Annotated in this window: 53 protein-coding genes and 1 tRNA gene (2 of these 54 cut by a window edge); 37 read left to right on the top strand and 17 right to left on the bottom strand. The window is 70.0% G+C overall.

The genetic code is table 11. From position 1 onward, the window contains the following. From lysS to ACXR2U_RS01260, 4 genes are all read left to right on the top strand, one after another. Positions 1–238, top strand: partial view of a lysine--tRNA ligase gene (gene lysS, locus ACXR2U_RS01275; RefSeq protein WP_458823087.1) — the end only. 1,274 nt of this gene lie to the left of the window's left edge; 238 of the gene's 1,512 nt are visible here — the last part of the coding sequence; its start codon lies beyond the left edge, outside the window; the stop codon is at positions 236–238. Between the two features lie 106 nt (positions 239–344). Further along, on the top strand, positions 345–692 hold the full coding sequence (locus tag ACXR2U_RS01270; protein ID WP_458823086.1) for a histone-like nucleoid-structuring protein Lsr2: 348 nt from the start codon (positions 345–347) through the stop codon (positions 690–692). A 20-nt stretch (positions 693–712) separates the two neighbouring features. Then, a complete protein-coding gene (locus tag ACXR2U_RS01265) occupies positions 713–1,525 on the top strand; it encodes an Fpg/Nei family DNA glycosylase (protein ID WP_458823085.1) in 813 nt (270 codons plus the stop codon). 36 nt (positions 1,526–1,561) lie between these two features. Continuing rightward, positions 1,562–4,246, top strand: coding sequence for an ATP-binding protein (locus ACXR2U_RS01260; protein WP_458823084.1), 2,685 nt, complete (start codon positions 1,562–1,564; stop codon positions 4,244–4,246). On the opposite strand, the gene ACXR2U_RS01255 is transcribed toward ACXR2U_RS01260, so the two are convergent. Together ACXR2U_RS01255 and ACXR2U_RS01250 are read right to left on the bottom strand one after the other, a co-directional pair. Further along, complete coding sequence (locus ACXR2U_RS01255; protein ID WP_458823083.1) at positions 4,177–4,824, bottom strand: DUF429 domain-containing protein; 648 nt, start codon at positions 4,822–4,824, stop codon at positions 4,177–4,179. The genes ACXR2U_RS01260 and ACXR2U_RS01255 overlap by 70 nt on opposite strands. A gap of 6 nt (positions 4,825–4,830) precedes the next feature. Beyond that, the gene (locus ACXR2U_RS01250) at positions 4,831–5,562 is read right to left on the bottom strand and encodes a dienelactone hydrolase family protein (RefSeq protein ID WP_458823082.1); all 732 of its coding nucleotides are present in this window, start codon (positions 5,560–5,562) and stop codon (positions 4,831–4,833) included. Positions 5,563–5,752: 190 nt separating this feature from the next. On the opposite strand from ACXR2U_RS01250, the gene ACXR2U_RS01245 reads away from it, so the two are divergent. Then, positions 5,753–8,287, top strand: a complete 2,535-nt coding sequence (locus ACXR2U_RS01245; protein WP_458823081.1) for an ATP-dependent Clp protease ATP-binding subunit — start codon at positions 5,753–5,755, stop codon at positions 8,285–8,287. Between the two features lie 150 nt (positions 8,288–8,437). Here the strand turns inward: ACXR2U_RS01245 and ACXR2U_RS01240 are convergent, their stop codons facing one another. Next, the gene (locus tag ACXR2U_RS01240; protein WP_458823080.1) at positions 8,438–9,337 is read right to left on the bottom strand and encodes an HhH-GPD family protein; all 900 of its coding nucleotides are present in this window, start codon (positions 9,335–9,337) and stop codon (positions 8,438–8,440) included. Positions 9,338–9,412: 75 nt separating this feature from the next. Between ACXR2U_RS01240 and ACXR2U_RS01235 the strand changes: the two genes are divergently transcribed. Continuing rightward, positions 9,413–10,102 (top strand): hypothetical protein, encoded by a 690-nt coding sequence (locus ACXR2U_RS01235; protein WP_458823079.1) that lies wholly within the window; start codon positions 9,413–9,415, stop codon positions 10,100–10,102. Positions 10,103–10,144: 42 nt separating this feature from the next. On the opposite strand, the gene disA is transcribed toward ACXR2U_RS01235, so the two are convergent. The 3 genes from disA to ACXR2U_RS01220 all read right to left on the bottom strand — a co-directional run bounded on the left by disA (position 10,145) and on the right by ACXR2U_RS01220 (position 13,708). Next, positions 10,145–11,215 (bottom strand): DNA integrity scanning diadenylate cyclase DisA, encoded by a 1,071-nt coding sequence (gene disA / locus ACXR2U_RS01230; protein WP_458823078.1) that lies wholly within the window; start codon positions 11,213–11,215, stop codon positions 10,145–10,147. Positions 11,216–11,361: 146 nt separating this feature from the next. Beyond that, on the bottom strand, positions 11,362–12,816 hold the full coding sequence (radA, locus tag ACXR2U_RS01225) for a DNA repair protein RadA (protein WP_458823077.1): 1,455 nt from the start codon (positions 12,814–12,816) through the stop codon (positions 11,362–11,364). 70 nt (positions 12,817–12,886) lie between these two features. Then, on the bottom strand, positions 12,887–13,708 hold the full coding sequence (locus tag ACXR2U_RS01220; protein WP_458823076.1) for a hypothetical protein: 822 nt from the start codon (positions 13,706–13,708) through the stop codon (positions 12,887–12,889). A gap of 140 nt (positions 13,709–13,848) precedes the next feature. Between ACXR2U_RS01220 and ACXR2U_RS01215 the strand changes: the two genes are divergently transcribed. The 3 genes from ACXR2U_RS01215 to ispF are packed head-to-tail and all read left to right on the top strand — an operon-like array spanning position 13,849 to position 15,496. Continuing rightward, a complete protein-coding gene (locus ACXR2U_RS01215; RefSeq protein ID WP_458823075.1) occupies positions 13,849–14,343 on the top strand; it encodes a CarD family transcriptional regulator in 495 nt (164 codons plus the stop codon). Positions 14,344–14,369: 26 nt separating this feature from the next. Further along, a complete protein-coding gene (gene ispD, locus ACXR2U_RS01210) occupies positions 14,370–15,011 on the top strand; it encodes a 2-C-methyl-D-erythritol 4-phosphate cytidylyltransferase (RefSeq protein WP_458823074.1) in 642 nt (213 codons plus the stop codon). Continuing rightward, entirely contained in the window at positions 15,008–15,496 is a 489-nt protein-coding gene (ispF, locus tag ACXR2U_RS01205; RefSeq protein ID WP_458823073.1) for a 2-C-methyl-D-erythritol 2,4-cyclodiphosphate synthase, read from the top strand. The genes ispD and ispF overlap by 4 nt, the downstream gene beginning before the upstream one ends. Positions 15,497–15,527: 31 nt before the next feature. Here the strand turns inward: ispF and ACXR2U_RS01200 are convergent, their stop codons facing one another. From ACXR2U_RS01200 to ACXR2U_RS01190, 3 genes are all read right to left on the bottom strand, one after another. Continuing rightward, positions 15,528–16,154 (bottom strand): hypothetical protein, encoded by a 627-nt coding sequence (locus ACXR2U_RS01200; protein WP_458823072.1) that lies wholly within the window; start codon positions 16,152–16,154, stop codon positions 15,528–15,530. 224 nt (positions 16,155–16,378) lie between these two features. Continuing rightward, positions 16,379–17,002 carry a DUF6318 family protein gene (locus ACXR2U_RS01195; protein ID WP_458823071.1) on the bottom strand — a complete coding sequence of 208 codons (624 nt, stop codon included), beginning with the start codon at positions 17,000–17,002 and terminating at the stop codon, positions 16,379–16,381. Between the two features lie 269 nt (positions 17,003–17,271). After that, positions 17,272–18,360 carry a trans-sulfuration enzyme family protein gene (locus tag ACXR2U_RS01190; protein WP_458823070.1) on the bottom strand — a complete coding sequence of 363 codons (1,089 nt, stop codon included), beginning with the start codon at positions 18,358–18,360 and terminating at the stop codon, positions 17,272–17,274. Between the two features lie 32 nt (positions 18,361–18,392). Here ACXR2U_RS01190 and cysS point away from each other — a divergent pair, with 32 nt between their 5' ends. Next, positions 18,393–19,787, top strand: coding sequence for a cysteine--tRNA ligase (gene cysS, locus ACXR2U_RS01185; RefSeq protein ID WP_458823069.1), 1,395 nt, complete (start codon positions 18,393–18,395; stop codon positions 19,785–19,787). 2 nt (positions 19,788–19,789) lie between these two features. Next, positions 19,790–20,785, top strand: a complete 996-nt coding sequence (gene rlmB / locus ACXR2U_RS01180; RefSeq protein ID WP_458823068.1) for a 23S rRNA (guanosine(2251)-2'-O)-methyltransferase RlmB — start codon at positions 19,790–19,792, stop codon at positions 20,783–20,785. Here the strand turns inward: rlmB and ACXR2U_RS01175 are convergent. Then, the gene (locus tag ACXR2U_RS01175; RefSeq protein ID WP_458823067.1) at positions 20,767–22,089 is read right to left on the bottom strand and encodes an ATP-dependent 6-phosphofructokinase; all 1,323 of its coding nucleotides are present in this window, start codon (positions 22,087–22,089) and stop codon (positions 20,767–20,769) included. The two genes, rlmB and ACXR2U_RS01175, sit on opposite strands and share 19 nt — an antisense overlap. Positions 22,090–22,202: 113 nt before the next feature. Here ACXR2U_RS01175 and ACXR2U_RS01170 point away from each other — a divergent pair, with 113 nt between their 5' ends. Beyond that, positions 22,203–25,211 carry a glycine--tRNA ligase gene (locus tag ACXR2U_RS01170; protein ID WP_458823066.1) on the top strand — a complete coding sequence of 1,003 codons (3,009 nt, stop codon included), beginning with the start codon at positions 22,203–22,205 and terminating at the stop codon, positions 25,209–25,211. Between the two features lie 72 nt (positions 25,212–25,283). On the opposite strand, the gene ACXR2U_RS01165 is transcribed toward ACXR2U_RS01170, so the two are convergent. The 4 genes from ACXR2U_RS01165 to ACXR2U_RS01150 form a co-directional block, all read right to left on the bottom strand. Beyond that, complete coding sequence (locus ACXR2U_RS01165) at positions 25,284–25,928, bottom strand: NADPH-dependent F420 reductase (RefSeq protein WP_458823065.1); 645 nt, start codon at positions 25,926–25,928, stop codon at positions 25,284–25,286. 129 nt (positions 25,929–26,057) lie between these two features. Next, positions 26,058–27,179 carry an ABC transporter ATP-binding protein gene (locus ACXR2U_RS01160; RefSeq protein ID WP_458823064.1) on the bottom strand — a complete coding sequence of 374 codons (1,122 nt, stop codon included), beginning with the start codon at positions 27,177–27,179 and terminating at the stop codon, positions 26,058–26,060. A 238-nt stretch (positions 27,180–27,417) separates the two neighbouring features. After that, complete coding sequence (locus tag ACXR2U_RS01155) at positions 27,418–27,957, bottom strand: GNAT family N-acetyltransferase (RefSeq protein ID WP_458823063.1); 540 nt, start codon at positions 27,955–27,957, stop codon at positions 27,418–27,420. Further along, complete coding sequence (locus tag ACXR2U_RS01150; RefSeq protein ID WP_458823062.1) at positions 27,954–28,727, bottom strand: lysophospholipid acyltransferase family protein; 774 nt, start codon at positions 28,725–28,727, stop codon at positions 27,954–27,956. The genes ACXR2U_RS01155 and ACXR2U_RS01150 overlap by 4 nt, the downstream gene beginning before the upstream one ends. Positions 28,728–28,828: 101 nt before the next feature. Between ACXR2U_RS01150 and ACXR2U_RS01145 the strand changes: the two genes are divergently transcribed. The 4 genes from ACXR2U_RS01145 to ACXR2U_RS01130 all read left to right on the top strand — a co-directional run bounded on the left by ACXR2U_RS01145 (position 28,829) and on the right by ACXR2U_RS01130 (position 34,641). Then, positions 28,829–29,701, top strand: a complete 873-nt coding sequence (locus ACXR2U_RS01145; protein WP_458823061.1) for a formate/nitrite transporter family protein — start codon at positions 28,829–28,831, stop codon at positions 29,699–29,701. 134 nt (positions 29,702–29,835) lie between these two features. Then, entirely contained in the window at positions 29,836–30,261 is a 426-nt protein-coding gene (locus ACXR2U_RS01140) for a hypothetical protein (protein ID WP_458823060.1), read from the top strand. Between the two features lie 35 nt (positions 30,262–30,296). Further along, positions 30,297–30,372: transfer RNA gene (locus ACXR2U_RS01135), tRNA-Thr, on the top strand. 585 nt (positions 30,373–30,957) lie between these two features. Next, positions 30,958–34,641 (top strand): NACHT domain-containing protein, encoded by a 3,684-nt coding sequence (locus ACXR2U_RS01130; protein WP_458823059.1) that lies wholly within the window; start codon positions 30,958–30,960, stop codon positions 34,639–34,641. Between the two features lie 1,408 nt (positions 34,642–36,049). Here ACXR2U_RS01130 and ACXR2U_RS01125 read toward each other — a convergent pair. From ACXR2U_RS01125 to ACXR2U_RS01115, 3 genes are all read right to left on the bottom strand, one after another. Beyond that, on the bottom strand, positions 36,050–37,318 hold the full coding sequence (locus tag ACXR2U_RS01125) for a tyrosine-type recombinase/integrase (protein ID WP_458823058.1): 1,269 nt from the start codon (positions 37,316–37,318) through the stop codon (positions 36,050–36,052). A 40-nt stretch (positions 37,319–37,358) separates the two neighbouring features. Further along, positions 37,359–37,628: a helix-turn-helix domain-containing protein gene (locus ACXR2U_RS01120; RefSeq protein ID WP_458823057.1), complete on the bottom strand. Its 270-nt coding sequence runs from the start codon at positions 37,626–37,628 to the stop codon at positions 37,359–37,361. Between the two features lie 364 nt (positions 37,629–37,992). Further along, positions 37,993–38,622, bottom strand: a complete 630-nt coding sequence (locus tag ACXR2U_RS01115; protein ID WP_458823056.1) for a hypothetical protein — start codon at positions 38,620–38,622, stop codon at positions 37,993–37,995. A gap of 36 nt (positions 38,623–38,658) precedes the next feature. On the opposite strand from ACXR2U_RS01115, the gene ACXR2U_RS01110 reads away from it, so the two are divergent. The 21 genes from ACXR2U_RS01110 to ACXR2U_RS01010 all read left to right on the top strand — a co-directional run. Further along, positions 38,659–39,552 carry a hypothetical protein gene (locus ACXR2U_RS01110; RefSeq protein WP_458823055.1) on the top strand — a complete coding sequence of 298 codons (894 nt, stop codon included), beginning with the start codon at positions 38,659–38,661 and terminating at the stop codon, positions 39,550–39,552. A gap of 15 nt (positions 39,553–39,567) precedes the next feature. After that, entirely contained in the window at positions 39,568–40,257 is a 690-nt protein-coding gene (locus ACXR2U_RS01105; RefSeq protein ID WP_458823054.1) for an SAF domain-containing protein, read from the top strand. Then, positions 40,254–41,159 (top strand): hypothetical protein, encoded by a 906-nt coding sequence (locus ACXR2U_RS01100; protein WP_458823053.1) that lies wholly within the window; start codon positions 40,254–40,256, stop codon positions 41,157–41,159. Before ACXR2U_RS01105 ends, ACXR2U_RS01100 begins: the two co-directional genes overlap by 4 nt. After that, the gene (locus ACXR2U_RS01095; RefSeq protein WP_458823052.1) at positions 41,156–42,547 is read left to right on the top strand and encodes a CpaF family protein; all 1,392 of its coding nucleotides are present in this window, start codon (positions 41,156–41,158) and stop codon (positions 42,545–42,547) included. Before ACXR2U_RS01100 ends, ACXR2U_RS01095 begins: the two co-directional genes overlap by 4 nt. 24 nt (positions 42,548–42,571) lie before the next feature. Beyond that, positions 42,572–43,528 (top strand): type II secretion system F family protein, encoded by a 957-nt coding sequence (locus tag ACXR2U_RS01090; protein ID WP_458823051.1) that lies wholly within the window; start codon positions 42,572–42,574, stop codon positions 43,526–43,528. Beyond that, complete coding sequence (locus ACXR2U_RS01085; RefSeq protein WP_458823050.1) at positions 43,525–44,424, top strand: type II secretion system protein; 900 nt, start codon at positions 43,525–43,527, stop codon at positions 44,422–44,424. Before ACXR2U_RS01090 ends, ACXR2U_RS01085 begins: the two co-directional genes overlap by 4 nt. Positions 44,425–44,454: 30 nt before the next feature. Beyond that, positions 44,455–44,649: a hypothetical protein gene (locus ACXR2U_RS01080; RefSeq protein WP_458823049.1), complete on the top strand. Its 195-nt coding sequence runs from the start codon at positions 44,455–44,457 to the stop codon at positions 44,647–44,649. Positions 44,650–44,655: 6 nt separating this feature from the next. After that, on the top strand, positions 44,656–45,084 hold the full coding sequence (locus ACXR2U_RS01075) for a TadE/TadG family type IV pilus assembly protein (protein ID WP_458823048.1): 429 nt from the start codon (positions 44,656–44,658) through the stop codon (positions 45,082–45,084). 1 nt (position 45,085) lies between these two features. Further along, entirely contained in the window at positions 45,086–45,538 is a 453-nt protein-coding gene (locus tag ACXR2U_RS01070; RefSeq protein ID WP_458823047.1) for a TadE family protein, read from the top strand. Between the two features lie 65 nt (positions 45,539–45,603). Then, positions 45,604–45,993: a pilus assembly protein TadG-related protein gene (locus ACXR2U_RS01065; RefSeq protein WP_458823046.1), complete on the top strand. Its 390-nt coding sequence runs from the start codon at positions 45,604–45,606 to the stop codon at positions 45,991–45,993. Continuing rightward, on the top strand, positions 45,993–49,271 hold the full coding sequence (locus ACXR2U_RS01060; RefSeq protein WP_458823045.1) for a LysM peptidoglycan-binding domain-containing protein: 3,279 nt from the start codon (positions 45,993–45,995) through the stop codon (positions 49,269–49,271). The genes ACXR2U_RS01065 and ACXR2U_RS01060 overlap by 1 nt, the downstream gene beginning before the upstream one ends. Beyond that, complete coding sequence (locus ACXR2U_RS01055) at positions 49,249–49,938, top strand: prepilin peptidase (protein ID WP_458823044.1); 690 nt, start codon at positions 49,249–49,251, stop codon at positions 49,936–49,938. Before ACXR2U_RS01060 ends, ACXR2U_RS01055 begins: the two co-directional genes overlap by 23 nt. Positions 49,939–50,371: 433 nt before the next feature. After that, positions 50,372–51,286 (top strand): hypothetical protein, encoded by a 915-nt coding sequence (locus ACXR2U_RS01050; RefSeq protein WP_458823043.1) that lies wholly within the window; start codon positions 50,372–50,374, stop codon positions 51,284–51,286. Between the two features lie 341 nt (positions 51,287–51,627). Beyond that, positions 51,628–51,786 (top strand): hypothetical protein, encoded by a 159-nt coding sequence (locus ACXR2U_RS01045; protein WP_458823042.1) that lies wholly within the window; start codon positions 51,628–51,630, stop codon positions 51,784–51,786. 334 nt (positions 51,787–52,120) lie between these two features. Next, positions 52,121–52,900, top strand: coding sequence for a hypothetical protein (locus ACXR2U_RS01040; protein ID WP_458823041.1), 780 nt, complete (start codon positions 52,121–52,123; stop codon positions 52,898–52,900). Between the two features lie 68 nt (positions 52,901–52,968). Next, positions 52,969–53,343, top strand: coding sequence for a hypothetical protein (locus ACXR2U_RS01035; protein ID WP_458823040.1), 375 nt, complete (start codon positions 52,969–52,971; stop codon positions 53,341–53,343). After that, positions 53,340–54,221 carry a hypothetical protein gene (locus tag ACXR2U_RS01030; protein ID WP_458823039.1) on the top strand — a complete coding sequence of 294 codons (882 nt, stop codon included), beginning with the start codon at positions 53,340–53,342 and terminating at the stop codon, positions 54,219–54,221. Before ACXR2U_RS01035 ends, ACXR2U_RS01030 begins: the two co-directional genes overlap by 4 nt. Further along, positions 54,218–54,520 (top strand): hypothetical protein, encoded by a 303-nt coding sequence (locus ACXR2U_RS01025; RefSeq protein WP_458823038.1) that lies wholly within the window; start codon positions 54,218–54,220, stop codon positions 54,518–54,520. The genes ACXR2U_RS01030 and ACXR2U_RS01025 overlap by 4 nt, the downstream gene beginning before the upstream one ends. Beyond that, the gene (locus ACXR2U_RS01020) at positions 54,520–55,368 is read left to right on the top strand and encodes a hypothetical protein (RefSeq protein ID WP_458823037.1); all 849 of its coding nucleotides are present in this window, start codon (positions 54,520–54,522) and stop codon (positions 55,366–55,368) included. Before ACXR2U_RS01025 ends, ACXR2U_RS01020 begins: the two co-directional genes overlap by 1 nt. Further along, positions 55,361–56,851, top strand: a complete 1,491-nt coding sequence (locus tag ACXR2U_RS01015; protein WP_458823036.1) for a type IV secretion system protein — start codon at positions 55,361–55,363, stop codon at positions 56,849–56,851. Before ACXR2U_RS01020 ends, ACXR2U_RS01015 begins: the two co-directional genes overlap by 8 nt. After that, positions 56,848–57,256, top strand: partial view of an SCO6880 family protein gene (locus ACXR2U_RS01010; protein WP_458823035.1) — the beginning only. 1,121 nt of this gene lie beyond the right edge of the window; the window shows 409 of its 1,530 coding nt (coding positions 1–409); the start codon lies at positions 56,848–56,850; its stop codon lies off the right edge, out of view. Before ACXR2U_RS01015 ends, ACXR2U_RS01010 begins: the two co-directional genes overlap by 4 nt.

The following is a 57,256-nucleotide window of genomic DNA, read 5'->3' as shown; positions in this document are numbered from 1 at the left end:
GCTCAACGACCCGGTCGACCAGCGTCGCCGCCTGGTGCAACAGTCGCTGGCCGCGGCCGCGGGCGACCACGAAGCCATGGAGCTCGACGAGGACTTCCTGCGCGCCCTCGAGTACGGCATGCCGCCGACCGGGGGCATGGGAATGGGCGTCGACCGGTTGATCATGGTGCTCACCGGGAAGGGCATCCGCGAGACGATCCTTTTCCCGATGGTGCGCCCGGAGCACTCGCGCCATTGATGGTCGACCGGTTCACCATTCGCATTCGATGGCGCCGGCTCTCGAGCCCTGCGCTATGGTGAAGCGGTCAGGCAACCATTTGTGCAATTCCCGGGGGGAAATCACTGTGTCGAAGCAGACCATCACACAACTCATCGACGACATCGACGGCAGCGAAGCCGAGGAAACGATCCAGTTCGGCATCGACGGTGCCAATTACGAGATCGACCTGAACGCCAAGAACGCCGGCAAGCTCCGCGACGCCCTCGCCACCTACATCGGGCACGCCACCCCGCTGCGCCGCACCCGGCCCACCGCGTCGAGCAGCAGCCGCGCGGCCAGCACGTCGTCGCCCCGCGCCGACCGCGAGCAGACCCAGGCGATCCGCGAGTGGGCCCGGGCCAGCGGCTACGACGTCAAGGACCGCGGCCGCATCCCGGCCGAGATCATCGACGCCTACCACGCGGCGAAGTAGGGCCCGGCTAACGTCGCGGGGTGCCTGAAGGTCACACCCTCCACCGGCTGGCGAAGCAGCAGGACGCCGTCTTCCGCGACCGCGTCGTCGCCGTCTCCAGCCCCCAGGGGCGGTTCGCCGACGGCGCGGCGCAGGTCGACGGCCGGCGTCTGGAGCGGGTGACCGCGTACGGCAAGCACCTGTTCCAGCACTACGAGGGGCGCCTGGTCACCCACGTCCACCTCGGCCTCTACGGCAAGTTCGTCGCCGGCACCGGGGAGCCGCCGCCCCCGCGCGGCGCCCTGCGGATGCGGATCGAGACCGCCGAGCCCGACGAGCCCGTCTTCTGGACCGACCTGCGCGGCGCCATCACCTGCGAGGTCCTCGACGACCCCTCCGGGGTGAGGGAGGTCGTCGGGCGCCTCGGCCCGGACCCGCTGCGCCGCAACCCGGACGGCGGCGCCCGCGCCTTCGACCGCATCCACCGCTCGACCGTCGCCGTCGGTGCCCAGCTCATGGACCAGACCCGGCTCGCCGGTGTCGGCAACGTCTACCGCGCCGAGATCCTGTTCCGGCACCGGATCAGCCCGTTCCGACCCGGCACCGGGCTGAGCGCCGACGACTGGTCCGCCCTCTGGCCCGACCTCGTCACCCTCATGCGGGCGGGCGTCAAGAGCGGGCGGATCGTCACCACCGACCCGGCCGACCGCCCGGGCGGACGGGTGACGCGCGACAAGGCGCACTACGTGTACCGGCGCGAGGGGCTGCCGTGCCGCGTGTGCGGGAACCCCGTTCGACGCACGGAGATGGTCGCCCGCAACCTGTTCTGGTGCGAGGTCTGTCAGGCTGAGTGACGTTCCCGCACGGGTCGGGATCGTTACGCTCCCCGCGTGACCGGGGTCCGCGAGCTGCCCACCGGCACCGTCACGCTGGTGTTCACCGACATCCAGGGATCCACCGACCTGCTGCACGCCCACCCCGCGACGTACGGCGACATCCTGGCCGAGCACCACCGGCTGCTGCGGTCGGTCTGGGCCGACCACGACGGTGTGGTCGTCGACATCGAGGGCGATGCGTTCTTCGTGGCGTTCGCCCGGGTCACGGACGCGGTCGCCGCGGTGACCGAGGCGCAGCAGGCGCTCGGCGTGCACGTGTTCCCCGGCGGAGTGGGGGTCCGGGTGCGGATGGCCGTCCACACCGGCGAACCGCACGTCCGCGACGGCGCGTACTGGGGCGTCGACGTCCACTACGCGGCACGGCTCGGAGCGGCCGCCCACGGCGGCCAGGTCCTGCTGTCGGCGGCGACCCGCGCGCTGCTGCCGGACGTCGTCGTCGACGACCTGGGCGAGCACGCCGTGAAGGACTTCCCCGTCGCCCGCCCCTTGTTCCACCTGGTGGTGGGCGGGGTACGAGCCGCGGCGTTCCCGGCACCGCGGACGTTGCGGGTGTCCCGGAACAACCTGCCGTCCGCCACGGCTCCCCTGATCGGTCGCGCCGCCGACCGCGCCGACGTGGTCCTTCGGCTGCGCGCCGGCGAACGCCTGGTGACGCTGACCGGCCTCGGCGGAACCGGGAAGACCCGCCTGGCCCTCGCCGCCGCGGGGGACCTGGTCGACGACGTACCGGGCGGGGTGTGGGTCGTGCCGGCCGCGGCGCTCCCGGACGGCGACGCGCTGCTGTACGCGATCGCGGACGCGGTGGGCGCGGCCGTCGGGCAAGGCGACGCCGTCGTCGACGCGGTCACCCGGAAGCTCGGGACCGACCCCGTGCTGCTCGTGCTGGACAACCTCGAACACTTGCTGGCCGACGTCACGGTGGTCGGTGTCCTGCTCGAGCGGTGTCCGGGTCTGCAGGTGCTCGCCACGAGCCAGGCGCCGCTGCGGGTGCAGGCCGAGCAGGTGGTCCCGCTCGACACCCTGACGCTGCCGGCCCTCGACGAGACCGACCCGGCTGAGGCACTGCGCTCCGGCGCGGTGGCCATGTTCGTCGACCGGGCTCGCGCCGCGGACCCGTCGTTCGCGGTCACGGCAGCGAACGTCGCCGACGTGGTCGCACTGTGTCGTCGTCTCGACGGCTTCCCGCTGGCGCTGGAACTCGCCGCGGCGAGAGTGCGGATGGGTGGCGCGCGGGGGTTGCTCGGCGCGGTCGAGCGTGGCATCGACGCCCTGGGCCGTGGGCGCCGCGACCTCCCCGAGCGGCAGCGCGGTCTGCGGGCGGCCCTCGACACCACCGTGGCACTGCTCGACGCCAACGCGCGCGCGGTGTTCGAGGCCGTTGCGGCGTTCGCCGACACCTGGTCGGTCGACGACCTCGACGACCTCGTCGCGCTCTGGGGCGGCGACCTCGACACGTGGGAGGGCAGTGCCGTGCTGCTCGACCTGTCGCTGGTCCGGGCCGGCGGCGACGGACGGTTCACCATGGCCGAGCGGGTCCGCACCCACGTGCGCGAGCTGGTCGACGCCGGCTCCGACCGTGACGTCCTGTACCGCGCCCACCTCGAGCTCATGGTCACCCGCGCCGCGCGGCTCTACCCGGTGCGGTGGACCGAGTACGTCGCCGTGCAGGTGGCCGCCCGCGAGGCGTGGCCGGACGTCGAGGTCGCGCTCGCCCGCTTCGGCGACGACCTCGAGCTGGCGGGGCGGCTCGCCGTGCGCTGGTTGCCGCTCTTCCCCGGCGGCCACGGCGCGGCGTTGGTCCCGGTCGTGGAGCGGTTCGACGCGGGATCGACCCCCGAGGACGACGGATGGGTCGGGTACCTCGAGTGCGCGCTGGAGATGGTGGCGATCCTGCGCAACGACATGGCCGGGGCCGGGCAGCGGGCGCTCGCCGTGGTCGAGGCCCACCGCCGGGCGGGCGACGCGCGCGACCTCGCCTCCGACCTGGTCAGCGCGGCGCACCACCAGACCTATCTCGGCGATGCGAGCCTCAGCCGCGAGCTCGTCCGCGAGGGGCTGGCCCTGCGGCCCGATCCGCTCACCCGCGAGACGCTCGAGGGGGTGTTGGCCTTCGCCGCCGTGGCGGACGAGGACTGGGACGACGCGGAGCAGCGCCTCACCGAGATCGTTGCCCAGTCCCACCGCACGGACTGGATCGCGGTGACCGCGCCGTCCTGGCTCGGTGACGTCCACCTGGTCCGGGGTGGCCACGCCGAGGCCTACCGCTGTGCGATGGCCATGGTCCTGGGCTTCGTGGACCCCGACGCCGGCTCGTCGCACGACGGCGACCACTTCCTGCTCGGCGCCGCCGCGTTGGCCGAGGCCGGCCGCCCCGGCGACGCCGCCCGGCTCGTCGGCGTGGTCGAGGAGCTCTGGCGGACGACGGCGGCTCCGGTGGAGGACGGTTGGTGGGTGGGTCGGGTGCCGTACGGCGCCGAGATCGACGCCGCCCACGCCGCCTCCGACCCCGCGTCGTGGCGGGCGGCCGTCGCCGCGGGCGCCGCCATGACGCTGCGCCAGGCGATCGCGTGGATGACGGCCCTGGCCGACACCTTCGGCGACGAGCCGGGTCAGACGACGATGACCGGCTCGCCCGGCGCCGGGTCCGGCGGGAGCGTGAACGAGGTGCCGCGGCGGTAGCGGAGCGCGCTCCAGGCAGCCGCGGTGGCGTCGAGGGCGTCCTCCAGCAACCCGCGACGAGGTAGGCCGGCTGCATCGGGAAGGTCGAAGAACTCGGTCAAGGCCTCGATGCGTTCACGGCGTCCGGCCGCCCGCTTCTTCGTGGAGAAGGCCACACCGGGAGCGAGGGCCCGGAACGAGCACTCGGGGTGCACCTCGAGCACCGCACGCGGCCGCGCGCTCAGGGCGTCCTGCACCTCGGCGATCTTCGGCAGCAGGTTCCACGTCTGGATCGACACCCCGATGCCGACCGGGTGGACGGGGTCGCGGCGCCACCGCTCCAGCACGTCCGCCGGCGGCGTCCAGAAGATCGAGGAGCGGGCCGGGCCGAGGAACCCCCGGGCGGCGAGGTCGGACCGCCGCCGGGCCCCCGCCGCCGGGAACGGCGGCAGCGGCATGTCGACACCGAGCGGGTCACCGGCCGCGAGGTCCAGGACGTCGTCGAACGTCGTGAGCACGTGCCACTCTACCGTCCGGCCGGAGGCGACCGCCGCGAGCCAGCCACCCCGGCAGCCGTCGACGCCGACGACCCGGGTCACCCGCGCTCAGTCCAGGTGGGCGTGCAGGAACGTGTCGATCTGCTCCCAGGCGACGGTCGCGGCCTCGGGGACGGGACCGACGTTCATCACCCGCTCGAACGACTGCATCCAGGCCGGACCGACCGGGGCGTCGTTGAGGAAGCTGTGACCGGCACCGGGGTAGACGTCGACCCGGTGCTCGACGTGGGCCTCGGTGAGCGCCTGCTCGAGCTGCCGCGGCGGCTTCTCCTTGCCGAGGAACCGGTCGGCGCCGCCGTAGGAGCCGATGACCGGGCAGGCGCCGGCGAGGGCGTGCACCGGGTCCTTCGGCACGACCCCGTAGTTGGCGGCGGCGACGTCGAACCCGCGGGTCGCCGTCATCAGGGCGAACCCCCCACCCATGCAGAACCCGACCACCCCGACCTTGCCGGTCGACTCGGGCAGGTCGACCGCCAGCCCACGGGCGGCCTCGATGTCGGCGTACACCCGCCCGTGGCCCGAACGCAGCGCCCGCATGGTCGAGACCAGGCAACGACGCGGCCCGCCGGCGGTGAACAGGTCCGGCAGCAGGGCCACGAACCCCGCCCGGGCGAGCCGGACAGCCTGACGCTTCATGACCTCGTCGACCCCGAACGCCTCGTGGACCACCACGACGGCGGGGAACGGGCTTTCGCCCTCCGGCAGCACCAGCCAGCCCCGCAGGCCGGGCGTCCCGAAGGAGGGGATCTCGACCTCGGTGGGTGTCAGCGGCGTCGTCATGACGTGATCCTGCCCCGCCGGACCGCGTCCGGCCCCCGCCCGTGGCGGTCGTGACACCGGGGCGGGCCCCGGGTTCCCGCGTTCGCCGGTAGCGGAGGTCCCGCCCCGACGGGCATCGAAGGCGCCCGGTGGCCGTTGGACTGACTACAGTCGGATCACCAGCCTCCCGACTGGGGAAGAGGAGTGTTCCATGTTCGAACGGTTCACCGACCGGGCTCGCCGGGTCGTCGTCCTGGCCCAAGAAGAGGCCCGGATGCTCAACCACAACTACATCGGCACCGAGCACATCCTCCTGGGCTTGATCCACGAAGGAGAGGGCGTCGCCGCCAAGGCTCTCGAGAGCCTGGGCATCTCGCTGGACGCCGTGCGCCAGCAGGTCGAGGAGATCATCGGTCAGGGCCAGCAGGCTCCGTCCGGTCACATCCCCTTCACCCCGCGCGCCAAGAAGGTCCTGGAGCTGTCGCTGCGCGAGGCGCTGCAGCTCGGCCACAACTACATCGGGACCGAGCACATCCTGCTCGGCCTCATCCGCGAGGGCGAGGGCGTCGCCGCCCAGGTCCTCGTCAAGCTCGGCGCCGACCTCAACAAGGTGCGCCAGCAGGTCATCCAGCTGCTCAACGGCTACCAGTCCAAGGAGCCCGCCGGCACCGCCACGGAGGCCACCCCGTCGACCTCACTGGTCCTCGACCAGTTCGGCCGCAACCTCACCCAGGCGGCGCGCGAGTCCAAGCTCGACCCGGTCATCGGGCGCGAGAAGGAGATCGAGCGCCTCATGCAGGTGCTGTCGCGTCGCACCAAGAACAACCCGGTGCTGATCGGCGAGCCGGGCGTCGGCAAGACGGCCGTCGTCGAGGGTCTCGCCCAGGCGATCGTCAAGGGCGAGGTGCCCGAGACGCTCAAGGACAAGCACCTCTACACGCTCGACCTCGGGTCGCTCGTGGCCGGTTCGCGGTACCGCGGTGACTTCGAGGAGCGCCTGAAGAAGGTGCTCAAGGAGATCCGCACCCGCGGCGACATCATCATGTTCATCGACGAGATCCACACCCTCGTCGGTGCCGGTGCGGCCGAGGGCGCGATCGACGCCGCGTCGATCCTCAAGCCGATGCTCGCCCGCGGGGAGCTGCAGACCATCGGTGCCACCACGCTCGACGAGTACCGCAAGCACCTGGAGAAGGACGCCGCGCTCGAGCGTCGTTTCCAGCCGGTGCAGGTGGGCGAGCCGACCGTGGCGCACACCATCGAGATCCTCAAGGGCCTGCGCGACCGGTACGAGGCGCACCACCGCGTCTCGATCACCGACAGCGCGCTGGTCGCCGCGGCCGGCCTCGCCGACCGTTACATCAGCGACCGGTTCCTGCCCGACAAGGCGATCGACCTCATCGACGAGGCCGGCTCGCGCATGCGCATCAAGCGCATGACCGCGCCGCCGGACCTGCGCGACTTCGACGAGCGCATCGCGGCCGTCCGCAAGGACAAGGAGTCCGCGATCGACGCGCAGGACTTCGAGAAGGCCGCGTCGCTGCGCGACAAGGAGAAGACGCTGCTGGGCGAGAAGGCCCAGCGGGAGCAGGAGTGGAAGGCGGGCGACCTCGACGTCGTCGCCGAGGTCGGCGACGAGGAGATCGCAGAGGTCCTCGCGACCTGGACCGGCATCCCCGTGTTCAAGCTGACCGAGCAGGAGACCTCGCGTCTGCTGCGCATGGAGGACGAGCTGCACAAGCGCGTCATCGGTCAGGAGCAGGCCATCAAGGCGGTCTCGCAGGCGATCCGTCGCACGCGCGCCGGCCTGAAGGACCCGAAGCGTCCCGGTGGCTCGTTCATCTTCGCGGGGCCCTCGGGCGTCGGGAAGACCGAGCTGTCCAAGGCGCTCGCCGAATTCCTCTTCGGCGACGACGACGCCTTGATCCAGCTGGACATGTCGGAGTTCCACGACCGCTACACCGTGTCGCGGCTCGTCGGTGCCCCTCCCGGCTACGTCGGCTACGACGAGGGCGGCCAGCTGACCGAGAAGGTCCGCCGCAAGCCGTTCTCCGTGGTGCTGTTCGACGAGGTCGAGAAGGCCCACCCGGACGTCTTCAACACGCTGCTGCAGGTGCTCGAGGACGGTCGCCTGACCGACGGCCAGGGCCGGATCGTGGACTTCAAGAACACGGTCCTGATCCTGACCAGCAACCTCGGCACGCGTGACGTGTCCAAGGCGGTCGGCCTGGGCTTCGCGGCGTCGAACGACACCGCGTCGTCCTACGAGCGGATGAAGCTCAAGGTCAACGACGAGCTCAAGCAGCACTTCAAGCCTGAGTTCCTCAACCGCATCGACGACATCATCGTGTTCCACCAGCTGACGCCGGAGGAGATCACCTCCATCGTCGACCTGATGATCGCGCGGCTCGACGAGCAGCTCCGCGCCAAGGACATGGGCATCGAGCTCACGACCGAGGCCAAGGCGTTGCTGAGCAAGAAGGGCTACGACCCCGTGCTCGGCGCCCGCCCGCTGCGTCGCACGATCCAGCGCGAGATCGAGGACAGCCTGTCGGAGAAGATCCTCTTCGGTGAGCTGACCGCGGGTCAGATCGTGCTGGTCGACACCGGTGTCGGTGAGGACGGCCAGGAGACCTTCACCTTCCGTGGCGAGGCCAAGCCGGGCGAGATCCCGGTCGCGGTCGAGGCCGGCGCGGCCGGTCAGGTCCCTGCCGCCGACGGCGGTCAGATCCCCGCCGCCGAGTAGGACCCCGTACGACGAAGAGGCCCGTCACCCCGTCAGGGGTGGCGGGCCTTCGTCGTGTCCGGCCCTGTCTGGTTTTGATCACGACGTTTCTGTCGTTGCAAGGGGCCGTTCCACGACACAAACGTCGTGATCAACTTGCCACGGGGTGCATCAGGGCAGCGTGAACGTCCCGCCCCCGTCGTGCGTCACGAGCAGACCGTCGGCCAGCAGGCCTGCGAGGCAGCGTTCGCGTTGGTCGTCGTCGTCGCCGACCGCGTTCAGCTGAACGCGGTCGACCGGCGTGTCGGCCTCGCGGACGACGGCCATGAGCCGTCCCCGGAGCTGGCGGTCGGTGCCGTGCCAGGCCTGGGTGCGGGGCTTGCGGTCGACGGCGGCGGGGCGGCCGGCCGCGAGCCAGCGGCAGTCGGCCGCGAGCGGACACACGTCGCAGGCGGGGGAGCGGGCGGTGCAGACCACTGCCCCGAGTTCCATCACCGCCACGGCGAACACCGCCGCGACGGCCGCCTCGTCGGGCACGACGGCCTCGGCCAGCGCCAGGTCGCGCGCCGGCGACTGGGGGCCCGGGTCGTCCTCACCCAACAGCACCCGGTGCAGCACCCGCCGCACGTTGGTGTCGACCACCGCGTGCCGCTGAGCGAACGCGAACGACGCCACGGCGCGGGCCGTGTAGCTGCCGACGCCGGGCAGGGCCAGCAGGTCGTCGAGGTCGGTGGGCACCTCGCCGCCGTGCCGCTCGGTCATCGCGACGGCCGCCGCGTGCAGGCGCAGGGCCCGGCGGGGGTAGCCGAGGCGCCCCCACATCCGCACGGCCTCCCCGGCCGGCTCGGCTGCGAGCGTCGCGGGGGTCGGCCACCGCGCCAGCCACGCGTGCCAGGCGGGCTCGACGCGGACCACCGGGGTCTGCTGCAGCATCACCTCGCTGACCAGCACGCCCCACGGCGTCCGGTCGGGCCGGCGCCACGGCAGGTCGCGGGCGGCGGCGGCGTACCAGTCGAGGACGGTCGTCACCGGGAAGGCCGTCGTCACAACGGGTTTCGCGGCGCGGGACATGACGTCTCATCGTGTCACGCCGCAGCCGTGTCACTTCGTCTCGCAGGCGCCCGGCCCGGTTACCGTGGGGCGGTCATGAGTCTGCGGCCCGTCGGGAACCTCCCTCCGTCCGTCTACTGGCGACGCCGGACGCTGGTGGTGCTGCCGCTGCTGTTCCTCGTGATCCTGACCTTCTACGTCGCCTGCTCGCCCGGCGGCAGCAAGGGCGACGTCGGGGCGTCGTCACCGGTCGCGTCGACCTCGTCGGTCGGGTCGTCGCCGTCGAACTCCGCGCCGACCTCGCCGTCCCCGACCACGGCGACCACCTCCGGCTCCGCCGGCGCCCCGACGACCACGCCCACGACCACCCCGCCGGCGAGTCCGTCGGCCGCGGCCGTCACCGCCTGCGTCGCGACCTCACTGCAGGTCGCCGCGGTGACCTCGGCCAAGAGCTACAAGGTGGGGTCGGAGCCGGTGGTCTCGCTGCAGGTCACCAACACCGGCATGAGGCCCTGCACGCAGGACCTCGCCGACCGACAGATCGTGCTGACCGTCTACAACGGTGACGCCCGGGTCTGGGGCAGCCACGACTGCAAGGTCGAGCCCGGCACGAACGTCGCGACCCTCTCGCCGAACCGGCCGGTCAAGCTCTCGATCACCTGGACCGGGCTGTCCTCGCAGCCGGGCTGCGCCGCCCAACGGGTGAGGGTCGCGGCCGGGACCTACACGCTCAAGGCGACGCTCGGGAAGATCACCGGCGTGCCCGCCACCTTCGCCCTGACCTGAGCCACGGCCGCGCAGTGTCGACGGCGCCCCGCAGGAGTCGGCTCAGGTGTAGCGGTCGAGGATCGAGACGTCGGCGAGGCGACCGAGCGCCTCCCGGATGGTCCGGGCCCGGTTCTCCCCGATGCCGTCGACGGCCTGCAGGTCCTCGACCGTCGCCCCGAGCAGCTTCTGCAGCGACCCGAGCTGCTCGACCAGCCGGTCGACCACGAGCGGAGGCAGCCGCGGGACCCGGGCCAGCAGGCGGAACCCGCGCGGCGAGATGGGCGCGTCGAGGTTCTCCGGCGCGGTCGACAGGCCCAACGTGCCGGCGAGCAGCGTGTGGTCGAGCAGGTCGACGGTGTCGAGTTCGGCCAGCACCTGCTCGACGGTGCGGGCGGCCAGACCGGCCGGGACGTAGTCGCGGACGATGGCGTAGCGGTCGACCATGACGCCCGCCATGAGCTCATCGAGCTGGAGCTGCAACAGCCGGCCGTCGGTGCCGAGCTCGACAACGTAGCCGACGATCTCCTGCTCGATCCGGCGCACCATCTCCAGGCGCTGGAGCACGACGGTGACGTCGCGGACGGTGACGAGATCCTCGATCTCCAGGGCGGACAGGGTGTTGCTGACCTCGTCGAGGCGGCTCTTGTACCGCTCGAGGGTGGCCATGGCCTGGTCGGCGCGGGGCAGCAGCTGGTTCGCGCTCTCGACGACGTACCGGCGCCCGCCGATGTAGACGCCGATGATGCGCATCGACTGCGACACCGAGATGACGGGGTAGCCGGTCTGGATGGCGACCCGCTGCGCCGTGCGGTGCCGGGTGCCCTGCTCCTCGGTGGGGACGTCGCTGCCCGGCATGAGGTGGGCCGCGGCCCGCAGGATCCGGGTGCCGTCGCTGGACATCACCACGGCGCCGTCCATCTTGCACAGCTCGCGCAGGCGGGTGGCGGAGAACGCGACGTCGAGCTGGAAGCCGCCGGTCGACAGTTCCTCGACCACGTCGTCGTAGCCGACGACGATGAGCGCCCCGGTGTTGCCGCGCAGGATCCGTTCCAGGCCGTCACGCAGTTCGGTGCCGGGCGCGATCATCCCGAGGACACCCAGCAGGGAGTCGTCGCGGTGCGGGCTGACCAACGCGGGGGCTCCGATCGGTGGCGGTGGGCGGGCTGGGAGGCGGCCGCGCGCGGCTCGCCCGGCGCCCGGATTCTAGGGCGTCACGATCAGCCGCCGCGCCGCGTTTGCGCCCTGGTGGCCCGATCGCGCCGAAAAGGTGATCTTCGTCAGCCCGATCGCGCCAGGTGGGGTGCGTGGGTCGGCCGCGAGCGCGGGTCGAGCCGCCGGACGTTCGAGGGCTGCAGGACGACGGCGGCCTCCCCGACGGTCGGCACGGCGAGCAGTTCGAGCCCGGGCGGGGCCGAGGACGGAGCCGCCCCGGCCGGGATGACCGCGGTGCGGAACCCCAGCCGGGCCGCCGCCGCGAGGCGGCGCTCCAGGCCGGTGACCCGCCGGACGTCGCCCGACAACGCGACCTCACCGATGGCGCACATCGTGGGCGGCAACGGGGTGCCGGCGTGGGCCGACGCGACGGCGAGAGCGACCGCGAGGTCGGCCGCGGGCTCGGTGATCCGCAGGCCGCCGACGCTCGCGACGAACACGTCGGCCTCGTGCAGCTTGGCGTTGGGCAGGGCGCGGCTGAGGACCGCGAGGGCCATGGTCACGCGGTTGTGGTCGAGGTCGGTGACGGCCCGGCGTGGGCTGCCGCCGTTCGTCGGCGAGGTGAGGGCCTGGACCTCGGTGACCAACGGCCGCCGGCCCTCGAGGGTCACGGTGGCGCAGGTGCCGGGCACCGCGACCGTGCGGTCGGCGAGGAACAGGCTGGACGGGTCGTCGAGGCTGACCAGCCCCGACTCGAGCATCTCGAAGCAGCCGATCTCGTCGGCCGGGCCGAACCGGTTCTTGGTGGCCCGGATCAGCCGCAGGGTCGAGTGCCGTTCGCCGTCGAAGTGCAGGACGACGTCGACCAGGTGCTCCAGCGTGCGGGGGCCGGCGACCGAGCCGTCCTTGGTGACGTGACCGACCACGACGGTCGCGATCCCACGTTCCTTGGCCACGGCGATGAGCGCGCCCGTGACGGCACGGATCTGCGGCACCCCGCCGGCGCTGCCCTCGACCGCGGACGTGGCGACGGTCTGCACGGAGTCCACGACCAGCAGCGAGGGCTTGACGGTGTCGACGTGGGCGAGCAGCGCCGCGAGGTCGTTCTCGGCGGCGAGGTAGAGGTCGCGGTGGGTGGCGCCGACGCGTTCGGCCCGCATCCGCACCTGGGCCGTCGACTCCTCGCCGGTGACGATGAGCGCCCGCCCGAGGCCCTGTCTCGCGAAGGACTCGCCGACCTCGAGCAGCAACGTGGACTTGCCGATACCGGGTTCGCCGGCCAGCAGGACCACGGCGCCGGGGACGAGCCCGCCGCCGAGGGCCCGGTCCAGTTCGCCGATGCCGGTGGGCCGGGCCGCGGCGACCGTGGCGTCGACCTGGGCGATCGGGAGAGCGGGTTCGCGGACGGCCGTCCGGGCCGCGGCCGCCGCGGCGACGACCGTCGCGCTGGTGGCGCCGACCTCGGTGATCGTGCCCCACGCCTGGCACTCGCCGCAGCGACCGACCCAGCGGGCGGAACTCGCTCCGCACTCGCTGCAGCGGTAGGCCGGGCCGGCCGATTTCGAACGTGTGGTCGCCATGCCCGAGACGTTAGACGGGGGCTACGACACTTTCGTGGCGACAGGCGGGAGGGACGTCAGGAGGACGTCGTCACTCCCCGCCGCCCTCCTGCTCCTCGGCGTTGATGGTCGGAGCCTCGAGCGTGGAGTCGACCGGCAGCTTGACCGTGACGAGCGCCGTGACGGTCGCGCCGCTCGCGAAGGTGAAGGTCAGTGCGAGCGGCTCGGACGGGAACAGCGCCTGCTTGAGCCCGACGAGCACGATCGCCGGCTGGTCGTTGGAGTAGCCGAACTGCACGGCCTGGTCGCTCGGCAGCGGGATGTCCGTGGCAGGGGTCGGGGCGGCGCCTGACGAGGAGCTGCTCCCGGTCGCGCTGGCGCCGGCGCTCGGGGTCACGCTGCTGCTCGAGCTCGCGCCGTCGCTCGGGGTCGAGCCCTCGGTGGCGGTGGTGCCGCCGGACGGGGTGATGCCCTCCGACGGGCTGGCGCCGTCGGTGGGCGCGCTCGTGTCCGACGACGTGTCCGAGGGCGACGAGGAGTCGCTCGGCGACGCGGAGCCGGTCGGTGCGGTGCCGAGCACGGCGCTCAGACCGTCGCTGTAGAACACCACGCTGTCGGCCGCGGGCGTGGTGATCGACACCAGCCGGTCCTCGTCGCGTGCGGTGTTGACCATCAGGCCCTGGAGGGCGGCGTTGGCGCCGGCGGCGTACGACGGGCCCACCGGGGCGCGGACGCCGACGTCGCGGAGGTTGACGGCGCCGGCCTCGAACGCGGTGCCGTCGACGACGGAGGTCTGCTCGACCGTCTGGGCGTCCTGACCCGCGGCACAACCGGACACGGTGAGCGCGGTCGCGGCGACGGCGGCGGCCAGGCCGAGGAGACGGCGACGCCGGACGTCAGCGGAGACGAGCATGCGTTGACGATAGCGACCAGCTGTGACCGTTCCGCTCTCCCCCCGCGCTCCCACGCGTGGCACAGGGGTGGTGCGAAACGGCTGAGGGACCGGTAAGTGTGCCGTGTTAGACTGGAGGGAGTCGAAAGGGGCTTTTCCTGATGACCTTCACCGTTGGCGAAACGGTCGTTTACCCGCACCACGGCGCCGCGAAGATCGAGGCGATCGAGCAGCGCACCATCAAGGGCGAGCAGAAGACGTACCTCGTACTGAAGGTCGCCCAAGGCGATCTGACCGTCCTGGTCCCGGCCGACAACGCCGAGATCGTGGGCGTGCGTGACGTCGTCGGCCAGGAGGGCCTGGACCGCGTCTTCGACGTGCTGCGGGCCCCGCACACCGAGGAGCCGACCAACTGGTCCCGTCGGTACAAGGCCAACGGCGAGAAGCTCGCGTCGGGCGACGTCAACAAGGTCGCCGAGGTCGTGCGTGACCTCTGGCGTCGCGACAAGGACCGTGGCCTGTCCGCAGGCGAGAAGCGCATGCTGGCCAAGGCCCGTCAGATCCTCGTGAGCGAGCTGGCGTTGGCCGAGGGCACCAACGAGGACAAGGCCGAGCTCGTGCTCGACGAGGTCCTCGGCGAAGCCGTCGCTTCCTGAGCCAGGCATCTGTCGCCGCCGTCCTCGTGGCGGCAGGCGACGGCATCCGGTTGGGCGCCGGCAAGCCGAAGGCGTTCTGCGAGATCGCGGGCTCGACGTTGCTCGAGCACGCGGTCTCGCGCCTGGCTTCAGTGGCCCGGGTGTCCGAGGTCGTCGTGGTCGCCCACCCCACCGGTGTCGACTTGGCCGTGTCGTTGCTTCCTGCAACGGTCGCGGTTGTCGCCGGGGGTGCCACACGGCAGCAGTCGGTCTCGGCCGGGCTGTTCGCCCTGGTCGACCCACCTGACTTCGTGTTGGTCCACGACGTCGCACGCGCGTTCACGCCGTCCGACGTCGTCGACCGCGTGATCGGTGCACTGGACAACGGTGCTGACGCCGTCATCCCGGTCCTGCCAGTCGTCGACACGTTGACGTCCGTCGACGACACCGGCGCGGTCCTCGGCACGGTCGACCGCTCCTCACTGCGCGCGGTGCAGACGCCTCAGGGTTTCCGCTACACCGCGCTGGTCGAGGCGCATGCCGCCGCCGAGGGCGTCGAGCACACCGATGACGCCTCCGTGGTCGAGCGCCACGGTGGCACGGTGGTCGCCGTGGACGGTTCGGAACTGGCCTTCAAGGTGACGCGCCCGCTCGATCTGGCTCTCGCCGAGGTGGTGGCGCGGTCGTGACCGTTCCGCTGCCGCGGGTGGGCGTCGGGGTCGACGTGCACCCGATCGAACCCGGCCGCCCCTGTTGGGTCGCTGGCCTGCGCTGGCCGGGCGACGACGGCTGTGAAGGTCACTCCGACGGCGACGTCGTGGCCCACGCCTGCTGCGACGCCCTGCTCGCGGCCGCCGGCATGGGCGATCTCGGCGCGGTCTTCGGCACCTCCGACGAGCGCTGGGCCGGAGCTTCCGGCGTCGACCTGCTGGGGGAGGTGCTGCGGCGTCTCACCGACGCCGGCTGGACCGTCGGCAACGTCTCGGTGCAGCTGGTCGCGCAGACCCCCCGCTTCGCAGCCCGCCGGGCCGACGCCGAACAGGTGCTGTCGGGCGTGGTCGGCGCCCCCGTCTCGGTCTCGGCCACCACCACGGACGGCCTCGGCCTCACCGGTCGCGGCGAGGGCCGCGCCGCGATCGCGACCGCCCTGGTGGTGCGGACCGCCGGCGACTGAACCTCCCGCCCTCGGCGCAGCCGCCGGGGCCTCAGCGGACGATGACCGACCGTCCCTGCAGCACCTGCAGGTCGTGGGTGGCCGTGGGGCCGTCGATGGCGCCGGGGATGGGTTGCTCGGGACCGTTGCCGACGGTGAAGGTCGCGGTCCACGTCACGGTGCTCCGGGCGGTGACGCGTTCGGCCGGCGCGACGTAGGTGTGGCCGTCGAGGGTCGGGCACTGCGTGGTGTCGCAAGCACCTTCGGTCCAGGGTGTGCCGGGGGAGTCGATGGTCGCGGTGGTCCCGTCGCCGTACTCGTAGGTCGCGTGGTCGAAGCGGATCGTGATGCCGACCCGCTGGCCGAGGATCGTCACCGGGCCGAGCGCGCGGGTCGCCGGGGTCGGCGACCAGAAGATGGTCTCGAGGTTGACCAGCGTCGGCCCGTTCGCCGGCGCCACCCCCACCGCCACCGGTGGGAGTAGACGCACGACGTGCTGGCGCACCATCGCCGCGGTCACCACGGCCAAGGCGTCCGGCGCCCCGTTCCCGTCGCAGTCCACCGACACCTGCTGCCAGGTGCCGTTCGGTTGCTGCTGCTGGACGACGATCGCGTTGGTGGGCGGCGGAAGCGGCGGCCGCACGCAGGCGTTGGCCGCCCCCCGGCAGGCCGCGCTCACCGCGCCGGTCAGGTTGCAGGTAACGGTCCGTGTCGTGGGGCCAGTAGAAACTCCGGTAGTACCGCCCCCGTTGCCGTCTCCAGGGGTCGATGACTGGCCGTCCACCTGGACATCGGACCCGCCGTAGCTCCCGCCGAAAGACGGGTCATCGCCGTCAGCCCAAGCGGGCGTTGAAGGGGCAAAGATCGCGAGGATCGCCAGAAGGATGGCCAGGCCCAATTTACTCACGAGCCACCGCCCAAGTTGGCGGTCGCTGTTACCTCAAAATGGTCAGTGGACCACGCGACAAAGGCGCGAACGGTATAGCTCGAAGCTGGGTACGAGGCGACCTTCGCACCTTGCGCGGTCAGTTCAGTCAGGGCCTCAACTGAGAGAACCGTGTCAACGGCGTAGTTTGCGGACGGGTCGGCCGAAGCCGAGCCCAGACGCTGAGACTTGATTGTCACGTGCCCGCCTCGGAAGGTGTTTCCTTTGGCCTGCACGGCCTTGATAGCCGCTTCGGAGGACGCGCACGACTTGCAGGTCGGGCGGTACAACCCACTCAACACGTTGCCATCAACAATTGAGTAGGCCCAGTCGACCTGCTTCCAGTAGAAGGACACGAACGCAAATGCGCCGTCTGTTGAGTTCCGAAGTGCTTCGTTCGGCTGTGTAGGTGAGCTGGCGCCGCTCGGAACATTGGGATTGGACGATGTTGCCGTCGAGGGCGTAGACGGCTCAATCGGGCTCGAAGGGGTGGTCGAGACCGAGGAGTAGTTCGGGCCGGGGTCGGAGCCGCTGCTGCAGGCGGCGCCGGTCAGGAGCAGGGCAGCGGCGAGGGCGGTGAGCGCGACTCCTGACCTCTGCACGCTGTGATTGTTTCAGAAGTCAGGGCCGTGTCACGGGGCAATTCGACCCCTGTGGACAACGCTCGAACACCCGTGCGGGCATCTCGGCCGGTCACCGACCGACCCTCTGGCGCTGCTCGCATGCGTGCGAGCAGTGCCAGAGCTCGTCGTGCACTGCTCCCAGCCCAGCAGTCAGAGCACGACGTCGCGTCGTGCACTGACCCCATCCGTGCACTCAGAGCACGAGAAACGCGAGCAGGGGCGGCGCGAGCGCCTCGCCAACCTCGAGCTCAGGTCGAGGGCTTGGCGTCGAGGGCTTGGGTGAGGTCGGACCAGATGTCCTCGACGTCCTCGATCCCGACCGAGAGGCGCAGCAGCGAGTCCGGCGTCCCGCGGCCCGCGTCGATCGCGTACCGCCCGCGCCGCTCGATGAGCGTCTCGACCCCACCCAGCGACGTGGCGGGCAGGCACAGGCGGACGGCGTCGCACACCGCCTGCGCGGCGTCGCCGCCACCGACGACCTCGAACGACAGCACGTACGACGCCGGGGCGAAGCGCACCCGGCTGACGGCGGGGTGTTCGGCCAGCCGCGCCGCGAGCGTCGCGGTCGACTCCCGCATCCGGTCCAGTCGCAACGGCAGCGTCCGCAGGCCGCGCAGGGCGAGGAAGGCCTCCAGCGTTCCCGGCTGCGAACCGACGAGGTGCCGTTGGTCGGCCAACCGCGCCGCGAGCTCGGGGGCGGCCGAGACCGCGCCCATCAGCGCGTCGGAGTGCCCCGCGATCACCTTGGTCACCGAGTGCATCGCGAAGTCGGCGCCGAGGGCCAGCGGCTGTACCCCCGCCGGCGACACGAACGTCGCGTCGACCGCGAGCAGCGCCTCGACGGATCGGCAGGCCGCGGCCACGGCTGGGATGTCGAGCGTCTCGATCATTGGGTTCGACACCGCCTCCGCCCACACCAGCGCCGGACGGACGGCTGTCACCGCGTCGGCGAGGGCATCAGGCCCGTCCACCGCCACCACCGACAGCCGCCCCGACTCCGACCACCGGTCGAACAGCAGCGCGTTGCCCGAGTAGAGCGACCGCGTCGCCACCACCACGGCACCGAGCGGCAGCAGCTCGAACACCGCCGTCGAGGCCGCCATCCCGGACGCGAACGCGACAGACACCCCACCCTCGAGCCCCCCGAGCGCCGCCTCGAAGGCCTCCAGGGTCGGCGTGCCGTCGCGGACGTAGCGGGCGTCGGTGGAGTCGGCGAAGAACGTCGTCGTCATCGAGATCGGTTCGTTGACCGGCGCGTGCAGCGTGCGCGCGGGCCGGCCGGCGTGGACGGCGACGGTCGAGGGCTGCCACGACGGGTCGGACGAGGCGAGGGACATGACCCGAGTCTCCCAGTCACTACGCTGGGTGGGTGACCCTGCGCCTCCACGACACCGCCACGCGGGCGGTCCGTGACTTCGTACCCCTCCACGAAGGCAAGGCGTCCATCTACCTCTGTGGCCTCACGGTCCAGGGTCCGCCGCACATCGGCCACCTGCGCAGCTCGGTCGCCTTCGACATCCTGCGCCGCTGGCTCGTCCACCGCGGCTACGACGTCACGTTCATCCGCAACCTCACCGACATCGACGACAAGATCATCCGCAAGGCCCGCGACGCCGGCGTCGAGTGGTGGGAGTGGGCCGCGCACAACGAGCGCGCGGTGTCGGCGGCGTACGACGTCCTCGGCTGCCTGCCCGCGAGCTACGAACCCCGGGCGACGGCGCACGTCCCCGAGATGATCACGCTCATGCAGAAGCTCATCGACACCGGGCACGCCTACGCCAACGGTGCCGACGTCTTCTTCGACGTCCGGTCGCTGCCCGACTACGGCGCGCTGTCCGGCCTCAAGCTCGACGAGGTGCAGCAGGGCGAGGACGTCGTCGCCGAGGACCGCAAGCGCGACCCCCGCGACTTCGCGATGTGGAAGGCCGCGAAGGAGGGCGAGCCGTCCTGGCCGACCCCGTGGGGCAACGGCCGGCCCGGGTGGCACCTCGAGTGCTCCGCCATGGCCGGCAAGTACCTCGGCAGCGCCTTCGACATCCACGGCGGCGGCCGCGACCTCGTGTTCCCCCACCACGAGAACGAGCGCGCCCAGAGCAACGCCGCGGGCGACGCGTTCGCCCAGTACTGGCTGCACAACGGGTGGGTCACCATGGCCGGCGAGAAGATGAGCAAGTCGCTGGGCAACAGCCTGCTCGTCAGCGAGGTCGTCAAGGACTACCGCCCGGTCGAGCTGCGCTACTACCTCGGCGCGGCGCACTACCGCAGCGACATGGAGTTCTCGTCGACGTCGCTCGACGAAGCCGCTGCGAGCTTCCGGGGGATCGAACGCTTCCTCGCCCGGGTCCAGCGCCACGGCGACTTCGGCTGGTACGGCGTCCCGCCCGAGGGGTTCGCCGCGGCGATGGACGACGACCTCAACGTGTCCGGTGCGCTCGCCGCCATCCACGACGCCGTGCGCGCGGGCAACGTTGCACTCGACAACGACGACCTCGCTCGGGCTCGCGACCGGTACGCCGAGGTCATGGCGGGTCTGTCGATCCTCGGGCTCGACCCGAAGACCTTCGAGGAACACACGGGTGGGGAGTCGCTGACCGGAACCGTCGATGCCTTGGTCCGCCTCGTGCTCGACCAGCGGACGCAGGCGCGCTCGCGCAAGGACTACGCGGCGGCCGACGGCATCCGTGACGCTCTCAAGGCGGCCGGTGTCCAGATCGAGGACACGCCGCAGGGTCCCCAGTGGACCATCGACACCGGAAAGGCCTGATCGTGGCGGGTAACTCGCAGCGGCGCGGAGCCGTACGCGGCAGCAAGAAGGGCTCGACCACGGGCACCGGCGGCAAGAACCGCGCCAGTCTGTCCGGACGTGGTCCCACGCCCAAGGCCGAGGACCGCCCGTACCACCCGGCCGCCCGGCGCGCCCGCGCCGCCGACAAGGCCGCGGGGAAGACGACCGGCCGCGGCGGCAACCAGGGCCGCGGGTCTGGGCGCAACTCCGCGGCCAACGCCGAACTGCTGGTCGGGCGCAACCCCGTCCTCGAGGCGCTGCGCGCGAACGTGCCGGCCACCGCGCTCTACGTCATCAAGGGCGGCGAGCCCGACGAGCGCATCACCGAGTCGCTGAAGATCGCGGGCGACCGGCTGCTGCCGCTGCTCGAGGTCGGCAAGGGCCAGCTCGACCGGCTCACCGACGGACTGTTGCACCAGGGCATCGCCCTGCAGGTGCCGCCGTACCGCTACACCGAACTGCCCGACCTGTTGGCCCGCGCCCAGGACACCCCGGGCGCGCCACTGCTGGTCGCGCTCGACGGCGTCACCGACCCCCGCAACCTCGGTGCGGTCATCCGCTCGGCCGCGGCCTTCGGTGGCGACGGCGTGATCATCACCGAACGGCGGGCCGCCGGGGTCACCGCGGCCGCGTGGCGCACCAGCGCCGGTGCCGCGGCCCGGTTGCCGGTCAGCCAGGTCACCAACCTGTCCCGCAGCATCGACACCATCAAGAAGGCCGGCATCTTCGTCGTCGGCCTCGCGGCCGGCGGCGACACCGACCTCGACGCGCTCGAGCTCGCCACCGACCCGCTGTGCGTCGTGGTCGGCAGCGAGGGTGACGGCCTGTCGCGCCTGGTCGCGGAGAAGTGCGACCTGCTGCTGTCGATCCCGATGGCCGGGCCGACCGAGTCGCTCAACGCGAGCGTCGCCGCTGCCGTCACGCTCGCCGAGGTCGCCCGGCTACGTCGCCTGCAGGCTCAGGACGCCAACGGCTGACCGGTCGTCTCCAGCACCGACATCCACAGGTCACCGTGCGGGTCGACGGTGTTGCGGCTGCCGGTGGCGAGCGCGATCGGCAGGTGCACGAAGCGTCCGTGCCAGCGGCCGACGACCATCGACGTGAACCCGGCCATCGCGGCGTGCACGGCGGCCTGGGCCAGTCGGAGGCAGTAGACGGCGTCGTAGGCGTTCGCCGGCACCGACCGGATCGCGTACCCCGGGTCGACGTAGCGCAACGTCAGCGGTGACCCGGCCCGCGCGAACTCCGCGGTGATCCGTTCCCGCAGCAACGATCCGATGTCGTGCAGCTTGGAGTTGCCGGAGGCGTCGGTCTGGCCGTCGGCCTCGAACAGTTCCTGCCCCACGCCCTCGGCCACGACGACCACGGCGTGCCCCCGCGCCTCGACCCGCTCCCGCAGCGTCACGACGAACGCGTCGGGGTCCAGCCGCACCTCCGGCACGAGGACGAAGTCGACGTCGGTGTTCGTCAGCGTCGCGTAGCAGGCGATGAACCCCGAGTGACGGCCCATGAGCTTCACCAGCCCGACCCCGCCCGAGGTCGACGACGCCTCGACGTGCGCCGCGCGGATCGACTCGGCGGCGCGGGCGAAGGCCGTCTGGAAGCCGAAGCTGTGGTCGATCCACGGGATGTCGTTGTCGATGGTCTTCGGGATGCCGACCACCGCGATGTCGAGCCCCCGCCGCAGCGCCTCCTGCGCGATGGTCGCCCCACCCCGCAGCGACCCGTCGCCGCCGATGACGAACAGCATGTCCACGCCCTGCGCGACGAGCGTGTCGACCATCGCGGCCGGGTCCTGCATGCCGCGCGACGTCCCGAGCACCGTCCCGCCGCGGTGGTGGATGTCGCGGACGTCGGCCGGGGTGAGCTCGACGGGCTTGGAGCCATCCGTCAGGCCCTGGTACCCGCCCCGGAAGCCGATGATCCGCCGCGCCCCGTAGCCCTCGGTCAGCTGCAGGACCAGGCCGCGGATCACGTTGTTGAGCCCGGGGCACAGTCCCCCGCAGGTCACGATCGCGGCCGTCACCTCGTGCGGCTCGAAGTACAGCTTGTGCCGCGGACCGCCCGGGTTGAAGGCGGGCAGGTCGTCGGTGGCGACGTCGCGCCGCTTGGCCATGCCCAGGGTGTCGTCCAACAGCACCCGGTCGGTCTCGGTGACGTAGTGGATCGACTCGCGCCGGCTGCCGATCAACTCGCGCAGGGGCGTGTCGACCGTGCGCTCGCCCAGCCGCGTGATGGCGAGGTCGTCGGGCGTCAGCGCCAGGACGTCGGACGTGTTCACCCGGCCAGCCTGTCCCCGTCCGTGTTACGGCCGTGTGGCGGCACGGCGCAGAACGGGCACGACGCGGCCGATACCCTGGGACCTACCCACCACCCGGCGACCAGATGACGAGAATGCTCACTCTCCAAGACGTCCTGCAGAAGCTCAACGAGTTCTGGACCGCGCGCGGCGCCCTCATGGTGCAGCCGTTCAACACCGAGGTCGGTGCCGGTACCGCGAACCCCGCGACGACGCTGCGGGTGCTCGGTCCGGAGCCGTGGCGGGTGGCCTACGTCGAGCCCAGCGTCCGCCCGGACGACAGCCGCTACGGCGAGAACCCGAACCGGCTGCAGACCCACACCCAGTTCCAGGTCATCCTCAAGCCCGACCCGGGCAACCCGCAGGAGCTCTACCTCGAGTCGCTGCAGGCCATCGGCATCGACCTGCACGCGCACGACATCCGGTTCGTCGAGGACAACTGGGCGTCGCCCGCGCTCGGCGCCTGGGGGCTGGGGTGGGAGGTATGGCTCGACGGCATGGAGATCACCCAGTTCACCTACTTCCAGCAGGCGGGCTCGCTGACCCTCGACCCGGTCAGCGTCGAGATCACCTACGGCATCGAGCGGATCGTCATGGCGCTGCAGGGCGTCACGCACTTCAAGGACATCGAGTACGCGCCGGGCATCAGCTACGGCGAGGCGTTCGGGCAGTCCGAGTACGAGATGAGCCGCTACTACCTCGACGACGCCGACATCGACGTCCAGCGGCAGCTCTACGACCTCCACGTGCGCGAGGCCGAGGAGATGCTCGAGGCGCGGCTGCCGCTGCCCGCGTACTACAACATCCTCAAGTGCTCGCACACGTTCAACGTGCTCGACTCCCGCGGCGTCGTCTCGACGGCCGAGCGCGCCCGGGCGTTCGGGACGATGCGCCGGTTGTCGAAGGCCGTGGCCGAGTTGTGGGTCGCCCGCCGCGAGGAACTGGGCTTCCCGCTGGGGTCGGCGCCGCAACTGCCGGTCCCGACGGCCCGCGAGCTCCCGGCCGCGGGCGATGCACCGGCCACGCTGCTGTTCGAGGTCGGCGTCGAGGAACTGCCCGCCGCCGAGGTCACCCGCGCCCGTGACTGGCTGCAGACCACCCTCACCGAGCGGCTGGGCGGCACCCGGCTGGCGTTCGAGCACCTGCACACGTTCAGCACCCCTCGCCGCATCGTGGCGATCGTGGACGGGCTGGCTCCCAAGGAGGACGACGCCACCGAGACCGTCCGCGGCCCGAAGGTGTCGGCCGCGTTCGACGCCGAGGGCAACCCGACCCGGGCGGCCAGCGGCTTCGCGGCCAAGCAGGGCGTCGACCCGTCGGCGCTCGACCGGATCGTTGTCGACGGCAACGAACACGTCGCGATCGTCCGTGAGCGGCTTGGCCGTTCGGCCGCCGAGGTGCTCTCGCCGTTGCTGGCCCAGGTGGTCCGCGACCTGCGCGCCGACCGCAACATGCGCTGGAACGACCCGGAGCTCTCCTACGCCCGCGCCATCCGCTGGCTCACGGTGCTGCTCGGCGACGTCGAGATCCCCGTGACGGTGTCCTCGCTCGACTCCGGCCGCACCACCCGTGTGCACCGACTCGCCGCTGAGCCGGTGGTCGAGGTGCCCTCGGCCGACGCCTACCGCGGCCTGCTCGAGCAGCACGACATCGTGCTCGAGGCCGACGACCGTCGGGTCGCGGTGTTGGCCGGCGGCCGGGAACTCGCGGCGACCGTCGGCGGGCGCATCGACGAGTCCCTCGACGGTGCGGTCGTGGACGAGATCGTCAACCTGGTCGAGCAGCCCGTCCCGGTGCTCGGCCACTTCGACGAGCAGTACCTCCCGCTGCCGCCGGAGATCCTCATCAGCGTCATGCGCAAGCACCAGCGCTACCTGCCGGTCCGCTCGGCCGAGGGCACGTTGCTGCCGTACTTCGTCACGTTCGCCAACGGCGCGTGCGATGTCGCGACCGTTGCAGCAGGCAACGAAGCTGTGGTGCGGGCGCGCTTCGCCGACGCCTCGTTCTTCTGGGCGGCCGACCGCAAGGTCGCACCGCTGGAGCACAAGGTCGGCTTGTCGAAGTTGGCGTTCGAGAACACGCTCGGCTCGATGGCCGACCGCTCGGCGCGCATCGCCGCCAACGCCGGCGCGATCGTCGCCGCGGCGTCGGTCGACAGCGCCGACGCCGCCACCGTCGGCCGCGCGGCCGAACTCGCGAAGTTCGACCTCGCCACGCAGATGGTCGTCGAGATGACCTCGCTCGCCGGCACCATGGCGGGCTACTACGCGCGTGACGCCGGCGAACCCGACGCCGTGGCCAGCGCGTTGGAGGAGATGGAACACCCGCGTTCATCGGATGATTCTCTCGCGACGACCGTGCCGGGTGCCGTACTGGCCGTCGCCGACCGCGCCGACCTGCTGGCCGGGCTGTTCGCGGTGGGGGCCAACCCGACCGGGTCGTCGGACCCCTTCGCGTTGCGCCGCGCGGCCCTCGGGCTCGTCGCCACGCTGCGGGCGTTCCCCGAACTCGCCGACGTCTCGGTGCCCGCCGCCCTCGACATCGCGGCGGGCACGATCCGCGAGCAGGGTGTCACCGTCGCGGACGACACCCTCGCTGCTGCCCGGCAGTTCGTCGCTCGCCGCTTCGAGCAGTCACTGCTCGACGAGGGTCACGAGGTCGACCTCGTGGGCGCGATCCTGCCGCTGGCCGACGAACCCGGCCGCGCGGTCGCCGCCCTCACCGAGCTCGAGAAGCTGGCCGGCGGCGCGGAGCTCGACTCCCTGGTCGAGGCGGTGCAGCGGATCCGTCGTCTGGTGAAGGGCACCGTCGCGCCGAACGTCCTCGACCGCACGCCGCTCACCCGGCCGTCGGAGCAGGAGCTGGTCCGCGCCTACGAGGCCGCTGCGGCCGAACTCGGCCGCGACACCTCGATCACGCGCCTGGTCGAGGTCAGCCCGCCGCTCGCCGCGGCGGTGCAGGGCATGGTCGACGACGTGCAGGTCATGGACCCCGATCCGGCGGTCCGCGACGCCCGCGTCGGTGCGTTGTCGGCCGTCGCCGCGCTGGCCGCCCGCACCGGTGTCGACTGGGACGCGCTCTCCCGCGCCACCAAGCGCGCCTGAGCGGCCCGGGTCCTCAGATCCTGCGAGATCCGGCCGCGTGACGCCGGACCTCGCAGGATCGGGAGAGAACCGTCAGATGGACGCGAAGGCGTTCGGCTTCGCCTCGTCGAGCTTGGCCTGCAGGGCCGCGGCGTCGCCGTCGAAGCCGTAGGCCGGCTGGTCACGGTCGAACGTCGCCCCGGCGGCGAGCGGGCCGGCGTCGACGACGTCGAACCCCCACGAGCCGATCAGCTCGGCGACCTCGGCCTTGGCGCCCGCGTCGTCGCCCGCGATCGGGATGGCCCGCGGACCGGACGTCCCGGCGCCGCCGGCGGCGAGGTGCGCGGCCTGGATCTGGTTGAACGCCTTGACGACCTTCGACGTCGGCAGGTGCTCCTGCAACGTGCCACTGACGGTCTGCGTACCGCCGTCGATGTCCGCGAACCGGCCGTCGCGCTCGAAGTAGTAGTTGTTGGTGTCGATCACCGTCTTGCCGGCGAGCGGCTCGATCGGCACCTGCGGCACGGCCTTGAACGGGATCGTCACCACGACGATGTCACCGGCCCGGGCGGCCTCCTCGGCCGTCGCGGCCCGCGCGGAGGAACCGAGTTCCGCGACGAGGTCCCCGAGCGTGTCCGGCCCGCGGGAGTTCGAGAGCACGACCTGGTGCCCGCTGCGGATGGCGTTCCTGGCGACGGCGGTACCGATGTGGCCCGCGCCGATGAGTCCGATGATCATGCGGACTCCAACATCCGGGGACGAACAGTCGTCGCCGCGTGTTCGCTCCCGGAGAACGCCGTGGCCGTTCCCGAACACGGAACGGGGCGGCCACCCGCAGGTGACCGCCCCGTCCGGGACGTCAGGACGTCAGAGCGACGCGGCCCCGCCGAGACGCTCGCCCGTGTCCGGGTTGAACGCGTGCTCGGCGTTGTGGTCGACCTCGAGGGTCAGCGTCTCGCCGATGCGCGGGGTGTTGAGGCCCTGCACCCGGACGACGAACTGCTTGTCGGTCAGCGGGTCGTCGCCCTGCAGCGAGCCGTAGACGTAGGCGTCGGCGCCGAGTTCCTCGACGAGCGTCGTCTCCATCGTGATGCCGCCCTTGGCGAGGCTGCCGTTGGTGACGGGCTTCATCGCCTCGGGCCGGATGCCCAGGGTGATCTTCGAGAGGTTGGCCTTCTTGGCCGCCTCGAGGATCGCGGGCGCCAGCGGGATGTCGGCGCCACCGAAGCGGGCACCGTCGTTGGTGACGTCGGCCGTGCGCAGGTTCATGGCCGGCGAGCCAATGAAGCCTGCGACGAAGGCGTTGCCCGGGCGGTCGTAGAGGTTCCGCGGGGTGTCGACCTGCTGCAGGATGCCGTCCTTGAGCAGCGCGACGCGGTGACCCATCGTCATGGCCTCGACCTGGTCGTGGGTGACGTAGATCGTCGTCGTGCCGAGGCGTGCCTGCAGCGCGGCGATGTTGGCGCGGGTCTCGACGCGCAGCTTGGCGTCGAGGTTCGACAGCGGCTCGTCCATGAGGAACACGGAGGGCTCACGCACGATCGCGCGGCCCATGGCGACGCGCTGGCGCTGGCCACCGGACAGGGCCTTCGGCTTGCGCTCGAGGAACTTCTCGAGGTCCAGCAGCTTCGCCGCCTCGCGGACCTTGCGGTCGCGCTCCTCCTTGCTGACACCCTTGAGCTTGAGGGCGAAACCCATGTTCTCGCCGACGCTCATGTGCGGGTACAGCGCGTAGTTCTGGAACACCATCGCGATGTCGCGGTCCTTCGGCGGCTTCTGCGACACGTCGGTGTCACCGATGTAGATGGCGCCCTGGTCGACGTCCTCGAGGCCCGCGAGCATGCGCAGGGCGGTGGACTTGCCGGAGCCGGACGGCCCGACGAGGACCATGAACTCGCCGTCGGGGATGTCCAGGTTGAGCTTGTTGACGGCCGGGACCGGGTTACCCGGGTAGAGGCGCGTGGCCTCCTTGTACTGCACGCTCGCCATGGTGGTTCCTCTCCAGTTGTGACCGCACCGGGTACGGGCCGGCGGGCCACCGGTGGCGTACCGGCGGTGCCGACCTCACGGATTTCCGGCCGACCGTCGGGATCCCTGCGGGAACGAGCAGAGCGACGGGCGACCGGCGTCGCGGTCGTGTACCGCTCATCACACACGTTTCGGGACTGTTGCGTCAAGGGTCCGGGTGGCCGCCGCGCCGGACCTACAGCGCTTCCAGTGCCGGTTCTCAGGTAGTCGGGACCCAGAACCGCAGCTTGCGACCACGCTGGTCCTCCAGCACCCCGCCCGCGTTCTCGATGACGCGGCGGGAGGCGACGTTGGTGTCGTCGCAGGTGATCAACGCGCTGTCGATGCCCAGGTCACGCGCGATCGGCAGCGCCGCGTGCAGCATCGCGGTGGCGTGCCCCTGCCGCCGGCGCGACGCCCGCACGTCGTAGCCGATGTGCCCGCCGAACTCGCGTAGCCAGTCGGTCAGCCGGTGCCGGATCGCGATCCGGCCGATGTAGCCCTGCTCGTCGACCCACCAGCGGGTCGTGCACGGCACCCGGCCCTCCGGACGTGGCGAGTCCTCCTCGCTGTCGCCCACCAACCACGTCACGTGCCGGGCGAAGGTCGCCGCGTCGGACGCGACACCCGCCCGCAACTCGTCGCCGACGTTGGAGTTGTCGTCGGACGCGCCACGACCCTCGGCGCGGAACTCCTCCTGCGCGGCGCGGAAGCTCGTGAAGTACTCCGTGCTCGGCACGACGAGGCGCGCCGCGCTCACGACGGGGTCCGGCGGGGCAGGTGCGGGCGTCGTCGCGGGCGCTTGGTCCCGGGGACGCGCACGGGGACGAAGAACTCCTCCGGCGGTTCCTCCCCGCGCACCGCGGCGACCTGGTCGCGGACGGCCGTCATCACGACGTCGGTGATCTCCCGCAGCGTCTCCGCCGTCGGTTCGACGTCGCGGTACCGCGACAGGTCGAGCGGCTCGCCCGCCTGCGCCGCGAGCGGCTTGCGCGGGAACGGACGGACGACCTTGTTCGGCAGGTCGAAACTGGCCGTCGCGCCCCACTGACCGACCGGGACGATCGGCACGTCCGGGCGCAGGAGCGCGAGCCTTGCCACGCCGGTGCGGCCCTGCATCGGCCACTTCGTCGGGTCGCGGGTGACGGTGCCCTCGGGGTAGATGACGACGCACTCGCCCCGGTCGAGGGCTTCGGCGGCGTCCCGCAGCGAGTCGGCCGCGTCGGCGGTGCCGCGGTAGACCGGGATCTGCCGGGCCTGACGGAAGATCGTGCCGAGCAGCGGGACGGTGAACGCGTCGGACTTGATCATGAACCGCGGGATCCGGCCCGACTCCCACACCAGCCGCGCCATGACGATCGTGTCGATGAAGCTCAGGTGGTTGATGGCGACGACGACGCCCCGCGGCGGCGCCGGCACGCGGTCGAGGTGACGGAAGCTGATGCGGAACAGCAGGCTGTCGAGCGGGTAGAGGACGGCCACGCACAGCCGGACCCAGAACCCCGCCTTCGGCCGGTGCAGACGCGTCATCTGCTGCCGTCCTCCTCTCGTAGGTGTTAGCTGTGCGCCCGTGACGGGCACGAGACATCCTGCCGGGTGCTGTCCGAGCCCCGGCCGTGGGAGGTCGTCCGTTGAGCGTCAACACCCCGGCCGAAGTAGCCGAACTCGCCGTCGCGTCAGGTTCGGCGAAGGCCCATCTGGCGGTTCCGAAGATGTTCGTCGGCGGGATCCTCGCCGGCGCCTACATCGCGTTCGGCTCGCTGCTCGCGATCGACGTCACCGCCGGCATGCCGAAGGAGTGGGGCGGGCTCATCACCCTGTTCTACGGCCTGGTGTTCTCGCTCGGCCTGATCCTCGTCATCATCGGCGGCGCCGAACTGCTCACGGGCAACATGGCGCTGGTCCCGCTCGCGGCGTTCCGTGGCCTCGTCGCGTGGGGCCGCCTGGCACTGAACTTCGTCGTGGTCGCGGCCGGGAACCTGGTCGGATCCCTGCTGGTGGCCTACGTGTTCGCCGTCAAGACCGGGGTGATCGGCACGGCCGACTCACCAGCGGGGACGTCGGCGCTGAACAACTTCACGCGGTTGGCCGCGGTGGCCAAGACCAAGGTCGTCACCGAGGACCACCTCGAGATCTTCCTGCGCGCGATCGCCTGCAACTGGCTGGTGTGTCTCGCCGTGTGGCTGGCGCTCGCGGCCACCACGGTCAGCGGCAAGATCCTCGCCATCGTCTTCCCGATCACCGCGTTCGTCGCCATCGGCTTCGACCACGTCGTCGCGAACATGTTCTTCCTGCCGGCGGCACTGTTCGTGCACGCACCGGAGGTCACGCTGGCCAACACCGTCGCCAACCTGATCTTCGCGTTCCTCGGCAACCTCGTCGGCGCCGTCGTGTTCGTCGCGAGTGCGTACTGGTACCTGTACCTCTACGGCAAGCCCGAGCCCGCGAAGGACGGCGCTCCGGCGGCGTCCCGCGCCACCGAGACCAAGGTGGTCAAGCGCTGACGGCGGTGGCCGGGCCACACGCCTGACCACACGAAAGGGCCGTACGGCAAGGGGTTCTCCCGTTCTGTGGAGAACCGACCGGCCTGTGGACAACCAACGCGGGGCACGCACGATCCGCGGCACGATCGTGCGCCATGAGCCTCCTCGAGACCGGTCCGCACGTCCACCTGGCGTCCGACGCCACCCTGACCGAACTGTGGTCGGAGCTGATGGGTGACGGCGGGTTCGGCGTCCGCACGCTGTGGTTGCTGTTCGTGGACCGCGAGCAGTGGACGCTGCCCGTCATCGCCCCGGGCGAGGACGTCCCGCTCCGACCCGACCGTCGCCATCTCGACGGCCTGTTCGGGCTGATCCAGAGCCTGCGCCGCAACGACACCGTGCACGGGTTCGCCGCTCTGCTCTCGCGGCCCGGATCGGCCAGCGTCTCCCTCGACGACCGCGCGTGGGCGGCCGCCCTCACCAGCACGGCGAGGGACCGCCGCGTGCCGATGTGGCCGGTCCACCTCGCCACCCATGGGCAGGTCCGCCTCCTGGCCGCGGACGACCTCATCGGCGCGTGACCCGCACACCCGGTGTGACACCCTGGACGCGCACCGCCGACGTGGCGCAACTGGTAGCGCACCCGACTTGTAATCGGGCGGTTAGGGGTTCAAGTCCCCTCGTCGGCTCCACCTGTAGGCCAGCAAAACCCCGCGTAAGCGTTTCCGCTGAGTCTCAGATGGTGAGACGCAGTGCCGAGTGGTCTCAGTTGTGGTCTCAGTTATCCAAACGTGACCATCGTCGGGCCGACATGGGGGTCGAGTTCTCCTGGGCTCGATGGGGGGCGTAGGAGGTCGTTTCCGTCAACACGTCGCGAGCCGCCTGGCCGGGGCGCGACACCCCCCTTGCGCTGACGCTGTCGCGCGGCACGGACTTCTTGTGGCGATCGCACGAGTCCCCGTCTCACGGCGTGTCGAGCAGTAGCTCGATCAAGCCCAAGGCTCGCTGGGGCCCCAACGAGTCGCGCACCGTCGTCGGGGTGGTTCAGCAGGACGTATAACGCCGAATAGGGCGAAGCACTCGACGACTGAAACTGCGGCCCAACCGACGCATAACTGCAGCCCCCCGTCGAGGGCAAGGGCTAGGGGGTCCGTTCCCCCCACAATGCGGTAGCCCCCAGCGACAGGGTTCAGGGGTGTCGGTTAACGTCCATGCCTGAACCCAGGCGTGGGTCGGATTGGGTCTCGAGAGAACGTGACGTTCAGTGAGGAGACGCCGTGGCAGCCGGTCGGCCCCGGATAGTGGTGCCGGGCCGGGACGACGTTAGCCAGCAGCCAGGCAACAGCTGGAAGTACCTCTATGAGCGGCTGTCGGAGAAGAGGTTTCAGCAGCTCTGCGGAGCGCTCCTCGCCGTCTCCTTCCCCGACGTCAGTTGCTTCCCCGTCGGGCACTCCGACGGGGGTCGCGATGCGCGCCGCAAGAGCGCATCTGACTCGATGATCTATCAGGTCAAATGGACCAGCAAACGGGTCCAGAGCCCGAGCGGATGGCTGAGCAAAGCGATCGACGACGAGCACGACAACATCGAACGGCTGGTCGCGGATGGCGCCACCAAGTACGTCTTGATGACCAACGTCGCCGGGACCGCTCAGCGACGCAGCGGGTCCATCGACAAGCTCGATCAAGCCCTACTCCACTACTCGTCGGAGTTCGGCATAGACATGGACTGCTGGTGGCAGTCCGACCTCGATGCCAGAGTCGACGCGGCTCCAACGGAGATCAAGTGGGCATACCAGGAGATGCTTGCCGGCGTAGACGCAGTCAGGTATGTAATCGAGTCCGACGAACGTGCAGCGTCCGACCAAGACCTGAAATTGATTCTGCGGAACGTTATTGCAACCCAATGGCGAGAGGACGCAAAGGTCAAGTTCAAGCAGGTCGACATGCAGTCATACGACCTGAGCTCCCTGTTCGTTGATGTTCACGCCGAGCGCAGCCCCGATGAAAACAAGGTGACCACTCACGGTCGTGAGATCATCCGGCCGCGCGCGCGGCTAGCCAGCGGGCAAGGCGCAGCCGATTACCTTCTCTACACCTCCTATCCGTTCACGCTCGTCCTTGGGGAACCAGGCCAAGGCAAGTCGACACTCGGCCAGTACATCTGCCAGGTTCATCGCGCCGCTTACCTGGGCGATGATGACCTGAACGGTGCGTCCCGGCCTGCGATGGAACCGCGCGTGCCCCGGATGCCCCTTCGGGTGGATCTTCGAGACTACGGCACGTGGCTCGATGGCCGCCCCCCGTTCGACGAGTCCGAATCTAGTAGCATTTCCTCACGCAAGATCCGCCGTCGCCTACCCGCCGTCGAGATGTTCTTGTGCGAATTGCTCACCGCCCGCAGCGGCGGGGTGGCGACAAACATCGCGGCCGTCAAGGACATGCTCGACCGGTTTCCAATGGTAATCGTCCTCGACGGGCTGGATGAGATCGCCCAGTTGCCGGTGCGTGCGCAGGCCGTCCGCGAAATCAACGACTTCACCGCCCGCCTCGGCCGCGCGACGGTGCCTCAGCAGGTCGTTGTGACGACACGACCCAACTCTTCCGGGCTCCCGGAACCCAGCCGCGACATCTACGAGCGAGTTGCGCTGTCCAAGTTGACCACGAAGCAACGTACCGACTATCTCCGCAGCTGGGCGCGGGCTCGAGGGCTGTCAAACGTAGATCGGCGGGCGCTGGTCAAGACCTTCAACAAGCGCTCGATCGAGCCGCACATCGGTCAACTCGCTGACAATCCCATGCAGCTGACCATCCTGTTGTACCTGATGAATCGACTCGGAGTATCCGTGCCCGAAAGTCGAACGCAGCTTTACAGCCAATACATGGACGCATTTCTCGCCCGTGAGGCTGAGAAGTCGCAGCTGGTCGCCAAGTACCGGGAGGACCTCGAGGAGGTCACTGCGTTTTTGGGTTGGCATCTGCAGTCTCGCGCGGAGCTCGATGGCGACCGAGCTCGTATGACTGCGAAGGGCGTCAAGAGCTCGATCAACGGCTACCTATTCGCCGTCGACAAACCGACGTCGAACGTTGCGGATCTGTTCACGGCCGTGACTGACAGGGTTTGGGCGCTGAGCAGCAAGATTGAAGGCACCTTCGAGTTCGACGTCCAGTCAGTACGCGAGTACTTCGCTGCGAAGTTCCTTTGGGAGTATGCCGGCGCTGACGACCGTTCCTTCGACCCAGCCAACGTGCTGCGGCAACTCGCCCGACGCCCCTACTGGTTGAACACGACACGCTTCTACGCTGGATTCGCCCGTACCAACGAGATCGCAGACCTCGTTGAAACAATTGAGGAAGAACTGTCCGGGTCTCCTCGCCCGGCACAGGCACGCGTCACGGCATGGACGCTGCTAACCGACGGGGTATTCCGCGGACGGGCACGGTCCGAAGCGCGCGCCGGGACACTGTTCAGCGACGATCTCGGCGTGATCCTCGTCGGCGTCGCGCTGCACCAGAATTCGGTCACCAACACCCGACCCAACCCGACAGCCGCGAACGCGCTCGTAACGGCGATCCTCGCCAACGTAGCGGCAGACCCGACACACAAGCTGAACCAAGCACGGCTCACCTTCACCCGTGCAGTAACCGACGACCATGCCGTATTCGATGAATGGTGGCAACCTCGCCTGACAGGCGCGGCAGACACCGAAGAGGAAGGAATATGGCTCAGCCTCGGTGTTCCGCACCGGGCAGCCGGTCGATTAGCAGAACCGATACGCCGCTCACTCGCGCTCACGACTCCGCGAGCGTGCCGGTCCGCCTTAGAAGCCGACCTGCCTGTCACCCCCAACACGGCGCAGGAAGCGAGCCTCCTCCGCGCCGTGCTTGACGGTGACTGCAGCGACGCCCTCACGACGGCCAGCGGCTTCCCCAACGACGTACTCCGCGTCTGCGCTCCGGCACGGTTTCTAGTATCCGGCGGAGAACGATCAGGCGTTTACCGAGCTGACGTTGGACACCCGGACCGGCCCGACTCGCAAGGCCAGATCTTCACGGTTCTGCGGCGACTCAGGAGCCGAGATGCGCGATACGAGAATGTCCAGAAAGCAATGACATTCGGCCGCGGTCAGCGTGGTACTACGTCGAGGTGGGGTGACACAGCACGCGAGATTGCGGCCATCCACGGCCCATGTCTACTCGCCGCAGAGATCGCCGTGATCGGTGCCGCCACCCCCGACACGATCTACCGCACCGGCGGCACGCTCACCGGCGCACGCACCCCGCTCGGTCCGGACGCCAACTACGGTCGGCTGCTGCAAGACATCCGCGCTGAACGTTCGAACTCCTCCTGGTGGGGCCAGACCCATGACCAATATGACGACCAGTTATCACGAGCAACGTGGGCGTTAGCGCTGACCGCGGTTGCACGAGCTGAGGTTATTGGCGACCACGTCGACCGTCTCGCCGACACGATCGACGACCTCGATCCGGCGAGGCAAGCAGCTCTGCTGAATGCGTCGAGTCGGATCGGCGTGTCAAGCGTGGGGCGGCCATTGCCGGCCGAGCTAGGCGTGCGGGTCTACGGCCGGTCGGCCCCGGCTGGGTTGATGGTCTTGCACCATGTCGCCAATCCGACCGACCATGCTCAGCTGGGGACCGAGCCGATGACCCCGATCGAAAACATTGGCGCTGCCGGATGGCCGATTCAACACGGGCTGTCAGCGCGGATGTTGGCCGAACCCAATAGCGCGAACCTTGCCGCGCTCAGCGCTGTCGAGTACACGTCGAACGTGCCCCTGCCACACGTACACAATCTGGCCGACGAGCATATCGACATGATTCTTGGTTCTCCGGGGAATTACCCGATCGTGTGGGTACAAGCTGCGGAACATGCGAAGGCCAGGGCGGCGCGTGAACCAACGCTAGAAGAGGTTTCGGCTCAGTCGCAATGGTTCGGCGAGTAGGGCTGTGCGACGCCGCTTGCCTCCACGCGTACCCGCCATGCGCGGCGATCGCGGTCGCTGCCAGCCAGGTTCCCAGCTCAGACTCTTGCAGTTCAATCCGGCTCGGACCGCTAGCCCGACGTGCCATCGAACTGGGACATCGAACGTATTGCCTCCGGGGTTAGGGACCAGTCAACGTCGAACGGCATGACGGTGAACAAGCGGCTCACGTCGCTCATGCTCACCGGGACTGCGATGAGCGGGGGAACGTCCCCCTTCGAGAGCGGGTGGATACGGGACAAGCCCACGGAGGCCACCGCTTGGTCCAGACGATTGTTGTGGTCAGGCCCGGACTCGTACGTACGGCCAACGACCAACAGAGCCATCGCTCCCACCGCGATCGACTCCGACGCGGCAACGGGCCCGGTCTGGACGCTCAGGCCGGCTGGACGACTTCGGTTGTCCAGCGCGATGCGGGCGTCTCCATGGAGGGCGAGGAGATGCGATGTGATGGGCGGGTCGACAGGATCTACCAACTTCGAAATTCGAGCCGCGTACACGCGTACGCCGCGAGGAGTTCCGACCGACTTCGCATCAAATCGCTCAAGCAGTCGCTGCCGGCTTCTATCTGGTCCGAGCACACCAGAGCCGCGCTCGAGGCCGAGAAGTAGCGTCACCCAGATGGCCCAGTCAGCGAGGTCACTCAGTGACTTTGCCGTTACCGGCTCTCCCCGCTCGATGAGCTGCAGCATTTCTGGGCGCGCATGAAGGGCGCTGGTGGCTTGATTGTGAGGTTCGCAGAGGGTGGTCCAGAAATCTGCGAGGTCAGGGCGGTTCGGGTCTACACCAAACCGTTTCCAAAGCGCCTGGGGAATGATGTGCTCACGAGTGGGAGTTTCCGTCGTCCCGCACAACAGGCACGAACCTTGCCCCGGGTTGGGCGTTACCTTGTGTTCACTTCCATCGCCCATTCACGCAGTTATACACGCAATCTTCCACGGCCGCCAACGAATCACTTGAAGTGTGCTGGAACCGACCGCGCTGCTCGAACATTTGTGTTGAATGTCGGTCCTTGCTCCGCCCTCTGAAACGATCGCCCCCGAGGAACAAATCCGTCCACTCGCACTTCTCAGGTGATAGCGGGCGCACGTTAATGTGCCCCCGACCCGTCCGAGGTGCAGTCGCGCTGAGGTCGGTCTCACGACAGACGCCAGCATAGTTGGGCACAGACCAGACGTTCTGCCGGCGAGCGCAGCGGACGGGGAGCCGTACAGAACGAGGCGTCGGCGCGCGTTCACGTGAACGCGGCCAGCGATCAGATCGAGGCGTTGGCGTGCGCCTGGCCGGCGCACTCCAGTACCCACCTCAACGTCCTGTCCGTGCGTCGGGCTTACGCGCGCTAGCGTTCCCTGCCTCCATCATCGGTCGGTCATCCCGGGCGGGAGCTGTTGTCGCCCCAGAGCAATGAGTCCATCCGGGCGGCGGCTTCCCGCTTGAGCTCGGGGACGACGTGCTGATAGCGCTGGGTCATGGAGAGCTGGCTCCAGCCCATCATGTCCATGACCGTGCGCGAGTCGACGCCCTGGACGAGCAGGTAGGTCGCAGCCGAGTGGCGGGCGTCGTGAAGTCGCGCCGGCCGAACCCCGCAGCTGGCGAGCAGACGCTTCCAGTCCTTCGAGTGCGCGTCGGGGTCGAGGGGGTAGCCGGTGTCGTTGGTGAAGACGAGACCGAAGGGCTCCCAGTCTTTACCCGCAGCGAGCTGTCGCTCGGCCTGCTGCGCCTTGTGTGAGCGGAGAACCCCGATGAGCGTCTGCGGCATGGTCACCGTGCGTCGTCCGGCGCGGCTCTTGGGGGTGTCGAAGACGATGCCGCCGCCGTGCTTCTCCGGGCAACGCACAGCGTGCAGGGTGCAGCCGCGCTTGCAGCTTGGACGGTGATGGCTCTTGGTGCACACCACCGGATCGGAGCAGCCGTGCCGCCACGGCAACCGCCCCATCGACCGCCTGACGGTGATCGTGCCCTGCTCGAGGTCGACGTCCACCCAGTGCAACGCGAGCACTTCGCCGCGGCGCAGGCCGAGACACAGGGCCAGGGTCCACGCGGCTCCGTTGACCTCGTGGGAGGCGGCCTCCAGGACGGTCCTGGCCTCGTCGGTGGTGAGTGGCTCGATCTCCTCGTTGGTGGGCCGCGGCGTCGACGCACGGGTCACGGGGTTGCGGCCGATCATGCCCCGTCCGACGGCCTCGTTGAGGGCGGCGTTCAGGGTGCGCTTGACGTGCTGCACCGTGCCGGCCGACGAACCGGCGCGTGTCATCGCGGCGAACATGGTCTCGATGTGTTCGGTCTGCAGCCGGTCGATGCGGTGCCCGCCGAGGTGGGGGATGAGGTGCGCTCGCAGGTCGCTCTCGTAGGACGCGTAGCTCTTCGGCTTGATCCGTGGGCGCGCGATGGTGTCAAGCCAACGGCGGAGCCAGGTCTCCAGGGTGGGGGCGCGACCGGCCTCGGTCTTGGTCCCCGCTTCGCGATGCTTTTCCAGCTCGCGGACCTTGGTGGCGACCTCGGCCTTCGTCTTGCCGCGGAGATGACGGCGATCGACCCGGCCGTCGGATCGGACCCCCATGGTCACCCGGCCGTGCCAGCCACCGTCCCCGTCCTTGTAGATCGAGGACCGCCCGTTGGGCTGACGTGGGCTCGGCACAGGGGCAGTCTGAGCCCGCCTCCTGACCGGAGCCGGTCGGTCACGCGGCGTGGTCGTCGCCACCGTCGAGGGAGGCGACGAACGAGGACAACGCGGCCCGGGGCACCCGGCGGCTGCGTCCGATCCGGACCGACCGCACCTGCCCTGCGTTCAGTAGCTGGTACATCGTGGTCCGGCAGACGCCGAGTTGGTCGGCGGCCTGCTCGACGGTGAGAAGGAGCCGCTCGACGCCGACGCTGTGCTCGAGACCTGCCCCGTGTGGCGCCGGTCGGAGGTCCATCTCGGGACGCGGGTCGATGCGCTGAGTCATGGCTGGTGTCGCCTCCGTACGGGAGTGGTCGTCTCTACCGGAAGGGCGCACCGTCTGCGAGAGTGCTGACACCACGCCGGTCGGCCTCCGGGACTGTGGCCAGCAATCTGCTTCACGCTGAACACAAGTGCCGTCGAGCGTGGCCGCATGTTTGGCACGCTCAACCCCGTTGGCGCTTTGGGCACTAGATGGGCTGGAAAGACGAAGTTTCCGTTCGCAGCACTCTGCAACGGACCCTGTCTCGTGACGCCGCAACGGACCAGCGTGCCGGGCAAGTTCCCGAATGTGGGGGTTCATCCCTTGACTCCCGGTCGAACGCGCGGGACCTTGAACCACACAGCCGCTGTCGTCACGAAACGGGCCGTCATTCACGCACTGGAGGGCACGTGTCGAAGCGGTCCCGCCGGTTCTGCATGCCGGCAGCCACATTCACGTTGGTGGCAATGTCGACCCTGTCGGCTTGTGGTGGCAGCGGAGTCAAGGTCGAAAGCTCACCACCGCCGAGCAGCACTTCGTCGCCAACGTCGAGCACGGCAGTGACGTCGACCGCGCCGACCCCGACGGACACGTCTACGAGCTCCACCGGTTTCGGCGACGCCCAGCCGGCCGTCGACGTCTTCGTGAGCCTGTCCGAGGCGTACAACGCCGCGCTCCGTAGCCCCACGACTGTCTCGGCTGACACCTTCACCCAGCTGGTCGCAGGGCAGGCCAAGGAAGTCTTCGTGCAGTCGCTGGCAGACGAGAAGGCACAGGGAAGGGCATTCCGGGGTAGTCCGCCCGTCGACAGGCTGATCATGATGTCGAGCGACCTCACGGCGTCCGTTCCGTCCGTAACGCTCGAAGACTGCGTGCTCGACTCCACCTCGGACCCGTGGACCGAGTACGTGGTGGCGACGGGGACGGCGGTCCCGCCGTCGACACCCGCGACGGTGCCGCCGCCGTACGCCGCGACGATCAAGATCTTCAAGCCGACCACCGCGGGGTGGGTCGTCACCTCGTTCACCCTTGATGCCACCAAGACGTGCTCGCGATGAGCCGGACGCCGGTGTACGCCGCCGCGCTGGCCACCGTCCTGATGGCCGTCTCGCTCGGCGCCGTCGTGACGGTGCTGGCCGCGCCGGCCGCGGCCTGCGACATCAGGACGGACCCGAACTGCGTCGGCGTCGGCACCGGCGGACCGGGCGGCGGCGGGACTACGCCTCCGCCTGGCGACGGGGGAGGGGGCGGTGGTGGAGGCGGCACGACCGATCCCTGCGCCAAATACCCCGCTGGCTACTACGAATACTGCACCACCCTCAAAGGGCGCGGGTGCCTTTCGCTGTACGACCAGTACTACGGCAGCATGCCGCTCGACCAGTTCAACGTCTTTGCCGCGGCGAACGGCTGCCCGGCTGTCGCCGCGGGTGCCAACCCGCCGCCGACGCCCGCCGAACTCGCCGTCCGGGCCGCTGCCACGTTCCGACTGCCCGACCCCTCCGGTCACCGTTCGCCGTCGGAAGGTGGCCAGCTCGGCGGCTACGCGTTCACGTACATCAATCTCTGGACCTACTACTGGACCGATGCGTCGACGTGGACTCCATTGACGGCCACGGCCGAAGCCGGCGGCAACTTCGCCACCGTCACTGCCCGGCCCGTGTCGTTGACCTTCGACCCGGGTGACGGGTCGCCACCGACGGATTGCCCTGGTCCGGGCCGGCCCTGGACCGAGTCCGACGGCCCTTCCGCACCCACGGCCGGCGGCTGCGGCTTCCAGTACGGCCGGGTCACGGGCCCCGGCTACGACCACCCGGTGACGTCGACGCAGACGATCACGTGGCAGCTGACCTGGACCGGGTCGAACAACACCAACGGTGTGCTGACGCAGAAGACGACCTCCACCGCGGGGCCCCTGAACGTGTTGCAGGTCCAGACGGTCAACCGTTAGCAGGAGGCAGGCGCCATGACGTCGACAACCGACGCACGGGCATCTCGGAACGGCCGCGCCACGACCGAGCCCCTGGTCCGCGCCGGCGCCCCCTTGCCGGTGCGGGAGCGGCGACCGGCCTATATCGCGCTCGCCGTGGTGCTGATCGTCGGCCTGGCCGCCGTCGGCGCCTACTTCTACACCCAGGCCGGCCGGAAGACCCCCGTGGTCGAGGTCGTGAATCACATCGCGGCAGGGCACCCCATCACCCGATCCGACCTGACGACCGTCGACGTCGCCGGAGCGGTGACTGCCATCGGCGGGGACAGCTTGGAGTCCCTCGTCGGTCAGCGGGCGGCCGTCGAGCTGCTGGCGCACACGCTGCTGCAACGGGCCATGGTCACGGATGCGCCGACGCTCAACGAGGCGCAGGCCCAGGTCGGGGTGCAGGTCAAGCCGGGTCAGATCCCCGCCGATGGACTCAGTGCCGGCGACGCCGTCGAGGTGCTCCAGCTTCCGGCTCAGGCGGGTGCATCCTCGGGCGGGACCACATCAGCTGTGTCCGCGGTAGTCATCGTCGACGACGCCACGGTCTACGCGACCGCCCCCGACCCGTCCCAGTCCGGCGGCACGTTGCTCACGCTGGTGGTGCCACGGTCCGACGTCGCGGCCATCGCCACGGCGAGCAACGCCTCGCTGATCGCCTTGGTGCGGGTCGGCTCGTGATCGTCAGCGTCTGTGCGGACAAGGGATCGCCCGGTGTGTCGTGGACATCGACCGCGCTGACCATGGTGTGGCCGGGCGATCGTGTCCTGCTCGAGGCCGACTGCTCCGGTGGCGACGCCGCGCTACGGCTTCGAACCCCGGAACGCCAGCTCCTGGCCCGACAACCCACTCTGCGCGGACTGAGTGTCGACGCGCGCTCCGGCGAACTGTCGTCTTTGGCCGCCTACACCCATCAGACGAGCCTCGGCGTGCCGGTCATACCGGCCACGGACATGCGTACCGAAGACTTCGCGCTCATCGCGCGACAGTGGCCCGCGGTCGCCTCAGCTGCCCACGCGTGGCCCGGAACCGTGATCGCGGACCTCGGCCGACTGCAGGAGGACACCGCGTCGGGGCCTGTCGCTGCGGCATCGACGGTCGTCCTGCTCATCGGCCGAGCCGACTCCGAGAGTCTCTACCACTTGCGCGAACGGGCGAGGACTTTGACGGCACGTCTCGGTCAGGGGATGCACAGACAATCGCCGTTGGCCGTCGCAGTCGTCTGTCCGACTCGCGAGCACAAGGCGCGGGTCGCAGACATCCGAGCCCACCTCGCGTCTGACGCCGCCACGTCCCTGGTGCCTGTGGCCGGGTGGATCGCCGACGATCCCGGCACGATCGCGCTGCTGCGTCAGGGAGTCGTCACGAAGAAGGTGGCCGGCAGTGACCTGCTCAGGTCCGTGAGCAGCGTCGTCGAGGCGTTGCTGTCCTGGTGGCCACAGCTCTGCGGTGTGCAGCTCGAGCCCAGGTCGCCGGAGGCGGTACTGCCGCACCCGTCGATCGACGCCTCGAACGTGAGGCATGCCCCATCCGTCCCACCGCCGCCCGGAACGCCGTCCATGACGACCGGAGGTTGGTCATGAGTGATCTGCTGGATTACCAGTTGGTGCGAGAGCTGCAGGGCAAGGTCGCTGACCTGCAGCTGGACGACCGTCGCCGTCAGCAGCTCCGCGGCCTGCCGATCCGTCCCGCCGGTGACGAGCAGCAGCAGGCGCGGAGCTTCATCCGGGCAGTCGTCTCGCGGCACATGCAGGACATGGTGCGCGACGGGCAGGAACTGCCTGCGGACACGGCGTACGACACCCGTTTGCGGGCCGCGATCTTCAGCGCGATCTACGGTGCCGGCGAACTGCAGGAGCTCTTGGACGACGACCTGGTCGAGAACATCAACATCAACGGCTGCGACGAGACCTGGGTGACCTACGCGGGGGGTGCCAAGGAGCGGTGGCGGCCGGTGGCGGCCAGCGACGAGGACCTCGTCAGCATCGTGCAGAACCTCGGCTCGTACGCCGGGATGAACGCCCGCCCGTTCTCCCCGACGACTCCGGAGCTCGACGTTCGACTGCAGGACGGCTCACGGCTGTCGGCCGTGATGTCGGCGAGCGACGCGCCGTCGATCAGCATCCGCCGCAATCGGTACCCACAGATGTTCCTGCGCCCCGACATCGCCGAGCGGTCCACCAAGTCCGGCTCAGAACGGTTGCCCGACCTCGTCAGCCTGGGCACGGTCACCGCGGAGAGCGCGGACTTCCTCTACGCCGCGATCCGCAGCCGCTGCAACATCGTCGTGGGTGGTGCTACCGACGCCGGAAAGACCACTCTGCTGCGGGCACTGATCAACTGCATCGACCCCCTCGAACGGCTCGTCATCATCGAGAAGGCCTTGGAGCTCGGCATCAAGCGCCACCATGAGCTCCACGCCGACGTCGTCGAGCTTGAGGAGGTCCTGCCCGATGCGGAGGGACGCTTCGCGGGCCTCGACATCGCCATGCTGGTCCGCCGTTCACGACGGATGGACCCGTCCCGCGTCATCGTCGGTGAGGTGCTCGGGCCCGAGGTCGTCGAGATGTTGTCGGCCATGGCCCAGGGCAATGACGGGTCGCTGTCCACCATCCACGCCCGTGACGCCGGTGAGGTCTTCAACCGGATCGCGACCTACGCCGTGCAGAACGCGATGCCGTCGTTCGAGGTGGCGCACAGTCTCATGGCCGGGGCGATCGACTTCGTGGTCTTCGTGGAGAAGAACCCGAAGATGGGGATGCGACGCACCGTCACCGAGATCATCGAGGTCGGCGGGATGATGGAGGGCCGGGTCGCGCAGTCGACGATCTTCGCGCCGTCACCCGCCGATGGGCGAGCGGTGCGCTCGCACGAGATCCCGATCATGCGTCTCGAACGCCTGGCGCGAGCGAGCGAGTTTGCCGACGGACTGCCCGCGTGGTCGGCGTCCACCGGCCAGGGGGCGTGGTGACCCGTGCCTGATCTCGATCTCCTTATGGCCGCACTCGTCGCCGGTGGGTTCGGCGGCGCAGGGTTGTTGCTCGTCGTCGGCATCCGAGGAACCGTCGTCGACCCGACGCGCCCCCGAGGCCGGCTCGCCGAACTCATCGCTCGCCCGCGCTCACCGCTGTTCGTCTTGCGTATGACCGGTGGTGCGAGTCTGGCGGTCGTCGTCGAGGTGGTGACGCGGTGGCCCGTCGCCGCCCTGGGGCTCGGCGGCCTGGTCGCGTTCTGGCCGGCGCTGATGGGTGGCTCGCGCGACGAGCAGCAGCAGATCGTCCGCCTCGAAGCGGTGGTGACCTGGTGCGAGGCGTTGCGCGACACGACGACCGGTCATGCAGGCCTGGAGCAGGCGATACCGGCGACGGCGGCGAACGCTGCTCCGGCGATCCGGCCAGCGCTCCTGCGTCTCACCGGGCAGCTCCGCAGCAAGGTGCCGTTGGAGCAGGGCCTGCAGGATCTCGCCGAGCAGTTGAACCACTCGGCGGATCTCATCATCGCCGCCCTGCAGATGAACGTCCGCACGAGAGGCGACGGACTGGTCGGCGTGCTCACGAACCTCGCTCTTGCCGGGCGCGAGGAGCTTGACCTGCGTCGCAAGATCACCGCCGGTCGCGCCGGTGACCGCCGGGCCGTCCAGCTGATGCTGCTGATCGTCCTGGCCGTCGCCACCTTCCTGGTCTTGTTCAGTGACGCCTACACCGCGCCTTACCGGACGGTGGCCGGGCAGATCGCGCTCGCCGTGGTGATGGCCTTGTTCGCGACGTCGTTCCTCTGGATCCGCAAGCTCGCGATGGCCAAGCCTGCGACACCGTTCCTGCCCGTTGCTGGGCACATCGTCGATCCCATGGAGGCCCGGATCATCGCGGCACTGACCGGTACCGACGAGAACTCGGACACGCGCACGACCAAGCGGAGCCGGCTCGGCAACCGGAAGGTGACGCTCTCATGATCGGCATGGCCGTGGTCGGCGCTGCGATCGGCAGCGTCCTGCTCTTCCTGGTGGTCCTCGTGTTCCCGCCGAAGCGACGCGCGATCGTCGAGCTGGGCCGCTTCTACGCGCACTACCGAGGTCCGGAGTCCGCTGTTGTGCGATCCAGCCCCGCCACCGGAGGCCCGGGTCGGATCGGGACCCGCGTCGTCGCCGAGCTGTCCAAGCGGGGTGTCAACTACGGCGGTCTGCGGTCCGACTTCGCCCTGACCGGCCAAAGCCTGGATGCCCTCATGGGTCGCAAGGTGATCGGCGCCGTCGCGGGCTTCCTCGGCGGGTTGACGGTGCTGTCGGCACTGCGTTATGCCGGCGGGATCGGGCTGCCGACGTTCGCGCCGCTCGCCGTGGCGGTCGTCGTCGCAGTCGCACTCTTCATCGCCCCGGACATCGACGTCCGCAAGACAGCCACGAAGCGGCGTCGTGAGTTCACCGAGCAACTCTCGGTCTACCTGGATCTGGTGTCGCTCAAGATGGCCGGCCACGCCGCTGCGGCAGCTGCCCTACCCGAGGCCGCACAACGCGGCGGTGGTTGGCCCATGATGCTGATCCGCGACACGTTGTTCCGCGCCCGGCTGTGCGGACAGGACGAGTGGACCGCGCTCGCCGACCTCGGTCAGCGCATCGGGGTGGCCGACCTGCGCGAACTCGGTGCGCTCATCAAGCTCGTGTCCGACGACGGAGCGCAAGTGCGCAGCACCTTGACCGCGCGAGCGGCCTCGATGCGGCGGGCACATCTCGCCGACGAAGAGGGCAACGCCGAGGAACGCAACCAATCCATGCGCCTCGCCCAGATGCTGATCGCCCTGGGCTTCATGGTGTTCGTCGGCTACCCCGCGTTCGTGAACATCCAGTTCTGACTGCTGCCCGACCAACCGAGGGAAGACATGATGCTCGAACTGCAGATGCTGTGGGCCTGGGTCAACGGACGGATCGACAAGGTCCGCGACGAGGGTGACGAGGCAGGCTTCACCACCCTGGAGTGGGTCGCCATCGCCGGGGTCGTCATCGTCGCGGCGATCGTCGTTGCGACGGTTCTCATGAACAAGGCCAAAACCGGCGCCGGCAAGATCAACGTCCAGTAGTCACCGGTGATCCCGAATCGTTGGGGCCGGGCGTTGTGCGCTCGGTGGAAGCGCACTCTGCGCGAACCCGATGCCGGCTTCTCCACCTTGGAAGCAGTCGTCGTCATCCCGGTGGTGGTCATCATGACGATGATCTCCGTCCAGTACGTGATGGTCTGGCACAGCCGCAACATTGCGGAGGCGGCCGCGCGCGACGGGCTGCGTGTGGCCCGGGGGTACCAGGCGACAAGCGCTCAGGGGGCGGCGACGTGCACCCACTTCCTCGACACCGTCGCCGACAGGATGCTCGGCGACCGTAGCTGCACCGCGAATCGTGACGCCCTGACGGTGACCGTCACGGTGCACGCCACCGTGATGTCGGTGATCCCGTTCGGGTCGTTCGTCATCGACGAGACCTCCTCGGGTCCCATCGAAGTGTTCACCGGAGGCGGTTGAGATGCGGACCCGGTTGTTCACGGCGTGCCGGCGCCCAGAGGGGGACGGCGGATTCGCCACGATTGAGCTCATCGTCATCACTCCCTTCCTGCTCGCCTTCGTGCTCCTCGTCGTGGGCTTCGGGCGGGTCACCCATGGCAGGCAGCTCGTCGATCAGGCCGCCGCGGCCGCAGCGCGTGCCGCCGCGCTGAGCAACACTCCTGGTCAGGCGCAGGTACACGCTCAGAATGAGGCGGCCGCCACCCTGTCCCAGGCCGGCGTGAGCTGCCAGTCGATCCGGACCACCGTCGACACCTCGAGCTTCCACGCTGGCGGGACGGTGGCGGTCACGGTGACCTGCGTGGCGAGCCTGGCCGACCTGACCGTCGTCGGATTCCCCGGCCACCGCACGCTCACCGCGACATCGGTGTCGCCGCTCGAGCAGTACCGCCAGTTCGGCGAGGGCACCCGATGATTGGTCTACGAACCAGCTGCGCCCGGTGGCTGCGCCGCATCCTCGAGGACAGCGAGCGCGGGTTCGTGTCTCTCTACGTCGTTGCGATCACCGTCGGCCTGCTCGCGCTGGCCGGACTGGTGATCGACGGCGGTAGTGCGATCGCGGCCCGGGAACAGGCCGCCGACACCGCGCAGCAGGCAGCCAGGGCAGGCGCCGATGCCCTCTCGCAGGATTCGCTCCGTGACAGCGGGGGCCTGTTCGCGTCGCCAGCGGCAGCAACACGGGCCGCGAATGAGGTCCTCTCCACCGGCGGCGTCACCGGGACCGTGCTCGTCGCGGGTGATCAGGTCACGGTCAGCGTCGTCGTGCACCGGGCTACCGCAATCCTGTCCGCTCTCGGCATCAGCGAGCTCACCGGCTCCGCCACCGAGAGCGCCACCGCCGTGCGCGGAACCACCACCGGAGGTGCCTGATGCGGCGCGGTCTGAGAGCAGTGGGCGCGCTGGTCATCCTGTGCGTCCTCGTCGCCGGTATCCCCGTGTTGCTCGCGCTGACGATCGGCGACCCGTTTGCAGGCTGGGCCGACCTCCGGGTCGGAGACCTCACCGACGTGGTGATCGTCGACCTGCTCGCCCTCGTCGTCTGGATCGCCTGGGCGCAGTTCGCCCTGTCGGTGGTGCTCGAGTGTGTGAGCGTCACCCGGCAGGTGCCGAGCCGGCGGCACATCCCGCTCGTCCCCGGCGCGAGCCAGCATCTCGCCCACGTCCTGATCGCGTCGGTGCTGCTCCTCGGCGCCGCGAGCACGACAGTTGTCATCCCGACGCACGCCACTGCGTCGACGCCCGTAGCGACCTCGACCCGGGCAGTCGCCACCCCCGCGGTCACGACGGTGCCCTCCGGGACCGGGTCGACGTCGTCCATCGCGCGGGACTTCTCGGGCGCGATCCGGCAGCAGGCTGCGTCATCCTCCTACATCGTGCCGACCGACGGCGACGGCCCAGACACCTACTGGGACATCGCCGCCGCGTACTGCGGAGGTGGCGAGAACTGGAAGCAGGTCTGGGACCTCAACCGCGGCCGCACCCAGACCGACGGGACCGTGATGAACGACCCCGGCCTGCTGCGGCCCGGCTGGGCCGTCGCGTTGCCCGGTCCCGCGGTGACGACCCCCGAGGCTCCCGTCGAGCCGGTGACGGTCCGGGTCGACGACACCCTCTCCGGGATCGCCGAAGCGCACGGGCTGTCGGACTGGCACCGAGCGTGGGACGCGAGTCAGGGCATGGCCGAGCCCGGGGGGCAGACCTTCGACGATCCGGACCTGATTCGACCGGGCTGGATCATCAACGTCCCGACGACGGCAACGCCGACAGCCGTCCCGCCGGTGGCGCGGCCGGCGGCGCCGATACCGCCGCAGCAGGCCCCGCCGACGTCGTCCGTTCCGGTGGTGCCGGCCGAGCCCGCCACGCAGGCTCCCCCCATGGCTGCTCAGCGGAGGGCGAGCAGCCCAGAGTCGACGTCCTCGGTGCACTCGTCGGACCGGTCGATGATCGCGTTCGCAGGCGGGGGAGCGCTGCTGGCCGGACTCGCGCTCGCAGCGCTGGTCCGCTACCGCCGGCGCCAGTTCCGTTGGCGCAGCGCGGGCCGGGCGATCGCAGCGACGCCTCCGCATCTGGTGGATGTCGAGCGACAGGTCCTGGCGGCCGGCGGTGCTGCTGCCGGCGACGTGGTCTGGCTGACCGAGGCGCTCCGCAGCCTCGTGCACGCACTCTCCGGACAGGAGAGCGTCCGGCTACCCGATGTCGTCGCCGTGCGCATGACGGACGACGTGATCGAGCTGATCCTCACGAGCCCCCAGCAGAACCCGCCAGAGCCCTGGGTCGCCGACGAGCCCGCGACACGGTGGTCCATCAGCCGCTCGGACCCGCTCGGATACGCCGTCGCCGATCAGCAGTACCACTTCGCCCCGTACCCGACCTTGGCCAGCGTCGGCTACACCTCGGACGGCGAGCACTGGATGCTGGACCTCGAGCGTGTCTCGGCGATGTCGTTGTCCGGTGACCCCCAGCGGTGCCTCGGTCTCGCCCGGTTCCTCGCCGCTGAGCTCGCGCACAACTCGTGGTCGGAGATGCTGCAGGTCACGCTCGTCGGCTTCGGCCGTGAGCTGGCCGACATCAACCCCGACCGCCTCAGCCACACCGAGGACTTCGCCGATGCGATCGGTTCGCTGCGCCGTCAGCTGGGATCTGTCCGGAACGTCATCGACAGCGTTGGAGTCGACGTGCTGGCCGGCCGGCTGCGCAACATCGCGGGTGACGCGTGGGCACCCCATGTGCTGCTGATCGCCCCGCACCTCGCCGAGGACGCGGTGGGCCTGGAGGATCTCCTCGCAGAGATGCGCGGCCAGCGCGCCCGCACGGCGGTGGCACTGGTGCTGGCCGGCGCCCCCGATCTTGCCGACGGCACCCGGTGGCAGTTGACGATCGACGCGAACGGGACCCTGAAGATCCCGGCTCTGGACATCGAGCTGACCGCCCAGCAAATCCCGGCCGACGAAGCCGCCGGCTTGGCAAAACTGCTGGCCCTCGCCGCGGCCACCGATGACCGTCCACTCCCCGGCGCTACGGGTGACATGCCGTGGGATGCCTTCTCCGACGCCGAGGGCGGACTCCGGCCGGAGGCTCGGCCGACGACGGCGGGCACCGCCGCGGTGACCGGAGCCGAGACGTCGGCACCGCCCCGGCCGGTCGCAACCGCAGGAGCAGCCGACATTCCAACCCTGCACCTTGCTCAGTCGACGTCGTGGCCGACACAGTCGATCCTGCCGCTGGCCCTGCCCACCTACCTCGAGCACACCGCCGCGACCGAGGATGACATCGACGTCCTCGGCCCACGGACCACCGAGGTGCTCCGTGACGACGTCGAAGGAGCGGACCCCGAACTCGACGCCGAGCTCGCAGCCTGGCACGACCCGAACTGCACGAGGCCCAAGATTCGACTGCTCGGTCCGGTCGCCGTCACGGCGCAGGGCGAGCTCCCGGCCCAGAGCCCGCGCCTGTCGTGGAACACCGAGGTGGTCGCCTACCTCGCGACGAGGCCGACCGGAGTCTCCGCCGAACGCTTCGGCACCGACCTCTGGCCGGGCGAACCTGACATCGCCGGAAAGACCAAGGTCCGGCAGGCCGTGATGATCGCTCGCAAGTGGTTGGGTGAGAGCCCCGACGGTCACGAGTATCTGCCAAAGGGCACGACGGCGTCCGTCAACGGCGGCATCGCACGCTACGAGATCACCGACGCCCTCGTCGACGCCGAGCTGTTCCGCCGTCTACGGCTGAGAGGTCTCGCGCGAGGCGCGGGCGGCATCGACGACCTCTGGGCCGCGCTCGACCTGGTCGACGGCATCCCGTTCGACGCCCGACGTCCGGGCGGCTACTCATGGCTCGCGGACGACCCGCTCGACCACTACTTCGCTGGGATGATCGCCGACACCGCGAACACCGTTGCGACGCACCACCTCGCCGCCGGAGAGCCGCGGCGGGCGGCGGCAGCCGCGCAGGTGGCCCTGCGAGCTGGCAGTAGCGAGGACACCCCGCTGCTCAATCTGATGCTGGCGTGCGACGCCCAGGGCAACCGCGCTGAAGGCGACGTCTACAAGCTGCGGATCATGGCGAACCACGACGCCGAGGTCGAAGAGGACCTCCCGCCGCACACGTTCCTGGTTCTGAATCGGCGTGATCGCGCCCAGGCAAGCTGAGCGGTATACGACCTTGACCGGGACCGTATGGCTGCCTGTCATCGGCTCGGCCGCGCTGGCGTTGGTCGTCAGCCCGCTGCTTGCCGGATGGACCGCTGCGCTCGCAGAGGGTCAGGTCGCGGGCTGGTGGCGGCCCCGCCGGGTGACCCGTCGACGCCGTTTGGTGGTCGCTGGGGCAGTTGTCGCGGTGGGTGTGCTGGCGGGCGTCGCCACCCCGTGGGCGGCCTGGTGGTTGTTCGCCCTGGGCGGGTGCGTGCTCGCCGTTGTCGATGCCGAGCGGCACGTTCTGCCGTCCCGCCTCCTGTACCCACTCGCGGGGGTCGAGTTCGCCGTGCTCGGCGTGACGGCGCTCGTCAGGCACGAGCCTGACCATCTGGAACGAGCGGTGTTCGCCGCGGTCATGCTCGGGCTGTGCTGGTTCACCCTCGCCTTCGTCGCTGGCGGTGGGATCGGTCTCGGCGACGTGCGGCTCGCCGCGATGACCGGTGGCCTTCTTGGTTGGCTCGGGTGGACTGACGTCCTGCACGGACAACTCGTCGCGGTGGTGTTGAGCGGCGTCACTGGCTGCGTCGTCGCGCTGCTGAATCCCAGCTCACGCAGCCGGGCGATGCGGGTCCCCCTCGGGCCGGCGTTGGTTCTGTCGACAGTGTTGGTGTCCTGGGCGTGACCGCCTCGGGGCATGCTCCTGTCGAGTGGGGGGACGCTGGCCGGGTCGCTGCGGGAATGTGTCCGCGATGCGCTCACGAGCCCGACCGCCGTGCGCGAGGACTCCGTCAGACACCGCCGCGGCCGTAGTCCTTTCGACAAGGACATCAGTCGGTTCTACAGTCGGCCTCAACGGAGGTTGCCATGAGTCCGACAGGTGGGGCAGGAGCGCGGATCCTCCGCGGGCAGGCCAATCCAGGCGAACTGCACATCACGTGCACTTGCGGCAAGGAGTACGCCATTCCTGCGACGGCGCGCGACCTGGCCGTTTGCCCAAACAAGCGGTGCAAGATTGCGGCACGCGACCTGCCGGTGAGCTGACCCATTCTGGTAGGGCGGGCGGATAGCCTGCCCCCATCATCGACGCCGTCAAAGCCTTCGGTTCCAGGCTGCAGTTGGTTGGGTTCTTCCCGACCGCGCTGGCGGTCGCCCTGGTGCTGGTGATGGTCAAGTCGGGGGCGCCGCAAGAACCTCTGACTCTGAACGGCGTCCAGGCGGCCGCCTCCGACCTTGGCGTCGGCGGCGGCGTTGTCATCCTTGTCGTCGCGGCTGCGGTGTCAGTGACACTGCAGCCGTTGCAGTTTCGCCTCGTGCAATGGCTTGAGGGCTACTGGTCGTTGCGTCCTCGCGGCCCACTTGTTGTCATCGGAGTCCTGTTCCGGCTCGGGATTTGGAGACAACGCCGACGCTTCGACCGGGCTGTGGAAGCGCTGTCGTACTCGTCAACGCACGCGCGTCCGATCGATCGGGTGCGGGCTCAGGCGGCAGAGGAGTCCCTGCGGCTGCGATTTCCGAAGCCTGAAAGGCTGCTCCCCACGGCTTTGGGTAACGTGCTCCGTTCCAGCGAGGACCGGGCAGCACTCCGATACAACATCAACAGCGTGAACCTGTGGCCCCGGCTGTTCCCGCTGCTACCGCCCGATCACGCTGCCGGCATCGAGGACGAGGTCACGGCACTGGACGTTGCCGTGCGTCTGGTGATCACCTGGTTGGGGAGCGCTGCGGCTGGAACGGCGCTGTTGCTCCGACACCCAGCGCAGGCGGTGACCCACTGGCAGTGGGTCGTTGTCGTCGCCGTAATGGTGCTGCTCGCGCAGTTGTCCTATCGGGCTGCGATCGAATCAGCGCTCGCACACGGGCGCGACATCGAGATCGCCATCGACCTCTACCGCGGCCGGGTTCTGGACGCGACTCGGATGCCCGTGCCAGGCAAGCTGTCCGAGGAGCGGGCCACGCTCAACGCTCTGGAGGGCTTGTTCACGAGCTACTCACCGGACCAACCGGCGGAGCTGGATTACCGACCGAGCTGACCTCGCCCATTGTGGTGGTGAACTTAAGGGGATCACCACCCTCACCCGCCACGCTCGATGCGTCGTGCTCGCCAACCCGGTCATCGGTCGTCTCGCGCCTGTTGTCCGCAGTCAGCTGAGGTGCAGGGTGGTGCGTTCCTCTCCGGCGCCTGGAACGGAGGGTCCGGCGTCCAGGCCAGCGGCGGCGTAGGGCTGATCTGGCGGGTAGAACATGCGTTCGATACATTGCACTCATGGGCCCGCGCCGAGCCAACCGGGGGCCGACCCCTCGGAGTGATCGTCAGATCCTGGAGCACTCGGACGACGTCGGGCTCTTGCGAGCGATCGCGAGAGGTGAGGCCATGGTCGAGGCGTCGAACCGGATGGACCTGCGGCGTCTCGCCCGCGAGGACTTGTGTCTCGCCGGTTTCGGGATCGGTGTCCGGGCGACGTTGCTGCCGCGGGGGCAACGCATCGTTGCCGCTGCATGGGGTGAGCTGCCGGCCCCGCTCGAGGAGTAGCGCTCGCCCCGCGAGCGAGCCGAGCCGCGGCGGCTCCAAGAGCGGGTGGCGGTGGCTTACCACCAGTCGCACTGGCCGGGTAGCGCCCGATGGCACGAGCCAAGACCTGTGAGTGCACGTGCATGGTCGCGTCACTCCACTCTGCCGCCGTGTCACCTGACATGCGGTCGTTGGCCTGCTTCAAACGACCACGGGCCCAGGCGTACGGACTCGAACCGAGTCGTGGCCCGGCGGCGCCGCGTCACCTGCCGTGTCACCCCTCGTGAGGTGACCCAGGACAGAACACGGTTGCGGACCGTCTTCGGCATCACCACTCGATGCTGGAGGCACCCCGATGTTCTACGACAACACCATCGCCGGAAGCTGGACCGCCCTGGTCGACCGTCTCGACGCGACCTCGACCGTCGACCGGTGGGCCGCGGACGAACCTGGGCTGGCCGGCGTCCGCAGCGTCGAGCAGCTGCACGCGTTGCTGGCTCCGGGGGGCGACCCCGGCCGCGCCGACGAGCTGCTCGGCGGCCTGATCCGACTCGCCGCTGTCGACGGGGCACGCGACGACGACGCCCTGCTCGTCGTCCTCCACTGCCTCAGCGGCCTAGTGCTGAGCCTGGCCCGCGACCTGGCCGACCTCAGCGAGGACATCGTGGCGGTCGTCGTAGGGGAGTTGACGTGCCAGGTCCGCACCTACGCGCGGCGGGGTCGGACGCGAGCGTTCGCGGCCAACCTGCGGTTCGAGACCCGGCGCGCGGTGTTGAAGGAGCTGCGTCCCAGCGTCCGCCACCACCCCGAGTGCGGCGAGCGTGTCACCGACGACGGCGACGTCGAACGGCTCGTCACCGGACCCGCCGCCAGCCCAACGGACGTCGACGAGGACCTCGACGTCGTCGAGCTGCTGCTGTGGGCCGTGAGCTCGGGCGTCGACGCCGAGGGGGTTCGCCTCCTCGTCGCGACCGAACACGCCCGCGCCCGCTCGACGCGGCGTGTCAACGGAGACGCCGACAGCGATGTCGCGCGCGAGTTCGGGCTGTGCACCCGCACGCTCTACCGGCGGCGCGGCAAGACGCTGGCCGCCCTGCGCTCGGCAGCGCAGCAGTACGTCGCGGACGTCGCGTGAACACGAGTTCACCGGTACTGCTCCGGGTCTCGATGTCAGCCACGGCTGACCCTCGACGCCTGTTCGCGATGACAGACGTCGTTGTCGAGCGAAAGGCCACCGGCATGGACACCAGCGGTATGCGCAGACTTGACCGGCAGGTGATCACGATCGAGCAGGTCGCCGACCTCCTCCAGACCGTGCACGCAGCGAACGCCCGGGTGGCCGCCGAGCTCGACCTCGTGGTGGGATCGCGCGCCAGCGTCAGTCAGACCACCGTCGAGCGACTCGCGCGTCTGGCCGACGAGCTCGAGCCCGGGGCGGTCGCGCGCACTGAGCTGGCCGGACTCGAGCCCGGCCTGCTGATGGACGGGACGTGGCTGTGGATGCAGCGCTCGGGGGCGAGCGAAAGCACGGCACGAGCCCGGGCCGCCGCGCTCTGGACCGGCGGGCAGTGCGGATGACGCCTGCCGATGCTGAGGTGTCGGTGGCTGAATTGCAGCACGCCTATCGAACCCTTCAGCACGACGTGCGCACACGTCGGTCGAGCCGCGGTGGTTCCACGCTGGCCTTGGCGAAGGAGGACACACGCCTCGACGTGCGCGTGCTCAACGACTCGTCCACGACGGTGGGGGCGGCCGTGCCATCGGCGTGGATCGCCGTCGTCGCGGCGCATGCGGGCGCCGGCGCTTCCATCACGGCTCTCGCCGTCGCCGACGCGGCAGCAGGTGACGGCAGGGCGGTGCACCTGATCGAGGCGGCTGGCCCCGCACGATCCGGCTTGCTCACGGCCTCGAGCTCGGAGCTGGGACTCGATGACACCGGCACGTGGCGCCGAGGCCGCCGCGGGTCTGTCCTCATCGATCGTCGAATGAGCGACGATCGCGCAACCGCGTGGCCGTCCCCGACAGGTGATGGCGTCGAGACCACGATCGTGGACCTCGGCCTCCTCTCCGAAACTTGTCTCAGACAGGCCGTGGCCGGCCGTGCCGGGTGCGTCGTCGTCACCCGGCCGACGGTGCCCGGCGTGCGCTCGACGGAACAGCTGCTGAACACGCTCGCTGATGCGCGCGTAGCGGTCGCGGTGGTCGGAGGCGGCCGTTGGCCCAGCGAAGTGACGTCAGGCCTCGGCCCCCGCCTCCGGCGCCTCCGCAAGGACGGGCGGGTCGTGACGGTGCCGCTCGCGCGTCGCGTCGAGACCTCCGGGCCGACGTCGACTCCGTTGCCTCGCGACCTCGTCGCGGCCAGCCGCGCGCTGCTGAACGTATTGGACGTCGCTGCTCCCGATGACGCGACCACCGCCACTCCCCATACGCCACGACCGGAAGGAACACCGCGATGAGCAGCACCCTCGTGGCCGAACTCGGCTCCCGTTACCTGGCGGCCGGCGTCTGCCCCGTGGCACCGCCCGGCGTGCAGCAGTGGTCGGACCAGGTCCTGGCCTGGGTCAAGTGGGGGGTGCTGGCGGTCCTCGCGATCTCGTTCTTCGTGTCCGTCGGAATGCTGATCTGGGGTCGTGTCACCCACCACCCGAAGGGCGCCCGGCTGGGCTTCGACGGCCTGATGATCTGCATCGTCGGGGCGATCATCTACGTGGTCGGCTATGTCATCATCACCTCGATCACCGGGACGGGTTGCTGATGCGCGGCCTGCGCCGACCCGCCGCACGGCCGGCACCCGAGTGGTCGCGTCAGAAGATGTTGGCGCTGCTCGTGGGCGTTGCGGTGACGGTGCTGGTCCTCGTCGTCGGAGCCGTGCTGGCGATCGTGTACGCCGTCCGTCCCAGCTCGGAGACGGCGCAAGGGCGACCGCAGAACTCGGTCGACGGGTTCTCGGTCAACGGCACGGACGTGGCCCCGGGAGCTGCCGCCGCGGCCGACCCGCGTGATGTCCTCGCGGACGCGGCAATGCCCACTGCCGATGCTGACGCGTCGCACCCCGGGCCGGTGTCGGTTGCCGACCCCGGCAGCCCGATCGACCTTCCTCCCGCCACGGGTGCTGGGGGTGCGGGAGTGCCCACCGGGTTCCCCCACAGTGTCGAGGGCGCCCTTGCCCAGCTCGCCGCGATCGATCAGACGGCGCTGCAGTCCGGGACCTTGCAGGGCGCGCGCGACGTCATCGCCGCGTGGGCGCTACCTGGTGGGCCCACCACCACGACATGGTCGGCAGTCCGTGCCATGGCGGAGTTCCTCGACGCGGCCGGACTGTCGGGCGGCGGGACCCAGCAGCTGGCGATCGTGGTGTCGCCGTTGATGGGTCTGGTCAAGGGAGCGGTCGGCACCGACTTCGTCGTGCCCTGCGTCGACTTCGAGATCGACGTGACACTGCAGCAGACGACCCGGGGCGCCGCCGCGGACTGTCAACGGATGGTGTGGACCGGCGACCGGTGGATGGTCGGGTCGGGCGCCGAGCCCGCCACCCCGCCCTCGGTGTGGCCCGATACCGACCTCGCGATCACCGTCGGCTACCGGGACCTCCGCCATGCCTGACCTGGCCGCCACGACCTGCGTCGACCACCTCACCTGTGGCTCCGGCGTCCACTACGAAGCGTTCGGCCTCGGCGATCTCAACCCGCTGACGTGGCTCGGCAGCGCGGCGTCGTCCGCCGTCGCCGACGTCTGGAAAGCCGCCATGATCGGCCTCTGGAGCGCTGGGCTGTGGTTGCTTCAGTTCGCATTCAAGATCATCGACGCCTTCACGACACCGGACCTGTCGGCCGACGGTCCGATGGGATCAGTGCTGCCGACCACGCTGTGGCTGGGCTCGACGGTCGCGGTACTGATGATGTTCGTCCAGCTGGCCACCGCTCTCGTCCGCCGGGACGGCCAATCCATCGGCCGGGTGCTCCTCGGCGTCGTGCAGTTCGGCGCCGTCTGGCTGATCTACCTGAGCGTCGCCGGAGGCCTGGTGGCCGCCGCGGGTGGACTGGCCCGCGGCGTCCTGCAGTCGATGCTCAACGTCGACACGTTCTCTGCGTTCGACGTCACCAGCTCGTGGCCGCGCGAGATCGAGGACACGACCCTCGCGACGGTGCTGGGAATCCTGTCGCTCCTGCTGGTGATCCCCGCCGCGTTCTTCTACGTGCTGATCATGTTCGTGCGGGAGGGCGCGCTCATCATTCTCGTCGCGACCGGGCCGATCTCCGCCGCCGGACTGGTGAACGACACCACCAAGGTGTGGTTCTGGAAATCGTTGCGTTGGTTCATCTCGTGTCTGTTGATCGCACCGACCACGGCGCTCGTTCTCGGCATCGGGGTCAAGCTGTCCGCGGGGATCGTCGCGGGCGACGGGGACAAGACGGCTGCCGCCGCCGGCATGGCGGTGGTCGGCGTCATCGTCATCGCCGTCGGCGCGTGCTGCCCGATGGTGGTGTTCCGTCTGCTCGCCTTCGTGGAACCCGGGACGGCCAGCGGTGCGGCACTCCGGCAATCGTGGTCGGAGGCGGGCGGAACCTCCGGAGTCATGTCCGGAGGAGGAGGGCAGCCTGCCGGTACCTCGGCGGCGGTTCAGAGCGGGAGTGACGGACGCTCGGGTGGGGAGTCCGGCGCCGAGTCCCAGACCCAGTCGCGGCTCGCGAGCATGCTCGGGCCCGTCGGTGGAGCGATGCAGTCGGCGACCTCGATGGCCCACCGCGCGGTCGACATCGGCAGTGACATCCTCGGTCAGGCAGGTGTCGGCTCGCCCGGCTACAGCCAGACCCCCACCGATCAGCGCAGCGGGGGCCAGGGGGACGGCGGCGCGAAAGGCGCCGGCTCGAACGCTGGCAGCGGAGCGGACAGCCCGTCCGGTGGCAGCACCCCGACGCCGTCGACGCCGTCGACGCCGTCGGTGCCGTCGGTCCCGCCGACGCCACCGATGCCCCCTGTCCCGAGCGGCGGGTTGCCCGGCGCAGCCGGTTCGCCCGCGGGTGCGGGGGCCGGCGGCGCCGGTGCGGCGGGCGGCGCCGATGCCGCGGCTGTGGTGGCGCTGTGAGCGCGCCGACCGGTCTCGTTCGTTACGGCTCGTGGTCGAAGGACAGGCAGGGATGGTTCCTCGGTCTCGGCGGTGGTTCGTGGATCGTGATCCTGCTGGGTGGCCTCCCCCTGCTGGTCGCGGCGGGTGCCCACACCTGGGCCCTGGTCCTTGGCTGGCTGCCGGTCTGGGCGGTGCTGATCGTGCTCGTGACGGTCCCGGTCAAGGGCCGGTCGGCCTTCCGCTGGGGGCTCGACTCGGTGCTGCGATCGGTCGGCATCGTCCTGCGGTGGTCGGACTGGCAGTCGGGCGCGGCCGCCGGAACCACCGAGAACTTCGACGACGCCGACCTGCCCGGGGTCCTCTCCGGCGTCCGCACCCACGACGGTCCGCCGTTCGGACCCTTGCTCGCCCGTCCGGCGATCG

Source organism: Jatrophihabitans sp. YIM 134969 (assembly GCF_054456675.1).
This window is presented reverse-complemented; position numbering and strand designations above follow the sequence as displayed.

Bases quoted from the DNA above. Each gene is read 5' to 3' on its own strand.
- ACXR2U_RS01250 (WP_458823082.1), bottom strand. From the start codon at position 5,562: ATGACGACGCCGCTGACACCCACCGAGGTCGAGATCCCCTCCTTCGGG.
- ACXR2U_RS01245 (WP_458823081.1), top strand. From the start codon at position 5,753: ATGTTCGAACGGTTCACCGACCGGGCTCGCCGGGTCGTCGTCCTGGCC.
- ACXR2U_RS01240 (WP_458823080.1), bottom strand. From the start codon at position 9,337: ATGTCCCGCGCCGCGAAACCCGTTGTGACGACGGCCTTCCCGGTGACG.
- ACXR2U_RS01235 (WP_458823079.1), top strand. From the start codon at position 9,413: ATGAGTCTGCGGCCCGTCGGGAACCTCCCTCCGTCCGTCTACTGGCGA.
- radA (WP_458823077.1), bottom strand. From the start codon at position 12,816: ATGGCGACCACACGTTCGAAATCGGCCGGCCCGGCCTACCGCTGCAGC.
- ACXR2U_RS01220 (WP_458823076.1), bottom strand. From the start codon at position 13,708: ATGCTCGTCTCCGCTGACGTCCGGCGTCGCCGTCTCCTCGGCCTGGCC.
- ACXR2U_RS01215 (WP_458823075.1), top strand. From the start codon at position 13,849: ATGACCTTCACCGTTGGCGAAACGGTCGTTTACCCGCACCACGGCGCC.
- ACXR2U_RS01190 (WP_458823070.1), bottom strand. From the start codon at position 18,360: ATGTCCCTCGCCTCGTCCGACCCGTCGTGGCAGCCCTCGACCGTCGCC.
- ACXR2U_RS01170 (WP_458823066.1), top strand. From the start codon at position 22,203: ATGCTCACTCTCCAAGACGTCCTGCAGAAGCTCAACGAGTTCTGGACC.
- ACXR2U_RS01165 (WP_458823065.1), bottom strand. From the start codon at position 25,928: ATGATCATCGGACTCATCGGCGCGGGCCACATCGGTACCGCCGTCGCC.
- ACXR2U_RS01160 (WP_458823064.1), bottom strand. From the start codon at position 27,179: ATGGCGAGCGTGCAGTACAAGGAGGCCACGCGCCTCTACCCGGGTAAC.
- ACXR2U_RS01150 (WP_458823062.1), bottom strand. From the start codon at position 28,727: ATGACGCGTCTGCACCGGCCGAAGGCGGGGTTCTGGGTCCGGCTGTGC.
- ACXR2U_RS01140 (WP_458823060.1), top strand. From the start codon at position 29,836: ATGAGCCTCCTCGAGACCGGTCCGCACGTCCACCTGGCGTCCGACGCC.
- ACXR2U_RS01120 (WP_458823057.1), bottom strand. From the start codon at position 37,628: ATGACTCAGCGCATCGACCCGCGTCCCGAGATGGACCTCCGACCGGCG.
- ACXR2U_RS01110 (WP_458823055.1), top strand. From the start codon at position 38,659: ATGAGCCGGACGCCGGTGTACGCCGCCGCGCTGGCCACCGTCCTGATG.
- ACXR2U_RS01105 (WP_458823054.1), top strand. From the start codon at position 39,568: ATGACGTCGACAACCGACGCACGGGCATCTCGGAACGGCCGCGCCACG.
- ACXR2U_RS01095 (WP_458823052.1), top strand. From the start codon at position 41,156: ATGAGTGATCTGCTGGATTACCAGTTGGTGCGAGAGCTGCAGGGCAAG.
- ACXR2U_RS01090 (WP_458823051.1), top strand. From the start codon at position 42,572: ATGGCCGCACTCGTCGCCGGTGGGTTCGGCGGCGCAGGGTTGTTGCTC.
- ACXR2U_RS01085 (WP_458823050.1), top strand. From the start codon at position 43,525: ATGATCGGCATGGCCGTGGTCGGCGCTGCGATCGGCAGCGTCCTGCTC.
- ACXR2U_RS01080 (WP_458823049.1), top strand. From the start codon at position 44,455: ATGCTCGAACTGCAGATGCTGTGGGCCTGGGTCAACGGACGGATCGAC.
- ACXR2U_RS01070 (WP_458823047.1), top strand. From the start codon at position 45,086: ATGCGGACCCGGTTGTTCACGGCGTGCCGGCGCCCAGAGGGGGACGGC.
- ACXR2U_RS01060 (WP_458823045.1), top strand. From the start codon at position 45,993: ATGCGGCGCGGTCTGAGAGCAGTGGGCGCGCTGGTCATCCTGTGCGTC.
- ACXR2U_RS01045 (WP_458823042.1), top strand. From the start codon at position 51,628: ATGGTCGAGGCGTCGAACCGGATGGACCTGCGGCGTCTCGCCCGCGAG.
- ACXR2U_RS01040 (WP_458823041.1), top strand. From the start codon at position 52,121: ATGTTCTACGACAACACCATCGCCGGAAGCTGGACCGCCCTGGTCGAC.
- ACXR2U_RS01035 (WP_458823040.1), top strand. From the start codon at position 52,969: ATGACAGACGTCGTTGTCGAGCGAAAGGCCACCGGCATGGACACCAGC.
- ACXR2U_RS01030 (WP_458823039.1), top strand. From the start codon at position 53,340: ATGACGCCTGCCGATGCTGAGGTGTCGGTGGCTGAATTGCAGCACGCC.
- ACXR2U_RS01025 (WP_458823038.1), top strand. From the start codon at position 54,218: ATGAGCAGCACCCTCGTGGCCGAACTCGGCTCCCGTTACCTGGCGGCC.
- ACXR2U_RS01020 (WP_458823037.1), top strand. From the start codon at position 54,520: ATGCGCGGCCTGCGCCGACCCGCCGCACGGCCGGCACCCGAGTGGTCG.
- ACXR2U_RS01015 (WP_458823036.1), top strand. From the start codon at position 55,361: ATGCCTGACCTGGCCGCCACGACCTGCGTCGACCACCTCACCTGTGGC.